This window comes from Candidatus Zixiibacteriota bacterium, assembly GCA_035574315.1.
Taxonomy (GTDB): Bacteria; Desulfobacterota; Binatia; order UBA9968; family UBA9968; genus DATLYW01.
On record DATLYW010000040.1, the window covers coordinates 1 to 57061 of the forward strand.

General features: G+C 63.7%; 53 protein-coding genes and 2 pseudogenes (1 of these 55 cut by a window edge). 25 read left to right on the forward strand and 30 right to left on the reverse strand.

Going from position 1 to position 57061, the window contains the following annotated elements; all coding sequences use genetic code 11:
* The first annotated feature begins 150 nt into the window (after positions 1-150).
* The gene (locus VNN77_14165) at positions 151-567 is read left to right on the forward strand and encodes a hypothetical protein (GenBank protein HXG52538.1); all 417 of its coding nucleotides are present in this window, start codon (positions 151-153) and stop codon (positions 565-567) included.
* A 61-nt stretch (positions 568-628) separates the two neighbouring features.
* Here the strand turns inward: VNN77_14165 and VNN77_14170 are convergent.
* Positions 629-1649 (reverse strand): annotated as a pseudogene (locus tag VNN77_14170) (IS481 family transposase).
* A 314-nt stretch (positions 1650-1963) separates the two neighbouring features.
* On the opposite strand from VNN77_14170, the gene VNN77_14175 reads away from it, so the two are divergent.
* Entirely contained in the window at positions 1964-2683 is a 720-nt protein-coding gene (locus VNN77_14175; GenBank protein ID HXG52539.1) for an iron-containing redox enzyme family protein, read from the forward strand.
* 69 nt (positions 2684-2752) lie between these two features.
* Positions 2753-4390, forward strand: coding sequence for an alpha/beta hydrolase domain-containing protein (locus VNN77_14180; protein HXG52540.1), 1638 nt, complete (start codon positions 2753-2755; stop codon positions 4388-4390).
* A gap of 228 nt (positions 4391-4618) precedes the next feature.
* Here VNN77_14180 and VNN77_14185 read toward each other — a convergent pair whose 3' ends face one another.
* The 3 genes from VNN77_14185 to VNN77_14195 form a co-directional block, all read right to left on the reverse strand.
* Positions 4619-5125 (reverse strand): DUF4410 domain-containing protein, encoded by a 507-nt coding sequence (locus VNN77_14185; GenBank protein HXG52541.1) that lies wholly within the window; start codon positions 5123-5125, stop codon positions 4619-4621.
* Between the two features lie 451 nt (positions 5126-5576).
* Complete coding sequence (locus VNN77_14190) at positions 5577-6821, reverse strand: MBL fold metallo-hydrolase (GenBank protein ID HXG52542.1); 1245 nt, start codon at positions 6819-6821, stop codon at positions 5577-5579.
* A 5-nt stretch (positions 6822-6826) separates the two neighbouring features.
* Positions 6827-7066 (reverse strand): YHYH domain-containing protein, encoded by a 240-nt coding sequence (locus tag VNN77_14195; GenBank protein HXG52543.1) that lies wholly within the window; start codon positions 7064-7066, stop codon positions 6827-6829.
* 559 nt (positions 7067-7625) lie between these two features.
* On the opposite strand from VNN77_14195, the gene VNN77_14200 reads away from it, so the two are divergent.
* A complete protein-coding gene (locus VNN77_14200) occupies positions 7626-8990 on the forward strand; it encodes a CapA family protein (GenBank protein HXG52544.1) in 1365 nt (454 codons plus the stop codon).
* A 141-nt stretch (positions 8991-9131) separates the two neighbouring features.
* Here VNN77_14200 and VNN77_14205 read toward each other — a convergent pair whose 3' ends face one another.
* The 8 genes from VNN77_14205 to VNN77_14240 all read right to left on the reverse strand — a co-directional run bounded on the left by VNN77_14205 (position 9132) and on the right by VNN77_14240 (position 18409).
* A complete protein-coding gene (locus VNN77_14205) occupies positions 9132-10025 on the reverse strand; it encodes an oligopeptide/dipeptide ABC transporter ATP-binding protein (GenBank protein ID HXG52545.1) in 894 nt (297 codons plus the stop codon).
* Positions 10026-10089: 64 nt separating this feature from the next.
* Positions 10090-11067 carry an ABC transporter ATP-binding protein gene (locus VNN77_14210; protein HXG52546.1) on the reverse strand — a complete coding sequence of 326 codons (978 nt, stop codon included), beginning with the start codon at positions 11065-11067 and terminating at the stop codon, positions 10090-10092.
* 8 nt (positions 11068-11075) lie between these two features.
* On the reverse strand, positions 11076-11909 hold the full coding sequence (locus tag VNN77_14215; GenBank protein ID HXG52547.1) for an ABC transporter permease: 834 nt from the start codon (positions 11907-11909) through the stop codon (positions 11076-11078).
* 12 nt (positions 11910-11921) lie between these two features.
* Positions 11922-12896: an ABC transporter permease gene (locus VNN77_14220; GenBank protein ID HXG52548.1), complete on the reverse strand. Its 975-nt coding sequence runs from the start codon at positions 12894-12896 to the stop codon at positions 11922-11924.
* 103 nt (positions 12897-12999) lie between these two features.
* Positions 13000-14667 carry an ABC transporter substrate-binding protein gene (locus VNN77_14225; GenBank protein HXG52549.1) on the reverse strand — a complete coding sequence of 556 codons (1668 nt, stop codon included), beginning with the start codon at positions 14665-14667 and terminating at the stop codon, positions 13000-13002.
* 44 nt (positions 14668-14711) lie between these two features.
* Positions 14712-16049 carry an MmgE/PrpD family protein gene (locus VNN77_14230; GenBank protein HXG52550.1) on the reverse strand — a complete coding sequence of 446 codons (1338 nt, stop codon included), beginning with the start codon at positions 16047-16049 and terminating at the stop codon, positions 14712-14714.
* 110 nt (positions 16050-16159) lie between these two features.
* Positions 16160-16903, reverse strand: coding sequence for a hypothetical protein (locus tag VNN77_14235; GenBank protein HXG52551.1), 744 nt, complete (start codon positions 16901-16903; stop codon positions 16160-16162).
* A gap of 321 nt (positions 16904-17224) precedes the next feature.
* Entirely contained in the window at positions 17225-18409 is a 1185-nt protein-coding gene (locus VNN77_14240; protein ID HXG52552.1) for a sigma-54 dependent transcriptional regulator, read from the reverse strand.
* Between the two features lie 335 nt (positions 18410-18744).
* On the opposite strand from VNN77_14240, the gene VNN77_14245 reads away from it, so the two are divergent.
* Positions 18745-20190, forward strand: a complete 1446-nt coding sequence (locus VNN77_14245; GenBank protein HXG52553.1) for a radical SAM protein — start codon at positions 18745-18747, stop codon at positions 20188-20190.
* Between the two features lie 83 nt (positions 20191-20273).
* Here the strand turns inward: VNN77_14245 and VNN77_14250 are convergent, their stop codons facing one another.
* The 3 genes and pseudogenes from VNN77_14250 to VNN77_14260 all read right to left on the reverse strand — a co-directional run bounded on the left by VNN77_14250 (position 20274) and on the right by VNN77_14260 (position 22185).
* A complete protein-coding gene (locus VNN77_14250; GenBank protein HXG52554.1) occupies positions 20274-21296 on the reverse strand; it encodes an extracellular solute-binding protein in 1023 nt (340 codons plus the stop codon).
* A gap of 320 nt (positions 21297-21616) precedes the next feature.
* Positions 21617-21829: pseudogene (locus tag VNN77_14255) on the reverse strand (DnaJ domain-containing protein).
* Positions 21830-22035: 206 nt separating this feature from the next.
* Entirely contained in the window at positions 22036-22185 is a 150-nt protein-coding gene (locus VNN77_14260) for a hypothetical protein (GenBank protein HXG52555.1), read from the reverse strand.
* A 273-nt stretch (positions 22186-22458) separates the two neighbouring features.
* On the opposite strand from VNN77_14260, the gene VNN77_14265 reads away from it, so the two are divergent.
* The 5 genes from VNN77_14265 to VNN77_14285 all read left to right on the forward strand — a co-directional run bounded on the left by VNN77_14265 (position 22459) and on the right by VNN77_14285 (position 25064).
* Positions 22459-22602: a hypothetical protein gene (locus tag VNN77_14265; protein HXG52556.1), complete on the forward strand. Its 144-nt coding sequence runs from the start codon at positions 22459-22461 to the stop codon at positions 22600-22602.
* Between the two features lie 18 nt (positions 22603-22620).
* Positions 22621-23502 (forward strand): hypothetical protein, encoded by an 882-nt coding sequence (locus VNN77_14270; protein HXG52557.1) that lies wholly within the window; start codon positions 22621-22623, stop codon positions 23500-23502.
* A gap of 48 nt (positions 23503-23550) precedes the next feature.
* Complete coding sequence (locus VNN77_14275; GenBank protein HXG52558.1) at positions 23551-23796, forward strand: hypothetical protein; 246 nt, start codon at positions 23551-23553, stop codon at positions 23794-23796.
* Between the two features lie 153 nt (positions 23797-23949).
* Entirely contained in the window at positions 23950-24741 is a 792-nt protein-coding gene (locus VNN77_14280) for an SDR family oxidoreductase (GenBank protein ID HXG52559.1), read from the forward strand.
* Positions 24741-25064, forward strand: a complete 324-nt coding sequence (locus VNN77_14285; GenBank protein ID HXG52560.1) for a hypothetical protein — start codon at positions 24741-24743, stop codon at positions 25062-25064. Before VNN77_14280 ends, VNN77_14285 begins: the two co-directional genes overlap by 1 nt.
* Before the next feature lie 48 nt (positions 25065-25112).
* Here the strand turns inward: VNN77_14285 and VNN77_14290 are convergent, their stop codons facing one another.
* Positions 25113-26342, reverse strand: coding sequence for a hypothetical protein (locus tag VNN77_14290; GenBank protein ID HXG52561.1), 1230 nt, complete (start codon positions 26340-26342; stop codon positions 25113-25115).
* Between the two features lie 21 nt (positions 26343-26363).
* A complete protein-coding gene (nth, locus tag VNN77_14295) occupies positions 26364-27020 on the reverse strand; it encodes an endonuclease III (GenBank protein ID HXG52562.1) in 657 nt (218 codons plus the stop codon).
* An 82-nt stretch (positions 27021-27102) separates the two neighbouring features.
* On the opposite strand from nth, the gene VNN77_14300 reads away from it, so the two are divergent.
* Together VNN77_14300 and VNN77_14305 are read left to right on the forward strand one after the other, a co-directional pair.
* The gene (locus VNN77_14300; protein HXG52563.1) at positions 27103-27672 is read left to right on the forward strand and encodes a CoA pyrophosphatase; all 570 of its coding nucleotides are present in this window, start codon (positions 27103-27105) and stop codon (positions 27670-27672) included.
* Complete coding sequence (locus tag VNN77_14305) at positions 27656-28114, forward strand: cupin domain-containing protein (GenBank protein HXG52564.1); 459 nt, start codon at positions 27656-27658, stop codon at positions 28112-28114. The genes VNN77_14300 and VNN77_14305 overlap by 17 nt, the downstream gene beginning before the upstream one ends.
* Before the next feature lie 12 nt (positions 28115-28126).
* On the opposite strand, the gene VNN77_14310 is transcribed toward VNN77_14305, so the two are convergent.
* From VNN77_14310 to VNN77_14330, 5 genes are read right to left on the reverse strand one after another with little or no spacing between them, the layout of a single operon-like run.
* Positions 28127-29107: an ABC transporter substrate-binding protein gene (locus tag VNN77_14310; GenBank protein HXG52565.1), complete on the reverse strand. Its 981-nt coding sequence runs from the start codon at positions 29105-29107 to the stop codon at positions 28127-28129.
* Positions 29104-31422, reverse strand: a complete 2319-nt coding sequence (locus tag VNN77_14315) for an MMPL family transporter (GenBank protein ID HXG52566.1) — start codon at positions 31420-31422, stop codon at positions 29104-29106. The genes VNN77_14310 and VNN77_14315 overlap by 4 nt, the downstream gene beginning before the upstream one ends.
* Positions 31419-32393, reverse strand: coding sequence for a YCF48-related protein (locus tag VNN77_14320; protein HXG52567.1), 975 nt, complete (start codon positions 32391-32393; stop codon positions 31419-31421). The genes VNN77_14315 and VNN77_14320 overlap by 4 nt, the downstream gene beginning before the upstream one ends.
* Positions 32394-32449: 56 nt before the next feature.
* A complete protein-coding gene (locus VNN77_14325) occupies positions 32450-33694 on the reverse strand; it encodes an outer membrane lipoprotein-sorting protein (protein HXG52568.1) in 1245 nt (414 codons plus the stop codon).
* A 12-nt stretch (positions 33695-33706) separates the two neighbouring features.
* Complete coding sequence (locus tag VNN77_14330) at positions 33707-35404, reverse strand: DUF1302 family protein (protein HXG52569.1); 1698 nt, start codon at positions 35402-35404, stop codon at positions 33707-33709.
* A gap of 139 nt (positions 35405-35543) precedes the next feature.
* On the opposite strand from VNN77_14330, the gene lnt reads away from it, so the two are divergent.
* The 7 genes from lnt (at position 35544) to VNN77_14365 (ending at position 43179) form a co-directional block, all read left to right on the forward strand.
* On the forward strand, positions 35544-37091 hold the full coding sequence (gene lnt / locus VNN77_14335) for an apolipoprotein N-acyltransferase (protein HXG52570.1): 1548 nt from the start codon (positions 35544-35546) through the stop codon (positions 37089-37091).
* Positions 37092-37280: 189 nt separating this feature from the next.
* On the forward strand, positions 37281-38789 hold the full coding sequence (locus VNN77_14340) for a sigma-70 family RNA polymerase sigma factor (GenBank protein ID HXG52571.1): 1509 nt from the start codon (positions 37281-37283) through the stop codon (positions 38787-38789).
* A 179-nt stretch (positions 38790-38968) separates the two neighbouring features.
* Positions 38969-40366 carry an amino acid permease gene (locus tag VNN77_14345; protein ID HXG52572.1) on the forward strand — a complete coding sequence of 466 codons (1398 nt, stop codon included), beginning with the start codon at positions 38969-38971 and terminating at the stop codon, positions 40364-40366.
* Positions 40367-40417: 51 nt separating this feature from the next.
* A complete protein-coding gene (locus tag VNN77_14350) occupies positions 40418-41029 on the forward strand; it encodes a cob(I)yrinic acid a,c-diamide adenosyltransferase (GenBank protein ID HXG52573.1) in 612 nt (203 codons plus the stop codon).
* Positions 41030-41072: 43 nt separating this feature from the next.
* Positions 41073-41843, forward strand: a complete 771-nt coding sequence (locus VNN77_14355; protein ID HXG52574.1) for an enoyl-ACP reductase — start codon at positions 41073-41075, stop codon at positions 41841-41843.
* A 109-nt stretch (positions 41844-41952) separates the two neighbouring features.
* Positions 41953-42399, forward strand: coding sequence for a rhodanese-like domain-containing protein (locus VNN77_14360; protein ID HXG52575.1), 447 nt, complete (start codon positions 41953-41955; stop codon positions 42397-42399).
* A gap of 102 nt (positions 42400-42501) precedes the next feature.
* Positions 42502-43179 carry an MBL fold metallo-hydrolase gene (locus VNN77_14365; protein HXG52576.1) on the forward strand — a complete coding sequence of 226 codons (678 nt, stop codon included), beginning with the start codon at positions 42502-42504 and terminating at the stop codon, positions 43177-43179.
* An 82-nt stretch (positions 43180-43261) separates the two neighbouring features.
* On the opposite strand, the gene VNN77_14370 is transcribed toward VNN77_14365, so the two are convergent.
* The 3 genes from VNN77_14370 to VNN77_14380 are packed head-to-tail and all read right to left on the reverse strand — an operon-like array spanning position 43262 to position 46022.
* Entirely contained in the window at positions 43262-44320 is a 1059-nt protein-coding gene (locus tag VNN77_14370) for an ABC transporter substrate-binding protein (protein HXG52577.1), read from the reverse strand.
* A gap of 14 nt (positions 44321-44334) precedes the next feature.
* A complete protein-coding gene (locus tag VNN77_14375; GenBank protein HXG52578.1) occupies positions 44335-45183 on the reverse strand; it encodes an ABC transporter permease in 849 nt (282 codons plus the stop codon).
* A 5-nt stretch (positions 45184-45188) separates the two neighbouring features.
* Positions 45189-46022 (reverse strand): ABC transporter ATP-binding protein, encoded by an 834-nt coding sequence (locus VNN77_14380; protein ID HXG52579.1) that lies wholly within the window; start codon positions 46020-46022, stop codon positions 45189-45191.
* Between the two features lie 293 nt (positions 46023-46315).
* Between VNN77_14380 and VNN77_14385 the strand changes: the two genes are divergently transcribed.
* Positions 46316-46948 (forward strand): urea carboxylase-associated family protein, encoded by a 633-nt coding sequence (locus VNN77_14385; protein ID HXG52580.1) that lies wholly within the window; start codon positions 46316-46318, stop codon positions 46946-46948.
* A gap of 25 nt (positions 46949-46973) precedes the next feature.
* Here VNN77_14385 and VNN77_14390 read toward each other — a convergent pair whose 3' ends face one another.
* Genes VNN77_14390 through VNN77_14410 form a run of 5 tightly spaced genes read right to left on the reverse strand, consistent with a single transcriptional unit; the run spans position 46974 to position 51765 of the window.
* On the reverse strand, positions 46974-47717 hold the full coding sequence (locus tag VNN77_14390; protein HXG52581.1) for an ABC transporter permease: 744 nt from the start codon (positions 47715-47717) through the stop codon (positions 46974-46976).
* A 12-nt stretch (positions 47718-47729) separates the two neighbouring features.
* Positions 47730-48713 (reverse strand): ABC transporter substrate-binding protein, encoded by a 984-nt coding sequence (locus VNN77_14395; protein ID HXG52582.1) that lies wholly within the window; start codon positions 48711-48713, stop codon positions 47730-47732.
* A gap of 26 nt (positions 48714-48739) precedes the next feature.
* The gene (locus VNN77_14400) at positions 48740-49495 is read right to left on the reverse strand and encodes an ABC transporter permease (GenBank protein HXG52583.1); all 756 of its coding nucleotides are present in this window, start codon (positions 49493-49495) and stop codon (positions 48740-48742) included.
* The gene (locus VNN77_14405) at positions 49492-50274 is read right to left on the reverse strand and encodes an ABC transporter ATP-binding protein (protein HXG52584.1); all 783 of its coding nucleotides are present in this window, start codon (positions 50272-50274) and stop codon (positions 49492-49494) included. Before VNN77_14405 ends, VNN77_14400 begins: the two co-directional genes overlap by 4 nt.
* Before the next feature lie 54 nt (positions 50275-50328).
* Entirely contained in the window at positions 50329-51765 is a 1437-nt protein-coding gene (locus VNN77_14410) for a UbiD family decarboxylase (protein ID HXG52585.1), read from the reverse strand.
* A gap of 216 nt (positions 51766-51981) precedes the next feature.
* On the opposite strand from VNN77_14410, the gene VNN77_14415 reads away from it, so the two are divergent.
* The 5 genes from VNN77_14415 to VNN77_14435 form a co-directional block, all read left to right on the forward strand.
* Positions 51982-52980, forward strand: a complete 999-nt coding sequence (locus VNN77_14415) for an LLM class flavin-dependent oxidoreductase (protein ID HXG52586.1) — start codon at positions 51982-51984, stop codon at positions 52978-52980.
* A 43-nt stretch (positions 52981-53023) separates the two neighbouring features.
* On the forward strand, positions 53024-54370 hold the full coding sequence (locus VNN77_14420) for a UbiD family decarboxylase (protein ID HXG52587.1): 1347 nt from the start codon (positions 53024-53026) through the stop codon (positions 54368-54370).
* Positions 54371-54490: 120 nt separating this feature from the next.
* Positions 54491-55369: a xanthine dehydrogenase family protein subunit M gene (locus VNN77_14425; GenBank protein ID HXG52588.1), complete on the forward strand. Its 879-nt coding sequence runs from the start codon at positions 54491-54493 to the stop codon at positions 55367-55369.
* A gap of 29 nt (positions 55370-55398) precedes the next feature.
* Positions 55399-55860 (forward strand): (2Fe-2S)-binding protein, encoded by a 462-nt coding sequence (locus tag VNN77_14430; protein HXG52589.1) that lies wholly within the window; start codon positions 55399-55401, stop codon positions 55858-55860.
* A 13-nt stretch (positions 55861-55873) separates the two neighbouring features.
* A protein-coding gene (locus VNN77_14435) for a molybdopterin cofactor-binding domain-containing protein (GenBank protein HXG52590.1) crosses the window boundary here: on the forward strand, positions 55874-57061 show its 5' portion. Its footprint extends 1119 nt past the window's final position; the window shows 1188 of its 2307 coding nt (coding positions 1-1188); it begins with the start codon at positions 55874-55876; its stop codon lies beyond the right edge, outside the window.

The following is a 57061-nucleotide window of genomic DNA, read 5'->3' on the forward strand; positions in this document are numbered from 1 at the left end:
GCAAGACCCCAATGCAAACGTTCCTCGATAGTGTCCCGTTGGCGAAAGAAAAAATGTTGGCGGCGTGAGTGGGAGGAGTAAACAATGGCTGACGACGAGGACTTAACCGACGACTGTCAGATCGGCTGTTGACTTTTACAGATTACGCTTTTGCGTGTCAGTCTTGGCATTGTCTTTTTCTGGTTCGGTGTCCTAAAGTTTTTCCCAGGTCTCAGTCCTGCACAGGACTTAGCGACACGCACTATTAGCGTGCTCACGTTTGGACTAATTCCGGGATATGTCTCGATTTTGATTTTGGCCGCATGGGAATGTCTTATTGGATTGGGGCTTATTTTCGGCGTGCTTATGCGGGCAACCTTATTCCTGCTGTGGCTGCAACTGCTTGGCACGCTCGCGCCAATTTTCTTTTTCCCACATGAGGTTTTTGCCCATATCCCCTATGCGCCCACGCTGGAAGGCCAGTACATAATCAAGAACGTCGTGTTAATCAGTGCGGGTTTGATCATCGGCGCAACCGTTCGCGGTGGCAGATTAGTTGCAGACCCGGCGCAGAGTGGAGCAGATTGACGGCCGCGGACACCGTCTGGGACCTGAGATTGGAGAGATTATGGGTTCACCTATGAAAAATTCAATGAAAGGGGTCAAATTGGGCGGTCCCGGCTTTAACTGTGTGATTGACCCTGATCGTTTCAAACTCTTTAAGGGCTAAATCAACGTTGTAGTTCTGCACTTGGAGTCTCTCCTTGGCAGAATCGTACATCGTCTCCACCTCTTCCAAAAGCGGCGTCCGATCCATAAGCTCCGCGTATCTGTCGAGAGGGGTTTTACCCCCTAGCGAGCCGTGGGGCCGTTCGCAGTTGTAATAGTGCTGCCACTCCGAGAGCTTCTCTCCCAGATCGTCCCGATGAAGATCCACGGAGCCGTAAAACTCCTCAAGGTCAGTCTTCTGCGACCGCTCCACCTTGCCGTTTAGGTGAGGAGCACCAGGCCTTATGGGCCGAAACTTGATGCCCCACTCCATCAGCCGTTCCTGGACCTCGTAAGCAAAGAATTCTCGCCCCCGATCCGTCTGAATGCGCTGAACGGGAAAGGGCATCTCTTCGAGCAGTTTATCGAGAAAGAGCAGCGTGTTGGTTGCTGTTCGGCGCCGGTAGAGCCCTAAGGCCCGATGGCGTGTGCAATCGTCGATGGCCGTGTACTGCTAGCACCCCAAGGGCAATCTTGCAGGTGTCTAGCTGGACCCTCTCGCCGGGAATGGGCCGCTCATAACGGCGATAACGCTCCTTACGGCGCCTGCGCTGCAGGGGTTTGACCCGGTTGCGAGAGAGAACCTTGTGGTTGGTTGCCAGGGAAAGGGATAGGTCACGCAGGCGCAGAAGCTCGTTCCCAATCCGTCGTGCCCCCAGCTTGCGATCCACTCGGAGTTCCAAAATAAGCTCTTCTTCATCTCGATGCACCCTGCGTCCTGGAGACCGGTGAGGTCGTCGGCTCCTAGCCGCCAGACCCTGGATACCGTCCTCTCTAAATCGCCTCAGCCACGTGCGCAGAGTCGGCCTGGAGATGCCGCATCGTCTACAGACAAGACCTGCATCTCTGGTCTCTTGAAATAGCTCGACCCAGGTGAGCCGCTGTTTTAGATCTCGTTCCAAGTGCCTCCCGCCAAGTTAACAGCGGCTCTCATTGTTTGAAACCATGTCTGCGAATCACACAATTCAGGCTCGCCTACCAGGCCCGTCACAGTGCCCCGCCGCCCAATCTGTTACAGGCGCCCTTTGGAGCAGCCGCCGCAGGGTGAACGTCGCTGTCCGGGCACCCAAAAGTTCTATGACTCCCACAGTAGAGTACAAGACGCTGCTTTCCGTGGGACGCGAACGCCAGAGCGCCTCGGTCGCGCGTCGCGGTGCGCTTTGTAGCGGTCGGCCGCGGTGTGGTAGAGTCCGGTCACCGCTGAGGAGGGTAAAAAATGCAAGCCGCAGAATGGCGCAAGGAGATCGGGGAAATGGTGCGCGCGCACATGCGTTCCCCGGCGCTCGAGCACTATTTTTCGGTCAAGATGAACAACGCCCGGGCGCGGCTCATGATTACCCAGCTCGGGCTTTACATCCGCCACCGGCGCGACTGCTGGGCCCACGTGTCGGCCAACTGCCCGGTGATGGCCGTGAAGCGGGCCATCTTGCAACACGAATACGGGGAAGTGATCAAGGATCAGTACTCCGATTACGGTCATTTGCACCTGATCGTTCGCCAGGCGGAAAGGCTCGGTATGACGGCCGAGCAGGTGCTCGACACCAAACCGATCCCGACGACGAGGGCGACCCTTTACGCCTGGGCGTGGCTCACGCATTCCAAAAGCTGGATCGAAGGGTTGGCCGCACTGACGGTCACCGAGTGGACCAACGACGACCGCCTGCTGAGGGACCTCGGCGGCGGCCATTCCACGCGGATGGCCAGGCGCTGGACGGAGGACATGGGAATCCCGTGGCGCGACATGCCGAATTTCGTAGCGCATTCCCAGGCGGACGAGGTGCACAGCGACATGTTTCTGCCGTTCTTGGAACGGTACGCTAGAGGTGAGCTGGAACAGCTCGCGCTCGACGCGGTGCAGGAATCCCTCGATTTGTTCGCGCTCTATCGCGAAGGTGTGGCGCGGGCCATGGAACAAATTCCGTTGAATGGAAATTGAGCCCGCGTCTTCACCGCGTGGGCGGGCGCGATGAACTCGATGGGCGGGTAAAGCAGGAGGAGCCGTTCGATGTTTAGATCAGCCGTTCTGATAGTTTTTGCGATCACTTGTGCCTTCTCCCGGCCGGGATTCTCGCAGGAAAAATCCCCGCCTGCTGCGAAGTGGAAGGATGCTGTTTCGTGTGACGAGTTCGCTCCGCCGAAAAGGCAAGCGTTGGGTCAAAGCGTCGGGATCGAGCGCTGCCTCATTGTTTCGGAGGAGGTCATATTCAACGTCAAACGGGAGAAATTCCGGCGCGTCGAGATTCGGCTCACGGGAACCACCGACGGGTGGGCCTCCAAGGAGAAGGGCCCTCGATCGATTTATTTCACTGACGGACCGGACTTCGTATTTACACAGTCAGGGTTGATCGGCGCAAGGGCGCGAGGAATCGCGCGATACGACGCTTCCACAGGTCATGGGATGACCATCTTGTATCCCGAGGACCGGCGTCATTGGAATGGCAAGCTGTATGTCACAGCCCACGGTGCCGGCTCTTACGGGGCGATCGGCAATCTCGTGCCCCGTGAGCCGGGCGCCAGATACAACCGGCTTCAGAACGTGAACCGTTACGTCACGCTGATGATCGATAAGGGCTATGCGGTTGCGCACACGATGCGTTCGTCGGACCGGACCCGGGGCGATGCCGTGGTGACGCTCGAGGACGGAAGCACGCTCAAGAACAACCTGAGTTCTCACGCCGGCCTGATCACATCCTGGACCCAGCTGGTGCACAATTTTATCTCCAGGAAGCTCGGTTCAAGGCCCAAGCGTACTTATTTCTACGGCCACTCGGCCGGAGGTTTTCTCGGCCGGCTCGTCAACTACCAAGCCGGCGCCAATCGGGATCAACAGGGGAACCCGGTATTCGACGGGTTCTTGCTGGATGACGCGGGAAGCGGACTTTGGCTGCCGAAGCTGGTGATCGACGGGATAGACACGCTCTTCACCACGGACGAGGACCGGCGGCGTTTCGCGAAGCAAATCGATATCACGCATGCGCTGTACGCCGGCGAAACCGGGGATTACCTTCACAACAAGCGGGAAAACGCCCGGATTCTCCGGGACAAAGGGCTGGCGGACCGGCACAGGATGTACGAGATTCGTGGCGTCAGCCATTTCGACGCGGGGCAGGTTTCACGGCTCGATCTCGTTCATCAAACCCTCGACCTGACCGGCTTGTTCGATGCCTTGATCGACGGGCTCGACAACTGGGTAGAAAAGGGCGTACCTCCGGCCGCGACCAAGAGTGATGATCCGGACCTGAGCGGTGTTGGCAGGGACGGTAAGCTAAGAAACCCTGCCGTCGCCTTACCGGAGGTGGCGTGCCCGCTGGGCGTATATCACCTCTTCCCGCACGGCGTAAATCCGGGCAGGCGAGGCGGGCAGGAAACGGCATTCGCCCCGTACGACGGCGTGAACTTGGAGCCGCTCGATGCCCGCGGACAGCTAGTGGACATGAACGGCAACGGCATACGCGACAGAAGAGAGACCGTGACGCAGGCCTGGCAGCGGCTCGGCTTGTTGAAACCCGGGCAGAGCTTCAACAGGGCGGCTTACGTCAAGTGCGTCAAATCGGCGGCAGATACGCTAGCGCGACAAGGTCTCCTCCCGCGGCGAGTCGCCGAAGACTACGTGAAGCGGGCGACAAAGACGTTGCTCAACTGATACCCGGCCGGCCAGCGGCAATTGAATCGGAAGTGAGGGGGCAGCGGTGGGTCATTGCTTTCGTCACGGCTGACGAAGGCCGCTGCCCTTGTTGTCCCTCGAAACGATCGCAGTCACACTGTTGAACACGCATGCAGTTTGCGCATTCCGCCGATTCGGCGACCGCTCCAGGGACCGGGAGACCATCGTACACCTCGACGAGGGCGTCACTTTCCCGATACGGCCGCTCTATCGGAAATTCACCTTGGCGTATTCGGCGATCTTTTCGGCCGCTTTGTCCACCGCGAAGCTGAAATCGCCGCCGAAAAATCCGCTGCCGATTCTCCCTTCGGATTGAATCGTCGCCAGCTCGTTGCCAGCGGTGTCGTAAAACCTGGCTTCGACCGTGAGGGAGCCCTCGCCCGCGTTGCCGATCCCGCCCCAGAACCAGCGCGTAAACTGGCTTCCCGGGTCGAACTGGATGAAACGATATCGGATGGTCAATTCCTTGCCTTTTTCGAAAGCGTTCTCCGCGTAAAGGTAATCTTCCAGCTTCTGATGAAAAGTCGATTTGACGTCCGCCGGCACACTGACCGTAGAATTGCCTTCGGTCGCGGTTACCGAAGCAACGCTCACTTTTGCGGGGGGTGGTTGCAATACGAGTGCCCGTCCCGCGCCGCAGCCGCTCGACGCCGCGGCCTCCGCGACGAGAGCCGCCAGAGAAAGACTGCGCAGAAGTGCACTCTTAATCCTCATGAGAAACCTCCTTCCTCGATTGATTTCTTTGCAGTTTTTATGCGTCGAACCATCCGGTCGTCGCCGCCGTCTCCGGAGCACGCCGGCAGTCGGGTCCGTATCGAGATCGTCCGTCAATTTCGCCGATATGGCGACAGGTGCAACCCCGATGCCAGCTCTCGGCGGCCGGGAGCCTGAGGAGGCAGCGACGACAGAGCGTTCTGTTCAAGGAGGCGAGAACGAGTTAAATCAATGCCTTAGATCGATTGACGATCGTACAGGGGCCGCTCCCCGATTTCGCCTGCCGCGGTTTCCCCTGCCAACTTGGCTGGACAGACGGTTTGTCGACTGCCGCATGGTCTTTACGGTGGAGTTGTTGACCGCCCTTGGATGTCGACGCACAAGCTTTCTATGGAGTTGCCACGTGGCGCGGCCTTGTTCGTCGCTGATCGGGTCGGGCCGCCGGCAAGTGTTAATGTTCCAGCACAGACTTGTAATTGCAGACCAGAGGCAGCGTTGCGCCGCCGGCGCACACGATGTGATCCTTGTTGCCGTCCTGGTTCTTGTCCGTCTGCAGGATCGCTCGCTCGCCGTTCTCGTAGCGAAGGATCGTGGTGAGCTTCGGCAGGTGGTGCTTCGTGCTCGCCGAGATGATCACGAACCGCGGGTCCACGGCGTCGATGAAGGCCTGTGTGCTCGCGGTTTCGCTCCCGTGATGCGGGACCTTGAGGATATCGGCCTTCAAGAGCCCCGGGTGCTGCTGCTCGAGGTCGAGGAGCATCTTTTCGATGTGGCCGGGTGTGCCGGGAGATTGCTCGTTGCGTTCCTTGCCGTTGGCGTCGCCCGTGAAGAGAACCTTCACCCCCTGAATCTCGAGCTTGAAAACGATCGAGGCGTTGTTGATCCGGTACGGGCAGTCGTTGTTCGAGGCCGGTGGCGTCGCCGAGCTGTGGAGCAGGGTGAAGATCATGCCCGGCAGGAGAGGGAGAGTGAACGGGGCGACCTGACGGCTCCTGGTCGAAGGGGCGTGAAAGTTTTCCAGGGGCCGTTTGAACGTGCCGGTTACCTGGGAGCTGACCCTGGTTATGAACGTATCGTAGCTCGCGAGAGGATTGCAGTCCCGGGTGTAGCCCGGTTCCCAGAATTCGACGAGCGTGCGGGGAGCCGTGGCCTTTCCGTCCTGGTTCAGCAGTCGCACGAGCCCTTTCCAGTGATCCGAATCGCCGTGCGTCACGACGACGAGCTCGATCGGGTCCTCGATGATGCCTTCTTTGCGGGCGTAATCGTGCAGCACGGTGAGGCTGTCGCCACCGTCGATGACGATTTCCTTGTCGCCCATGTCGACGATCACCGCGTCTCCGGTGCCCACATCCAGAAAGTGAATCTTGAAGCCGGCGGGTTGAGCCCCGGTGCCGTCTTCGAGGAGCCGGGACCATGCCTTGGCGACGTATCCGGCCTCACCGTTGGCGAGCTGGATCTTGTACCAGTAGGGGACTGACTCCAGCAGCGGCGCCGTCTCGCCTTTGCGGAGGCGGCCGATCTCGAGCGAGTCCGCCGAGGCCTCCTCACGGATGACGATCGACTCGTGGACCTTCTCGGCGGGAGTGACGCGAGCGGCAAACACCGCCGGAGCGCAGGCAACCCAGAGATGGCAGGCGAGCAACGCAAGCCGCGAAAGCCGTCTCGCCCGGGCACGGCGATGGGCACACCGGTTCATCCGGCTCACTCCTTCGGCTTCGATTTTTCCGCCTGGCGCGGCTTTACCGCTTCGCGTGTCTTCAGCATCTCTTCGCGGGAGGAGAAGGATCGGCCGGCGAGCGGACCGCGGTGACAATGGTAGCCGCCCGCCTTGCGGTCGTGGTGGCAGCCGTGGGTGTCCAATCCACCGCCGTGCGCGCGGGCCGCTGCGGGGACAAGGAACAAAAGCGCGAGCAGGCCGAAGCGAACTCCGATTCGCAGCATTGCGCCCTCCGTGTCGGAAGCATGCGGGTGTGGGAGCCCGCCTTGCGCGGCGGCTGAGGGACCCTCGGGCCGCCGCCCGGCGCTCGACGTCCCCCGATGCGCGATGCGCGTGCCCCGGAAGTTTCCACAGCAGCGCCGCGGCCGCCTTCGCTCCGTCGTGGAGCGACCCCGCGTCTTGCTCGCCTCGATCGTCGAGCAACACGGGTGCCAGCCGCGGGCGGCTCACACCGTGCGATGGCCAGGCTCGGCGGCCGGGGGGATTTTGCTGAAAAGTAAATGATTGGCGGACCGTCCGGCGGGCTGTCGACGGAGTTAGCCGCCGCTTTCGCCTGCGAAAGACACGGTCGCGCGTACCGAAAAAGTAACGCCGGGCAGACTTTAGGATACGCAGGCGGCCGGGCGGACGCTTCGGCTCGCCTCTTCAGCCCTGCTGGCGATGTCGCCGGAGGCCGAGCATTCGGTTGTTGCGTACGGGAACGCGGCCGGGCTATATACGCCTGGGAACCGTTTTGAGAGCGCCAATACGCTCGCGAGCCTGTCGACTCCGGGAGGTTTGTCGATGCTCTACGAACCCGAATCGGGAAACATCAAGATTGCGCTTCTCGGCGACGTCATGCCGACGCGGCGCCTTTCGGTCTTTCGCGAGGAGCGTTATCTCGAGCTGAGGGAAGTGCTGACCGGAGCGGATGCGACGTTCGCCAATCTCGAGTCTTGCGTCCATGAATATCTCGAGGGTCACCACGGCATCAGCGGTGGAACCTACATGACGACCGAGCCGCATCTCCTCGAAGACCTCAAGTGGCTGGGGATCGACTTCGTTTCCTGCGCCAATAACCATGCTTTCGACTACGGCGAGGAGGGGATTCTTGCGACGATCAGGTATCTCGACGCCGCGGGACTGCCGCACGCGGGAACCGGCAGGAACCTGAGGGAAGCCCGCAGCCCGGCGTACCTCGATACCGCGCGCGGCCGCGTCGCGCTGATCGCGGCAACCGCAACTTTTCCGCCGCCGGCGGTGGCCGGCGAGCAAAGACCGGACGTTCCGGGACGTCCCGGGGTGAATCCCCTGCGCCACAGCACCGCTTACCTCGTGGACCGCCGCGGGCTCGAGGACTTGCGGCGCCTGGGGGCCTTGCTCGGTTTCGACGCGGCGCGGGAAAGGCGCCGCAGTTTGGGAGACGCCCAGGCTGCGCTCGGAGCCGACGGCGAAAGCGAGTACGACTTCGGCGGGATGCGCTTCGAAAGAAGCGAGACGTTCGGGATTCGGACCACGGGAAACAAACGCGACATTGAGGAGAACCTGCAGCAAATCAAGGAAGCCCGGCGCATGGCGGACTGGGTGGTGGTCAGCCTCCATTGCCACGAGCTCGGGGGAGAGAAGTTAGCGACGGCCCGACTCCGAAGCGAGATCGAGGAGCTGGCGGACTTCGCGGTGGAATTCGCCCATCGCTGTATCGACGCCGGCGCGGATATCTTCGTCGGCCACGGACCGCAGGAGCCCTTCGGCATCGAGATCTACCGCGGCCGGCCGATCTTCTACAGCCTCGGCTCGACGATTTTTCAGCTGGAAACGCCGCGGTTTCTAGCCGAGGAAGCCTACGCGCGCTACGGGCTGGGTCCGGATTCCGGGCCCGCGGACTTCGCCGACACCCGTTATCGAAACGACACCGTCGGCCATCCGTCGGATCCGGCTTACTGGAGGCAAGTCGCGGCCACCTGCGAGTTCCGGGGAGGAAAGCTTTTGCAGGTCGACCTTCACCCCCTGGACCTCGGATTCGGCAAGCCTCGCTGGCAGAGGGGCCGGCCGGTCCTGGCCGATCCGGAGCTGGGCGAGAAGATCATTGCTCGCGTGGCGCGGCTGTCCCAGAAATTCGGCACGGAGGTTCGCTGGCAGGACGGGCGCGGCGTCATTGTGATCCGGTGAGGCGTCCAGCGCTTCGGCTGGCTCAGGAACGCTTCGTCCCGGGTTCCGCAAGGAGACTTCGACGAAGGCCGGCGCTTGACCACGACGCCGGCGTTGTCCCGGGTTACTTCCGCTTTGTCGGCGCAGCTGCGGAATCCGGGTTCATTCGTGCAGGAAACAAGCAACCGCCACGCCGTCCCCTTTTTCTCTCAATTCCGGCTTCTCTTCCCTGCAGCGGCTCATCACGAAGGGACAACGGGTATGGAAGCGGCATCCCGCTGGCGGATCCACCGGCGAGGGGACGTCGCCCTTGAGCAGCATGCGTTCCTTCTGTCGCGCCAGCTTCGGATTGGGGACGGGAGTGGCCGACAGCAGGGCCCGGGTATAGGGATGCAACGGGTTCGAGAAGACCGCCCGCACCGGTCCCCTCTCGACGATCAACCCGAGGTACATGACGGCAACCTCGTGCGCCAAGGAACGAACCACGGCGAGGTCGTGCGTGATGAAAAGAAAGGAGAGGCCGAGCTGGCGCTGAAGGTTTTTCATGAGCGCCAGGATCTGCGCCTTGACCGACACGTCCAGGGCGGAAACGGCCTCGTCGGCCACGATGAGCCGAGGTTGCACCGTGAGCGCCCTGCCGATCCCAACCCGCTGCCTCTGCCCCCCGCTCAGCTCGTGGGGATAGCGGTCAAGATAGATGGAAGGCGGAGAGAGGCCGACCCGCTCGAGCATTTCGGAGACCTTTTCGTCGAGGTTCCCCGCCGCCAGCCCGTGGTCGCGAAGAGGCTGGCCGAGAATCTCCCGGACTCTTTTCCTCGGGTTCAGGGACGCGAAGGTGTCTTGAAAAATAATTTGCATCTCCCGCCGGACGCCCAGCAGCTCCCGGCCTTCGAGCCCCAGCAGGTTTCGCCCGCGAAAGAAGATGGCTCCGGCAGTGGGCTCGATCAGTCTCAGGACGAGCTTTGCGGTCGTCGACTTTCCACAGCCGCTTTCGCCCACGAGCGCCAGGGTCTGCTTCCAGGGGACCGAGAAATCGATTCCGTCGACCGCCTTCACGAAGCGGTCCGACCTCGAGAAGAAGCCCGCCCGGAGAGGGAAGTGCTTCTTCAAACTCCGGACTTCAAGGATGGGTTCCGTGTCGTCGCTCCTTTTCATACAGCCAGCAACTCACCTGACGGCCCGGCTTTTCCTGGACCGGCGACGGCTCTTTCTCTCTGCACACGGACATGGCCGCCGGACATCGCGGATGAAACCTGCAACCCGCCGGAGGGTCCAAAAGGTTCGGCACGGCCCCTTCGATCGTCTCCAGTTTCTCGCGAAACTCGGCGATGCTCAGCGAAGACCGCAAAAGCCCTTGAGTATAGGGGTGGAGGGGCTCTTCGAAGATGCTGAACACGTCTCCCGATTCCACGATCTTCCCGGCGTACATCACGTAAATACGGTCGCAGATCTCCGCCACGATGCCGAGGTCGTGCGTGATCAGAAGCAGCGATGTCCCCTTTTCGGCCTTGATGGTCTTGACCAGATCCAGGATTTGGGCCTGGACGGTCACATCCAACGCCGTGGTGGGTTCGTCCGCGATCAAGAGCGACGGGGCGTTGGCCACGGCGATCGCGATCAGGACGCGCTGGCGCATGCCGCCGCTGAGCTCGTGCGGGTATTGCTGCGCCACCTTCGGAGGATCGGCAATGCCGACGGATTCCAGCAGCTTGAGCACCGATTGCTCCGGCGCCGGAGCGGCGATGGCTTCGGCGATCTGTCTTCCCACTTTCATCACAGGGTTGAGATAGGTCATGGGATCCTGGAAAACCATCGAGATTTCCCTTCCCCTGACCTCCCTCATCTCCCGCTCGTCGAGCCTCAGAAGGTCCCGCCCGCGGAACCGGATTTCGCCTTCCTCGATAAAGCCGGGCGGGCTGGGAACCAGCTTCAAGAGCGAGTGGGCTGTCATGGTCTTGCCGCAGCCCGATTCTCCCACGAGCCCCACCGCTTCACCTTTCGAGATGCACAGGTCGACTCCGTCGACGGCGCGGACCAGGCCGAGGCTGGTACGCAAGTACGTCTTCAGGCCCTTCACCTCGAGCAGCACGTTTTCCATGGTCCTCGCTATTTTTCCTTGAGCTTCGGATTGAGGACGTCGTTGATCCCGTCGCCGACGAGATTGATCGACAGAACCAGCAGGGAGATCGCCAGCCCCGGAAAAACGGCGAGCCAGACGGAGGACCAGATGCGCTCCTGGGCGTCGCTCAACAGCATCCCCCAGCTGATGAGGTTCGGGTCGCCGAGACCGAGAAAGCTGAGGCCGGCCTCCAGGAGGATGGCGCGCGCCACGAGGAAGGACCCGACCACGATCGCGGGAGGGATGGCGTTGGGGAGGATTTCGGCGAAGATGATTTTCCAGTTCCGCATCCCCATTACCCTGGCGGCGAGGACGAACTCGCGCTCCTTGAAAGTCAGGAACTGTGCCCGGACCACCCGGGCGACTTCGGGCCAGTCCAGCAAGCCGATGACGATGATGATCTTGGTGATGCCGGTGCCCAGCATGGCGATGATCAGCAAGGCGAGAAAAAAACGGGGTATCACGAGCACATACTCGGTGGCACGCATCAGCAGGTCGTCGACGAATCCCCCGAAGTATCCCGATGCCGAGCCGATGACCGTGCCGACAACAAAAGACGCCGCGGCCGCCAAAAAGCCTACCAGGAGAGAAACCCGGGTTCCGTGCAGAATGCGACTGAAGGTGTCCCTGCCCAGGTCGTCGGTCCCCATCAGATGATCCCACTGCGGCGGCAAGAAAGGTCGGTCGCCGAGCCGGAAGGGATCGTACGGCGAAAGCGGCGCGGCAAAGATCGCGATCAGGATGAACACGAGGAGACAGTAAGCGCTCGCTTCCGCTGCTCGGTTCTTCCTGAATCGGCTCCAGAATTCGTGCAGTCGCATGCCGTCACCCGGCTATTTCTTCCGGCCGTACGTGACGCGCGGATCCAGCCAGAGGTAGACGAGGTCGACGACAAGGTTGGTGACGACGACCAGAACCGTGGTGATGAGAAAGGTTCCCATGAGCACGGGGTAATCTCTTTTGAGGATCGACTCGTACATGAGCCGACCGACTCCCGGCCAGCCGAAAACGGTCTCGACGAGAACCGATCCGGTAAAAAGGAAACCGACGTCCAGACCGATGATGGTAACGACGGGGAGCAGCGCGTTGGGCAACATATGGCGGGAAACCACCTTTTTTTCATCGAGCCCCTTCGAGCGCGCCAGCGTAATGTAGTCTTCGTACGAAACCTCCAGCACGCTGCTCCTCATGATCCTCACGTTGATGGCCAGGTGACGGATCGAGAGGGCGAGCACAGGCAGCACCAGGTGCGCCAGGCGGTCGCGCAACGCGGCCAGCCCTTGCAGCTGAGTCCCGAGGCTCTGCACCCCCTGAGATGGCAGCCAGCCGAGCTGGATCGAAAAAACCAGCATCAGCATCTGGCCGAGCCAGAAAACCGGCAGGCAATAGCCCAGCATCGCGAAGGCGCTGATCGCGTTATCCGCGGCCGAATAGGGCTTGCGCGCCGCGAGAACCCCCAGCGCCACGCCGAAGAGGCTGGAAAAGAGAAGGGCGGGCACCATCAGTTGCAGAGTGGCGGGAACCCTCTCGAGAATCACCGTCAGGACCGGCTGGCGGTAATAGAAGGAGAATCCAAGGTCCCCCTGCAAAACGGACTTGATGTAAAGCCAGAGCTGGATGTGGAGAGGTTGATCGAGGCCGAATTTTCGTTGCATCTCCTGCACGTAGGCGTCCGGCGCCGGGAACTCGCCGACCAGGCTTTCAATCGGATCGCCGGGCGCCAGGTGGACCAGCGTGAAATTCAGGACGACGACGCACAAAAGGAGGGGGCCGGCGTGCAGGAGCCTTCTCAACGCGTACGTCGTCACGGATCCGTCGCCGGACATACCGTTGCGGGATTTGCTGGCCCGAAGGTCGCCAATCGCCGACCGCAGGGCTCAAAGGGTTGCAGTCAATTCGTCCGAGCGGGTCTCACGAGTCCCGATCGTACTCCCCTTCCTTCAAGGGAGTTCCCTTCGTCCACCAGATTTCATCCATTCGCTCGTAGGTTTCCGTACTGGTGAACGCCCCGCGAAATTCATTCCGGATGACGTTGGGCTGGAGCCGGTCGGCCACCGGAACCGAGGGCAGATCGCGCATGATGATCTCCTGAATTTCGTGGTAGGCCTTCACCATCTCGTCCTTCTTGCTGGTTCGCACGGCCAGGTCGAAAAGCTGGTCGACCTTGGGGTTGCTGTAGCGTGTAAAATTGGTGAAGGGCCGCCCGGTGATCGAGCTGGTGGTGTACAACCTCGCCACGCCCAGAGCGGGGTGCCCTCGGGTCGTCAGCGGTCCCCACCACAGATCGTAGTCGTATTTTCGAAATACCTTGTCGAGCATGACGGACCGCTCGAGCCGTTCGAGCTTGATGTCGATGCCGACCCTCTTGAGCTGCTCCCGGAGGATCTCCACGGGCCGTTCCGAGTTGGCGTTGCCCGATTCGAAAGACAGCCGAAGGGCGAATCGCACCCCGCTGTCCTTGCGCCGGTAGCCGGCCTGATCCAACAACGCATTGGCCTTTGCCGGATCATGCGAGTACTTCGGCACGTTCGGATTGTAAGCCCAAGGGATCCCCGCCGGGATGACGCTGTCGATCAGCTTGCCGGATCCGCGAAAGCCGTGCTGCACGATGAACTCCTTGTCGATCGCGTGGGCCATCGCGAGCCTGACCTCGCGCTTCCCGAGGATGGGATTGTCCTTGAAGTTGAAATGGAGCCCGATGACGCTCGGCGAGCCGATGTCCTTGAGGAGGGTGTTGGGAACCTTCTTGAGCCGGTCGAGTTGCTGGTAGGGAAAGGATTGGCTTCCCGTGATGGCCTGTACCTCTCCGGTCTCGAAGGCAATGGCGCGGCTCGCCGCATTGGGAATGATCCTGAAGATGAGGCTGTCGAGAAACGGGCGGCCTTTCTTGTGGTAGTTCTCGTTTCGGACCAGCGTGATGTGGCTCCCCCGCACCCACTCCTTGAGCTTGAAGGGCCCGGTCCCGACGGGGTCCCTGAGGTTGCGGGGATTGGTCATGACGTCCGTTCCTTCGTAAATGTGCTTGGGCATGATGCAACCGTCGTGGGCGCTCAGGACCTCCATGAAAGGCGAATAGGGCTTCTTGAGGCGAATCACGACGGTGTCCTTGTCCGGGGTTTCTATGCTGCTGATGTTTCCGTAAGCCTCCCGGCCTCTGGCGTTGTATTTCCCGACGAGGTTTTCAAAGCTGTACTTCACGTCGGCCGAAGTCAGGGGCTTGCCGTCGTGCCAGCGCACGTTCTCTTTCAGGTGAAAAGTGTAGATCCGGCCGTCCGGCGAGATGGTCCACGATTTCGCCAGTTCCGGATGCGGGTCCGAGTTCTCGTCCAGATGGATCAGGCCGCTGTAGATCTGGGTCGTGATCGTCGCGACGATCTGGCTGCTCTCGATTCCGCAGTTCAGGGTCGACGGATCCGTGGTGATGGCCAGAACGAGCGTTCCGCCGCGCCGCGGCGTCCCGTGGATCGGCCCGGCCCAGGCTGCCCTCTCCCCGAGGACGAAAGTGGTTACGGCGAGCGTCAGCAGGATCGCGCGCCGGGACCGTCCTGACCGGGCATTGTCCTTTTTCGCCTTTGCCATGCTTCTTCCTCCCTTGCAGTAGCGGACCTCCCGCCGGGCCCGGGCTAACGGGATCGCCCGCTTAGCAGATCCGCGAGCGTCACAAGGCTCTCCAGCCGCTCAAGACCCCGTACCAATTCCCATACGCGCTCGGCGTCTTGCGGTCTCACGGCTCTGGTGGCGCAATCCGTGTACTTCGCGTGAATGTCGCTCTCGGTCGTCAGCGTTCTGCGGTCGGCGACTTCGATCGCATAGGTTTTGCCGTTTTTGAGCCTGACCGTCAGGCGTTCGCCCTTCCCGCTTTCGCTCGCCCGCGGAACGTGCCTGATCCTCTCCATGATCGAGCGCACCAGCGGATCCCTCACCCTTTCGTCGGTGAACTGGTCGATGACCACCTTGTCCTCCAGAAGAGCAAGCGCGAGGATGAACGGCATGCTGTTGTGCCCCGCGATCCCCTCTCGGGGATCGACGCGACAGAGAGATCGCAAATGAAAGTCGCATTCAATCGACTCCACGTCTTCGGGGCCGAAGCCGTGCTCCCGGCGAAGCTTGAGGAGCCCGTCGATGGGACGGTGGCTCGGCGAGCAGGCGGGATAGGCTTTGATGGTCGGGAGCCGCTCCAGGTAGTAATCTTTTCCGAGCGACTCGCCGAGCGCCTCCCAGCGGCATTCGCCTTTCAGGCAGAGCGCGTCCACCAAGCCATGGTGCGCCTCGAGGATTTCCTCGTCCGCGCTGAACCCCGCCGCGGCCAGGGAAGCTGCGAGAACGCCGTTTCTCGCCGCGTTGCCGCCGTGGAGGGCCTTGGTCATCGTCCCGAAGTTACGCCGAAGCCCTCCCGCCAGAGAGGCCGCGATGCCGAAGGCGACGCACATCCGCTTGACATCCAGCCCGAGAATTTTCCCCGCGGCAGCCGCGGCCGCGAGGCTGCCCGTGGTTCCACCGGCAAACCAGCCGCGCGAAGTCGGCCCGCCGAGATTGAGCGCTCGTCCGGCGTCCAAGGCGGCGTCGAGCCTGGAGCACACCTCGCGACCCAGGATATAGGCCTCCAGCAGTCGGGATCCGCCAGCTCCTCGCCGTTCGCCGAGGGCGAGCGCGGCGGGCAGCGTGTGGATACTGCCGTGGAGGTCGTCGTCGAAATCGAGGATAAAGGCGGAGCTGCCGTTGACCAAAGCGGCAAGCTCCGGCGCGGTCTTCAAGTCGCTGCCGATCACGCTCGCCTCCGGAGCGGCGCCGAGACCCCGCGCATAGTCCATGAGAATCCGCCCGGCGGGCTGCCGGGAGCCGGCCAGGGTAACTCCCAGAGCATCCAGGATGACGAGCTTGGCCGTCTCGACGGCTTGACCGGGGATTGCCTCGATCCGGGTCTCAGCGACGAATCTGGCCAGGGTTTGGGTCGGGCCCATGCTCGAACTCAACGGGAAGACCGGACAGCGGAGACCGGAAACGGCAAGCCGTTATTGTACAGGCCCTCTCTCAGTCGATCTCCGCGCGCCAACGAACTCCTCAGGGCTCCCTAGTGGTTTTCGAGCAGCAGACGGCCGTAGCCGGGAATCGGACTCCAGCACCCCAGCATATGAAGCAGATGCCACACGGTAGCCACCTGGTTGGTGATGACCGGCTTGTTGAATTCCTCTTCCAGCTTCGCGATGACCGGAAGCGTCAGCCAGGCGCCGCCGCCGATGTAAACTCCGTCGGCCATGGGGAACCTCTCCAGGGCACCGCGGCCGAGCTCGTACGCCAGCTCGATGCTCTCGCCGCTCCCCATCTTGACGAACTGCCCGGGCGTCATCGACTGCGCGTTTGTCCCGACCATCGAGATGCCCTCCCGGCCGAAGAACTGAGCCAGGGTCTGATTCATGGCGTCGGTCCATTTGTTGGCTGCCGCTATTTTCTTTATGCCAAGCTGTTTGGCCGCCGCGACCACGCTCAGGACGGTGGAAGTCACCGGAACCCCGGCTCTAGCTTCGATGTGCGCCAGCAATCGATTCAGGGCCTCCGGCCCGATGAGGATCGGCAGGGGAACGCCGGACTGGATGACGACATCGACGCCTCGCTCGAGAAGCAGATCCAGTTGCCGGTCGATGGGCGCGAACACACGCTCGACATCCTGCCTCGTGAAAGCTTCCAACCCCAACGGGACCATGACGAGCATGACCCCTCGCGGGACCAGCTGATAGAACTCGTAAGCGTGGTTGTCGATGACGGCCAATGGCGCAAGAGAGCCGATCTTCCGCTTCGGCAAATAGTCTTCGAACATTTGCTCCCCTTTCGCGATCTTCGCTGCCGGTCGGGATCGTTTCGAGGCGATGGGGTGTCGACTCGTGCTATGAGCAATAAACCAATCCTCGTTCTTATGGCAAGGGGTTTCGCGGGAAATCCGCTTGGGGTTGTTTCGGGTCGGCGACAGCGCCTGCCCGTCTCGTCTTGCCCCGCCGAGAAGGGAGACCGGACCTTCTTGCGCTGGTCTCTGCCGGGTCAGCAGTTGTCGGGCCCGTTGGATGCGCGAGCCCGTGCGGGTCCTGAAAGGGCATCGACCACCCACTATTGGGTTAAAACCGGAATGTTCCTCGGCTGCCGTTCAGGCGGTGCGATGTTGCCGAAGGTCGGCCGCGGTCAGATTCGGGCCGGGAGCCAGAAGCGCCAGACGCTCCATCGTGTCGCGCAGCTCGCGCACGTTTCCGGGCCACGCGTAAGCGGCCAGCTCGGTCGCGAAGTCGTGCGCCCACGGCAGTATGGGTCGCTGGTACTTTTCGCCGAACGATTCCAGGTAGTAGCGGGCGAGCAGCGGAATGTCTTCACCCCGCTCGCGGAGCGGGGGCAGCGCCAGATGGAATCGGTTCAGTCGGTAGAAGAGCTCCGGCAGGAGCCTTCCGTCCTTGACCGCGCCGGCCGGAGAACGACTTGTAGCGGCGATTACGCGGGCCGCAACCGGAACACCGGCGACGGCCCCGATGCGACGTACCTGCTCTTCCTCCAGGACTCGCAACAGCTTCGCCTGCACCGCCGGGGCGATTGCGGTGATCTCGTCGAGGAAAAGAGTGCCGCCGCCGGCCCGCTCGAAGCACCCCGGCCGCCGCTCAAGGGCGTCGGGAAAAGCCCCCTTTTCGCAGCCGAAGAGCTCGATCTCCATCGACGCGGGGGCGGCCGCGATGCAGTCGAGCGCGAGAAAAGGCTGCTCGCGCCTCGGGGAGAGGTCATGAAGCGTCCGCGCGACGAGCTCCTTTCCAGTGCCGCTTTCGCCGCTCACCAGGACGGCGGCGTTCGTGGGCGCCAGCTGGCTCAATCGCTTGTAGAGCGCGCGCATGGTCGGCGACTTCCCGATAAGCTCGCCGTAAGAGCCCAGGGGCGACTCCAGCCTCTGGCGCAGCGCGCTCGCCTCGCGGGCGAATCCGATTTGTCTGAGCCCTTTCTCCAGGATCGCGCGCAGCTTCGGCGGCTCGAGCGGCTTCGTCAGGTAATCGTAGGCCCCGAGCTTGATCGCCTGCACCGCGGTCTCGATCGTCGCCTGGCCGGTCAGCATGATGACCGCCACGTGATGCACGCGTTCGTGCAGGGCTTCGAGGAACTCGAGGCCGGTCATGCCGGGCATGACGAGGTCGCTCACGATCGCGTGAGGAAGCTCACGGTTGCACCGCTGCAGGGCGGCCTGGCCGTCCGCCACCGCCGAGGCGTCATAGCCCCAGCTCTCCAGCAGGGTTGTAAGACCACTGCGCGTGGCGGGGTCGTCGTCGACGACCAGAACGGTGGGGCGGGGGTGAGCCATATGCGCCGGCTGCCTCCGTTTACGACGCGTACATTATGGATCGTTTGTGCTCCGGCAGGCAACGCCGAAAAATCTCCAGGGGGTCTCTGGCAGGGCTTAAGGCTGATACTCGATCAGTGGAAGATGAAAACCGACCACCGGAAACCAGCAGCCGCAAACTGCCGTTGCCTGCCGGTCTCGGAAAAGGAGTTTTTACTTTCTTATTTTTCGGAGACGAGGTCTCCCGCGATCGCGGCGACCTGGTTGATTTCATGGGATTTCTCGTACGTATAGAGCTGGTACCGAAATTGCTTGGTGCATAGAAATTCAAAACACGAACTATTTTCGGAGTCGGTATGAAGCTTCTCTTCCTCACTCCTCCGATGGGAAACTGGGCGAGATGGGGCGAGAGACACTGCGCCACCAATCCTCTTCACGCCCATCTTGCCGCCTATGTGCGCGAGAAAGGAGCGGCCGAGGTCGCGGCGCTCGATTGCCGTGCCCTAGCTATCGGCGAAGAGGAAATGATCGAGCGGGTAAAGGAGATGGAGCCGGACGCGGTTTTTCTGGGGACACGGCTTGTCACCGAGGGGGGCGCAAGCCCGGTCATCCGCTACCTCGAGACCGCGGAGAGCCTCAAGAAGCTCTTTCCGGAGGTCGTCACGATCGCTTCCGGGCTCGCGGTCTCGGCGATGCCCAGGGAGCTTCTCGCGCTTTGCCCGCACCTCGATTACGTCCTGATCGGCGAGCCCGAGGAGACGCTGGTCGAGCTGCTCGAGGAACTGGAAAGCGCCGCCTCCCGACTGCAGGAAGTTCGCGGTCTCGCCTACCGCGCGCGGTCGGAGGTGGTGACCACCGCGCCGCGTCCGTTGCTGGCCGATCTCGACACGCTCCCGATGCCGGCTTACGATCTCTTCCCGATGGACAGGTATCTGGGGTTCTCGGCGATCGAGCATTACAACGAGGCGGTCACGAGCCGGGGTTGCGAGGGGGCGTGCAGCTTTTGCTACGAGTGGGGGCTGATCGATCCGAGGAGGCGGTCGGATTTCTTCGTCCATCGTACTCGCAGCGCGCGGCTGGTCGCCGACGAGATGGAGCTGTTGAACAAGCGTTACGGCGTGAGAGCGCTGAACTTCCTCGACGACGATTTCAACTCCGAGCGTAGGAAGATGGTCGAGCTCCTCGACGAGCTGGAAAAGAGGGATCTGGATCTGAGCTGGTTTTTCATGGGCAGGGCGAGAAACCTGATGCGCGACGCGGACTTGATCCCGAGGATGCGCAAGGCCGGATGCTACCAGGTTCTCTTCGGCATCGAGGTCGGCACCGACGGCGAGCTTCAGAAGATCCACAAGAGCGAGGAGCCGTACACGATCGCCGACCTGAAAGAACTCGTCCGGCTGCTGCGCCGAAACGACATCTCGACCGTCGGCACCTACATGAACGGCTTCTGGGAAGACGACGCGGAGAAGATCCGGGCGCGCTTTCGCGCCGTGGACGAGATCGATCCCGATCTGGGCGTTCTCATGCTTCTCACGCCGATGCCCGGCTCGCCCGTCTGGCACCGGGCGATGCGGGAGAACCGCATCGAGAGCCTCGATCTCGAGAGCTGGGACGCGCTGCACACGGTCATGCCGACGCGCCATCTGACGCGCAAGGAGCTGGGCGAGCTGTCGGCCTGGGCCAATCGGCAGTTCTTCAGCAAACCCGAGCGGATCGAGCGCATCGAGAAGGGCTACACCTCACCCTACGTGCGGATGAAGTTCGCCGCCTATCGGGCCACCGCCCATCGCATCGGATCCTAGTCGGCTGCCCCGATGACAGCGGAAAGCTCCCCGAGCCCGGGGAAGCGTCCGGGCTCGATGCCCGCGCCCAGGAAAGCGTTTTTTCAGAGCCCGAAGATCTCCCGGAACTCCTTGATCGTCTGATTGAACTGGGCTCCGCTCTGGGGCGGCTCGACCTGGAGCTTGAGCTTGGACTGCTCCATGCGAGGCGAAAACGGCTCCACGTCGGAGCGCGCCGGGATGCGCCTCAACGAGCGCAGGCGCTGCTGCGCCGCTTTGGAGAGCAGGAAATCGTAGAAGAGCTTCGCGGCGTTCGGATGTTGCGGCCTGGCGCTGATGGCGGCGGCGTTGACGGTGACGACGATCGGGTTCACGGTGCTCACCCACTCGACCGGAGCCCCTCGCTTCTTCATCTCCTCGATACGGTGAGCGTAGATCACTCCCATGGGAAATTCCCCGGCGGCCATGAGCTGGGCGATCAACGTGTGGCCCTTGCGCCACTGGATGTCCTGTTTCGCCAACGCCCTCATGTACTTCTGCGCCCGCTCCCGCCCCCAGGCCTTGTGCAGGGTTCCATACCAGGAGTACTGCTCCTGATCGATCGATATCTTGCCTTTCCAGCGCGGATCCAGCAGATCTTCCCACTGTTTCGGGGCGTCCTTTTCAGGAACGAGCTTGGGGTTGTAGCCGATGGTGGCGTAGTTGATGTAGACTGCCGTCCAGTAGCCCGAGGGATGCTTGAATTCCGGAATGAAATTTTTACTCTCGGGCGAGCGGTAGGGCTGGAGCATCCTGGCTTCGGTCAAAGCGTCGACCTCGCTGATCGTGACGAGGTCGAAGTCGTGGCGCCCGGCCCGCGCTTCCGTCACGATGCGGTTCAGGGTTTTCTCGCCGCTCGCTCGAAAGATCTCCCCCTTGATAAAAGGATACTGCTGCTCGAAATCCTGGAGCAGCGGCTTCGATTCGGTGATGTTGGTCGAGGTGTACCAGACGACCTTGCCTTCCTTCCTGGCTCCCTCGATCAGCTTCACCCTGTCCTCGGTCTGGCCCCACCCTGGCGCGGCGCCGGCCAGATGAGCGGCGGCCGCAAGGCAGAGGGTCAGAAGGGCTGCTAGAACTGCGTTCATCTCGCTTACCTCCGGGCGTGTTGCCGAGCGTAAAACGGGGTGAGTATAGAACAAGCGCACTCGAAGTCAATCAGGGGGCGAAGGGTGAACGAGCGGCTCGGATCTTCGCGCAACTACCGGACCTGGGCGTAGAGAATGATCGCCGCGAAGATGAGATCGACCACGACGACCACGTAGATCCACCAGTAGCGTTTGAGGTGCGGCGGCGCCTTGACGGCTCTCAGCCCTTCGATCCATCCCCGAAGACGTCGCCGGCCGATCCTGGGCGGCGCTTCCGCGCGCAGCTCGGCCGAGCCGCTTTCGCCGGATTCGACCTTGCGGATCCACTCGTCGTGCGCCGCTCTCTTCGCCGGATCCGACAAGACGTCGTAAGCCTTGTTGATGATCGCCATGATCCTGGCGGCGTCGGGTTTACCGGGGTTGAGGTCCGGGTGGTACTTCTGGGAGAGGGATTTATAGGCGGCGCGGATCACTTCGGGGGGCGCATCGCGCGCCACCTTCAGGTTGTCGTAGTGGGTGTGCACCTTGCGCAATCGGGGTCCCTTCCGTTCCACCGCTCAGCACGCCGCGCCCGGCACGAAGGCATTATTTTCCGGGTTCGAGCCCGGGGTCAAGAAGGCAGCTCGGAAAGCCTTTCGCGGCTTTTCCTCGGCAGGACGGGGACCCGCCTGATGGGAGCGGAAGAGCGTCCTCGCGGCCGGCCAGCCGCCGGCCGCGAGACTTTTTGGGGGGAGGGGGGTCAGTGGGCTTTGCGGTCGTGGGCTTCGAGGTGGGCCTTGAGAAAGCTCAGGGAGTAGATGCGCGCGCCGCAGCGTTTGCATATGGTCGCCCTGCGGCTGGTTTTGCGGACCGGGACTTTCCTGAACATGGTGGCAAGCAGAACTCTCATCGGTTGCTCCTTGTCGTCGGTTTTGTTTTCTCTTCGAGCAACCGTGGTGCCACATGCCGGCGGATGCCAGAACTGCAGGTTTTTCCAAGGGATTACAGAGAATCAGCCCGATAGCCAGAAACTTCCCAAAGAAGGCCGAACGACGAAACTTGTCCGATTTTGGTCAGGTTTGTACCGCCGCATGAGGGTTTGTGGTTTTCGGCTCCCGATAGTGCTTTGCCGCACGTGACCGGTTTTGTTATAAAAAGGCCGAGAAGCACGGAGGGGGCGACAATGAAGCTCGAAAGGCTCATCGACGGGGCGTTCCGCTATGTTTTTGAGCCGGCGATGAACTGGGTGATCGACCACCCGATCATCTCGGTTGCCGCCGTCGTCTTGCTGCTCTACTGGTCGGTCCGAGGCTATCGAATGCTCTAGCCACAAGGGGGGTCCGTCATGCCGCTGGTTTCCGCGCTTGCCGCCAGCCACGCGCCGAACATTCTTCTCGAGCCGGGCGCTGAATGGGAAGATTTCATGAAGCTGCACTACCGGATGGCGCCTCAGGCGGTCGCTTCCAAGCCGACGCTCGAGCAACAGCGCACGCTCAGACGGCAGGCCGAAGAGGCGTTTCGCACCCTGCGCGGCGACCTCGAAGCGGCCAGGCCGGACGTCCTGATCGTCGTGGCCAACGACCAGCTCGTGAATTTCTTCTTCGACAACATCCCGACCTTCTTCGTGACGCTCTCGGACGAGGTGAGCGGCCAGTTCACGCGCCACCGCTTCCGTTATTCCAACCACAAGGAGCTCGGTCGCGCCATTCTACGCGCCGGCCTCGAGCGGGGGATCGATCTCGCTTTCGGCGAGAAGATCGAGCTGCAACACACGCAGACGGTCCCGCTTTACTTCCTTTTGCCGGAGCCGAAGATTCCGATCCTCCCGATCTTCGTCAACACGTGGATCGAGCCGCTGCCCACCCCCCGGCGCTGCTATCAGCTCGGGCAGTTGATCCGCGACGTCGCCGCCGGGCGTAGCGAGCGGATCGCGATTCTCGCCACCGGCGGGCTCTCCCATTTTCCCGGCTCGCCGCGGATCGGGGAGATCGACACCGAGTTCGATCACGAGCTCTTGAGGCTGATGCGCGAGGGGAGAGGGAGCGAGCTCGCCGGCTACTCGGCCGGGCAGCTCTGGCAGGCGGGCGATTCGGAGTTTCTCAACTGGATGGTGGTGTTGGGGACGGTGGGCGACAAAAAGGCCGCGCACACGTTCTACATGCCGGATCTCGTGGCCACCGGATGGGGATTCGTGAGCTGGCGATTCCAGAACGGCAGCGGCTCCTAGGTAGGGGGTCCGGCGGCGTCGCCGCAGGCGAATCTCACTGGAGGAAGCGTGAGCAGTTATCATCTGAACCGGTTGCTTTTCGACATCAAGATGAACGAGCAGGTGCTGCGGCGGGCGCTCGACGACCTCGACGCCGTCATGGCCGACTACGATCTCAGCGAACAAGAGAAAGAGGCGTTGCGCTCGGGCGATCCGCGCAAGCTGCGCCAGCTCGGCGCGCACGGCATGATCGCGCTCTACATCCTGCGTCTCAGTCCCGAATTCCGGGAAAACGTCTACTGGACGCAGAAATAATCGCTGTTTCGGACCGTCGATCTCATCGCGGCCGAGCACTGTCTTCCCGGAAAAATCCGCTCGAAGTCCGCCCACGAGCCGGAGCGTCCGTTTTTGACGCTCCGGGACCGGTTTGCTAGTATCCACAAGATTCTCGGCTTCAGGAGGCTTGCAATGGAGTTGGGCTTGAAGGGCAAGGTTGCGCTGGTCGCAGGCGCCAGCCAGGGAATGGGACGGGCGATCGCGATGGGATTCGCACGCGAAGGAGCCAGGGTTGCCATCTGCGCCCGCGGCGAAGCGGCGCTCAAGGAAGCCGCGGAACGGATCCGGCAGGAAACCGGAGGCGAGGTTCTCTGGATGGTCGCGGACATGACGAAAGCGGACGACATCCGCCGCTTCGTGAACGAAAGCGCGAGCCGGTTCGGCCGCCTCGACATCATCGTCAACAATGCAGGGGGGCCGCCGCCCGGGGAATTCATGAAGTTCACCGACGAGGATTGGGAAAACGCGTTTCGCCTGAGCTTCATGAGCACGATGAGGATGACGCGGGAAGCCGTGCCGCACATGCGCCGGGCCGGCGGCGGCCGCGTGATCAACATCACCTCGTACTCGGTCAAGGAGCCGATTGCCGGCCTGGTCCTGTCCAACGCGATCCGCAGCGGGGTGATCGGCCTCGCCAAGACCCTTTCGCGAGAGCTCGCCAAGGACAATATCCTGGTCAACAACGTCTGCCCCGGCCGCATCGATACCGAGCGCGCGCAGAAGCTGAACAAGGCGCGGGCCGAGCGGCTGAACCGGCCGGTGGAGGAGATCAACCGCGAAATGGCGGCGGAGGTGCCCCTGGGGCGCTACGGCACGCCGGAAGAGGCCGCGGACCTGGTCGTTTTTCTGGCGTCCGAACGGGCGAGCTACATCACCGGAACGACCATTCAGATCGACGGCGGGCTGGTGCGGGGGATACAGTAATGGTCCATTTCGTCATCCAGTGGGATCTGCCGGACCAGAAGGCGAACCTGACGATCTACGCCAACAAGGCGAGAAACGACTGGCTGCCGACGACGCTCTCGCACAAAGGGGTGATCGAGATCCGCAACTACCGGAATCCGCTGGAGGTGACGCCGCAGGTGGCCGTCACGATCGACTTCGACACGCTCGATCACTGGCGGGAGTTCATCGACTCCCAGGACTACATCCGCATCATGCGCGAGCTGCGCATCCTGGGCTGCCACAACTTCACGGCCAACGTCTGGGCTCCCTCGAGATATTTTCCCGAATCGATGAAGCCCTGAGCGGAGACGTTCGCCCGCGCCCGGACGCTCAAGCCGGCGTGCGGCGGTTCAGTTCCCCGAGCCTGCGTAGTCCCAGATCCGTTTCAGGCGGAGAACGTAGATGCCCTGGTTTTTCTCGCTGATGTAGATGCAGCCGCGGCGGTCGACGAGCACGTCCTCGACCTGCGCCACGAGCCGGCTCGGCTTGGTGCCGATTCGCGTCTTCGGATCCGGCGGGATGAAGAAGCCGATCTCCTTCGGGGTGCGCGGGTCGCGAATGTCGTAGACGCGAAGACCGGCGTTGAAATAGGTGAGATAGGCGACGTCGTCGCGATCCTCGAGGCAGGGCTGGTGGTTCGGATGGTGGTGGTTGTGGGGTCCGAAGCGGCCGCCTTTCTCGAAGAAATTTTTCAGGCCGGAATCGGCCGGCGGCTGCGGCTGGGGGAAAAGCGACAGCAGCCTCGGCTTTTCCTCGTCGCTGAGATCGACGATGCCGGCTAGGTTGAGGTTCTCCTCGCCGTTTTCGGCGATTGCTTCGTCGTTGATCAACGCGAGCTTGCGCCGCCGCAGAGGCAGATAGGTGTGGATTCCCTGGCGGCTGCAAAGCCCGCGGAAAGCGAGCCGGCTCACCAGATGCGGTCTGCCGGGATCGGCGATGTCGAGAACGACGCCGCCCGCGTCACCGTAAGGGAGATAGGCACGCGAACCTTCGACATAGGCCGGACCGTGGAGCGATATCTTCGCGCCGCCCGCGCGTGCCGGCTCCCTCTGCTCCGCCAGGGCAAAAGTGGAGACAAGCCGGGGCTTGGCGGGATCGGCGATATCGACGATCTGGTAGATCTTGCCGTCGTAACCCGGAGCTCCGGCCGCCAAGTGCATGAGCGGGCCGCCGTCGTAGAAGTTCCGGTGCGTACCGGTCCCGCCCGTCCGGTAGTGGCCCAGGCGCCGCGGGCGGGCGGGCTCGCTCAGGTCCCAGATGAAGACCCCTTCGGCGTGCTCGCGCGAATCGCTTCCTCCCCAGCCGGGCGCGATCCTTTCCAGCGCCGTGACCATCCGCCCGTCGGCGACCTGGACCTGGATGGTCCACGTGTTCGGCGGGCCAGGTACGAAGTTCAGCCACTGCGGCGCCGTCGGGTCAGTGACGTCGAGGACCGTCCAGCCGGAGTGCCAGAGGTGTCCCGTGTAGAGATACCAGCGTCCGCCCGCCTCCATCATGGCGAGCTTGAAAGCCGGCCGGCCCTGAAGGTCGTGGTAGCCCAAGACCTCGACGTTGTGGGCGGAAAAGCCGGAAGGAATCACGCCGACCTCGCTTCTGCCGGCCTAGCGGCTGGCGGTCACCCCGACCCTAGCGCAGTACTTGCGGATCGGGCAAGAGCTGCACATGGGCGAGATCGGCCGGCAGAGATGCTGCCCGAACGAGACCAGGAGATCGTTGAACTCGATCCAGTACCGCTTGGGCAGCCGCGCGCGCAGCGCGAACTCGGTCTCGTGCGGTGTCCGGGTGCGCACGTAACCCCAGCGATTCGTGATGCGGTGCACGTGAGTGTCGACGCAGATGCCGGGCTTGTGATAGCCGAGGGTCACCACGAGATTGGCGGTTTTCCGGCCCACCCCCTTGAGCTTGAGCAGCTCGTCGATCTCGTCCGGGACCCTGCCGCCGTAGTCCCGCACGAGCGTGCGGCAAATCTCGCGGATCGTTTTCGCCTTCGTGCGATAGAAGCCGACCGGAAAGATCGCCTTCTCGATCGCCTTAGGGCTGAGCTTCATCATCGCCTCGGGCGAGTCGGCGAGCGCGAAGAGGCGGCGGGAGGCCTGCGCCGTCGTCGAATCCTGCGTGCGCAGGCTCAAGATGCACGAGATCAGGACCCGGAACGGGCTCCGATACGTTTCGGCCATCAAGGTGACGATCGGCGTGTTCCACTGCCGCACGGCGCGCCGCAGGATGCGAATGACGTCGTGGATGTCCCGGTCGGTCACGGCGCTGGTTTTCCGCCCTCGGTTCGGCTAAATTGGCATCGCTATTTATCACAGTTCCTCGGCGCGTGAAATCGGTCCGGTCATGAGCGCGGATGAGATCGCGGCGGCGCTTCGAAGGCGGGTCCCCAGGAACCTCTCCGGCGGAACCCGGCCCGCTGCCGTGCTCGTGCCGCTTGAGGAGCGCGCGGACGGCGAGCATCTGGTCCTGACGAAGCGAGCCGAATGGCTCAATCACCACCGCGGCCAGATCGCGTTTCCCGGCGGGACGATCGATCGCGGCGATGACGGCCCGCTCGAGGCCGCGCTGCGCGAGACCTACGAAGAGATCGGGGTCCGCCCCGATCATGTAAGGATTCTCGGCCGGCTCGATCAGGTGACCGCCGGCTACGACTTCGTCGTGACGCCGTTCGTCGGCCTCATTCCCTCCGCTTACCGGTTTCGCGTCAATCCGGCGGAAACCGAGGAAGTGTTCACGGTTCCGATCGCGGCTTTGATGGAGCCCGGGCGGCTCGCCGTCGCGGAGCGCCTGTCCTCGGGGGGCGAGCCGGTCTACCATTTCTACTACGAGGGCCGCGACATCTGGGGCGCGACCGCGCGCATCATCGTGCAGCTCTTGAAGGTTGCCTACGACTACGATGTGGTCCACCCTTGACCGAGCCGCGATCTTCGCGCTGGCGCTTCTCGCGACCGGAAGCTGCTCGCGAGCGCCGCGTCTCCATCTTCAGTACGGTAGCGAGCTGAAACAGACCGAGCTCGCGCGCTTCCTGGAGGAAAATCCCCTCGGCGCCGGCGAAAACATCAAGGTCACGACCCTCGGCCGCGGGCGGGAGGTGAGCCACCACATCGTCCAGGTGAGAGAGCGCGAGGAACCGCATGTTCACGAGCGCCACGACGGCACCGTCGTGGTGCTGAGAGGCGGCGGCTATCTCATGCTCGACGGCAGGCGGATCGATATCGCCACCGGCGACGCGGTTTACATTCCGCGCGGCGCGCCCCACTACTTCGTCAATACCGGGAGCGATCCGGCGATCGCTTTCGTGATCTTTTCTCCGCCCTTCGACGGCAAGGACTACGTTGCGGTCCGGGACCGCTAGCCCCCCTCCGGACTAGCGGCGGGCGGCGCGGAGGAACGAGAGGTCGAGAAGCCGATCGGCGTCTCCTTCGCCGAGGGGAGGGCCGCCGAGCTCGCTTGCCAGCGCCAGCGCGTCGCGGATCTTTTTCCGGCTCACCTCGCCGTCGCCAAGCATCACGGCGGCGGCGTCGCGGTAGACGCGCTCGGCGACCGCACGTTCGAGGCCGAAAGCGTCGGCAAGATAGGCCGTCGCAGCTTCCGGGTCGCTCAGGTATCGACGCACCGACTTCAAGGTGGCACGCACGACACGCCCGACCTCGTCGGGGCGGGAGCGGATCTTCGCTTCGCTGGTGACCAGGCCGTTGATCGTGGGGGCGTCGGGTACTTCGTTGCCGAGGTGCGCCAGCGGGTGGAAGCCGGCCCGCTCGGCGAGCACGGAATGGGGCGGAGCCATGACGGCTGCATCGAGCGCTCCCGCGCTCAAGCCCTGCAACCCGAGCGGTGAGATCTGGCCGGAGACGTAGGTCACGTCCTTGTCCGGCTCCAGGCCGTGCTTTCTGAGGTACCGCCTGAGCACGAGGTAGGGCGTGTCTCCCGGAAAGCTCACGCCGATGCGCTTGCGTCGCAGCATGACGGGCGCGCGAATCTCCGGGCGGACGAGCAACCAGAAGGCCGCTCGATCGTCGAGCGCGAGGACGAGCTTTACGGGAAACCCGCGCGTGGCGCCGCGCAGCGCCGCGCCGCCGTGGGCGATGTAATCGACCTTTCCCGAGTGAAGGGCGGTCATCGCCAGGTCGGTGCGCAGCACCTGGATTTCGAGCCGCAACCCTTCCGCGGCGTAAAACCCGTGCTTTTCACCGAAATAAAGGGGCGCGTACTGGATCGCAAAGACCGGCACGGCCAGGCGGACGGGGGCGGGCGCCCCCGCCTCCCCCGGGTCGGCGGCGAGGCACGCAAGAAAGAGCAAGAGGACGCCGCGCCGGAAGCTCTCTGGCAGAGCGGAAGGGAGGCTCACGACGGCTCTCCGGTCACGAACCGCGGTCGCAGCAGGCCGATCAGAGCCGGCAGGAGCAGCAGACCGCCGAGCATGTTCATCGTCAGGATGATCAACAGCTGGTAGCCCATTTCGGCCTGGAAGCGAAGGGGCGAGAAAGCCCAGAAAGCGATTCCCGCCGAGATCAGGACCGCGGTGTAGAGTACCGCCTTGCCCGCGGTGGCAGTGGCCTCCACGACGGCGGCGCGCAGGTCGCGGCTGCCCTGGCGCCGGTATTCCTCGAGCACCCGCGAGACGACGTAGATGCCGTAGTCCTCGCCGAAGCCGATGCCGAGCGTCACGACCGGCAGAGTGTTCACGTTGAGCCCGAGGCCCCAATAGGCCATGAGCGCCATTCCGAAGGTGTTCGAGAGAAGAACGACCCCGACGAACAGCAACGCCGCGACGAGCGAGCGAAAACCGGCCGCGCAAAAGACCAGCTGGGCCGCGAGCATCAGCCCGAGCGTCCACTTGTCCGAGCGGGCGATGACCTCGTTGGCGGCGGCGAGCACGCCCACCAGGCCGCCGGCGAGCCGGAACTCGGCGCCGGCGACCGGGTGGCGCGCGATGAAGTCGCGGGCCCGCTCGATCGTGTCGCGGATCGTGTCGCCCTTGTGGTCGCGCAGGAAGAGCGTGATGTTGGCGTGCTGGAAATTGTAGTTCACCCAGCGGTCGAAGTCGCCGGGCTCGCTGCCGTGCTCGGCGATCATGAGGATGCCCCCGACTTCTTCCTCGGTGCGCGGCAACAGTCCCCAGCGCGGGTCGTTGTTGTGCAGCACGGTATTGATCTGCCGGGTGAGCCCCACCAGAGAATCGGTGCCGCCGACGTGAGGGGAGCGTTCCATGGTCCGCTGGAACGCTTCCATAGCGCGCAAGACCTCCGGCAGCTTGGCGGCGCGCTCCTGCTTGCCCTCGACGATCACGTAGAGGTGGTCGGTGCCTTCGAACTTCTCGTTGATCCGCGCGACGCTCACGTTGTAGGGCGAATCGGGCCAGAGGAGCGGAGAGCCGGGCCGGGAGTCGCCGACGGTGAGATGGCGGTACCAGTACGCGCTCCAGAGCGCGACAGCGGCGAAGATGGCGATCACGATCAGCTGCCCGGCGGGCGCGGTGCACGCGCGCGCGGCCGCACGCAACGGCGCGTCGAGCCAGTGCCCTTCGCCTCCCTTCGGCAGCCGCCGGGGAACCGGGAAATAGCAGCACAGGACCGGGTCGAGGACGACCACCGTGAAGAGGTTGCTCAGCACCCAGAAGCTCCCGCCGATCGCGAGCTTCGTCAGGATCGGCATCGGCGCCAGGAGCAGGACCGTCAGCCCGATGGCGTCGGTGAGGATCGACACGCTTCCCGGCATCATCAGCGCCGCAGCGCATTCGGCGGCCGCTTTCTCCTTGTCGTGCCAGCGCTCCAGCTCCTCGAAGAAACGCTCGCGAAACTGGATCGAGTGGCTGATCGTGCGCGCGGCGATCAGGAACGGCACCACCAGCACGAGCGGCTCGAAGTTGAAGCCGAGGAGCGCGTTGAACCCCATGCCCCAGATGAACGTCACCAGCGCCGAAAGCAGGGGGATCAGAACGCCGTTGAGGTTGCGATAGTAAAAGGTGAGCAGGCCGAGGATGGCGAGGCAGGTGACCGCGATGATGCGGCCGATGTCGCGCAGGTGGTGATAGATCCAGCCGTAGAGGATCGGCTCGCCCGCGGCGTACACCTTCGTGTTCGCGTCCTCCACCGAGCGGATCGCCGCCTGGACGCGCGCGAACAGCCGGGCGTAGTCCAGCCGTTCCTCGTGGAATGCGGCGGTGATCAGGGCCGCCTTGCCGTCGCGGGAAACCAGGCGGCCGCTGATCGTCGGGTTCGCGAAGACCGCATCGCGCAGCCGGCCGATCTCCTCCGGCGTCCGCGGCACCTCCGGCCACATGACCGGCTGCACCTCGATCCCCCACGAGCTGGCGCGGACGTCTTTGACCTTCTGCCGCGCGATCGAGAAGATCTGGTAGTTGTTGACCCCCGGGGTGAGCTCCATCACTTCGGTGAGATGCTTGATCTTCTTCAGGGTTTGGGGATTGAAGATGTCGCCGTCCCGGACTTCCACCGAAAGGAGGATCAGGTTCGCGCCGCCGAAAACCTTCGCGAAACGGTTGTGGACCCGGATGAAGGGGTGGTCTTTCGGCAGGAGATCGGAGAACGCCGTGTACATCTCGATCCGCAGCGCGGCGCGGCCGAAGAAAAGCGTTGCCGCCAAAAGGGCGAGCAGCACCCAGAGGCGCCGCCGCACGGTCCATTCGGCAATCTTTCTCATCGTGAAGCCCTGCGGCCGGGGGCGGCGAGGGCCACGGGCTTCCAGGATCTGCCGCCGTCTTCGGTGCGAAGCAGGGTTCCGCGGTTCCCGACGATGAGCCCCAGGCCCCCCGTGCCGAAAGCGATGCCGTTGAGGCTCACGGGCGGCGCCTTGACCGGCGCCGGCCGCCAGCCGGAACCCGCTCGCGGGCGAACCAGGACGGTGCCGCGCTCGCCTACCGCCCAATGGCCGGCGGGCGAGGAGGCGGCGGCGAAGAGATGGCGTCGAGGCCGCTTCGAGCCCTCGATCTCCCAGCGCGTGCTGCGGGTCTCCAGGATCGTGCCGTCGAGCCCGAAGGCGGTCCCCGCAGAGGAGTCGAGCAGGAGGCGGAACAGGTTGCGGCTCTCTCCGCTGGCGAACGTCACCTCGATCGGGCTTTTTTGCTTCGTCCAGCTTCGCCCGCCGTCGGTCGTCCTGTAAATGCGGCCGAATTCCCCCACCAGCCAGCCCTCCCGCGGGTCGCGAAAGCGCACGTCGTTGATGATCACGTCGTCGCCGAGCGAGACCGGTTCCCAGCTATCGCCGCCGTCCGCGGTCCGAAGCACCACGCCCCGGCTCCCGGCCGCCCAGCCGAGACGAGGATCGAGGAAATGAAGAGCGAGCAGGTGCTCCTGGGTGCGGCCATCGAGCCGCTGCCAGCTTCGCCCGCCGTCGCGGGTGCGAAGCAGGGTCCCGTAGCTTCCGGAGATCCAGCCCGTGTCGGCATCGAGAAACACCACGCGGAAGAGCGCCTCGCGGGTATTGCTCTCCTGAACGCTCCAGCTGAGCCCCCGGTCGCGGGAATGGAGAATCGTCCCGTAATATCCGACGATCCAGCAGCGCGAGCCGTGGACGGCGACGTCGTAAAAGTTCTCGTGGAACGCCACCTCGCGTTCGGCCGCCCGCGCGGCGGGCGGCCAGAGCAGGACAAGCAGCAAAAGAATCCGAAGCACTCGTGACAAGGGGACTCGAAGCGAAACGCGGTCGTGCGGCGCCGGGAACGAGGCGGCTACTCTACGGTGCCGCCGCGCATGATGCGCTGCAGGGTCGCCAGGCTGAACATGCTCGCGGGATAACCCTGGTTGTAAGCGCGCGTGGCGGTGACGATCGTGGAGCGCCCGTTCTGGACGTTGACGATCACCACGTCTCCCACCGACCAGACTTCGCGCCCGTCGCGCAGCTTGACCGGGGTGAAAAAGCCGAACTGCTCCTTCCAGTACTCCCCGCGCTTGTCCCAGATGAGCGTCCAGTGCGTGTCGAAGGTGACCTTGTTCAGGTGAAGCACCTTCCGCGGGTAGCAGTAATTGGGGTCCTTGGGGGTGATTTCCAGCACATAGGTGTCGACCACCTCCCATTTTTCGTTCAGCGGCAGGTAGTCGCCGTCCTTGCGGGCGAACGGCAGGTGCTCCTGGCTGATGTTGGCGAGGATCTTCTTGTCGCCGAGATACTTGTAGTTGAAGTCGGTGATCTTGCCGTTGAAGCTGTTGATGTCGTCGAGATTGAACTCGCTCGGCGCCAGCGTCTGGCAGCGCTGCGTCGTGGTCGCCCGGCGGATCCGGCGGATGCTCGGAATGTAGATGTGGAGGTCGTCGGGGCGCTGCGGGTCCTTGTACCGGATCTCCAGGGTGGTGGTTCCGGAAGCGTCGCGCGGATAGCTGTCGACGCGCAGCTGGATGTAATCGATGTGCTCGTAGCCGGGGATCACCGGCTTGGGATCGAGCGTGTAGCGCGTGCTCGGAAAGAGAAAGTAGGAGACCAGGTCGGCGCGCCGCTCGGAGCCGTCTTTCTCGATGGCGACGCGGATGATCTTGCCGCCTTTGACGGCCCCGCCGGTCTTGTAGTCGTCCCCCAGCCAGCGGTAGAAAAAGTTCCACGCCAGCTTCTGTCCGACCTGGGGGTCGGACCGGTCGATCTTCGGAAACGGCTGGCCCGCCACGTAGTTCAAGAGCTCGCCGTTGGGCCCGAGACGCACCTTACCGGAGTATCTCTCGGTCGCCTCGACGTACTCCTTGAGCGGGCGGTAGGTCCTGGTCGGCTTGATCTGGATCGTGTAGCCCGCCTTGATCCGGTTCAGGAGGTTCTCTCCGATCATTCCCTGGACCTTCTGCCAGTTTTGCGGCCCGATCGTTTCGCCGGGCTTGAGATCCGCTTCGGCGGCGAGACCCGGTGCGCCGTATCCGAGAACCAGGCAGAGCACCGCGGCCCGGAGTCGTCTTCCATATCTTGAGCGTTTCGGCTGAGCCTTGACGTTCATCACGACCTCTCGTCAGAATTGGTATCGCATCTTCAGGAACACAGAGTCCTTTTCGGAGAAGAACCCCAAGCTGTTGAACTTGTTGTGGCCGCCGTAGAAGGCGCCGATCAGGCTCAACGCGATCTTTTCGTTCCAGGGCGGCGCGTAGGTCACGGCGGGATTGGCGTTCCAGTATCCGGCCGGATCGTATCCCACGAAAACATCCGGCAAAACAGTATCGCCGAAATAGCCGGTGCTGACACGGAACGTGAGATTCGTGGAGACCTTCCTGATCCGCGTGGCGGCCGAGAAGGGGCGGATCCCGTCCTCGTGATCCAGAATGATGCGCTGGAAAATCTGAAAAGACATCCGGAACGCCCGCCAGGGATCATCCTGGAGGAAAGGGATGAGCACCGACCGGTCGAATCCCAGGGCATAGCGCAAAGTGTTTTTTTCGACCGTGCCGTCCGGGTGCCTGGGATGCGGGCCCGCCCTCAAGCCAAACGGTCCGGGGAATTTCGAAATGTTATAGAGCTGGTTAGGGTAAAAAGCGATCTCGCCGCGAATTGCCGTGTTTACCGGCAGCGTCAAGACCTCGTCGACCGTGTAGTTGAAATGGCCGGCCAGAATATGGGTCCGGTCGTTGATCAGGCGGAGCCGGGCGACGCTCGGTGCAACGCCCGCCAGGCAAGGCCCCACCACGGCGGCAGAGCACTGGACGCCTTGGAGCTTGAAGACCATGTCGGTGGATTGCGGGTTGTATCCCCAGATGTAGCCGAGGCCGAAATTCAGCTTGCCGACGCTATGGGTGATCCGCGCGCCGATCTTCCAGCTGTCCCCGGCGTCCGGTAATCCGCGAGTGGTGAGTGGAATCACCAGGCAACCGGCGCCCACGCACGCCAGCGGATTCAACGGGTTGGCGAAAAGGTTGCCGAAGGCGTTGCGACCGGCAAGGACCATCCTGGTCTCGGGATGGGCGGACCACCTGCCGTAACGGACCGCGAGGTCAGCAGTATCGTTGCTGCCGACAACCTCGTCCACCCGCTGCCTGGCTTCGTCGAACATTCCAGGCAAAGCAAAGAATTCAAAGATCGTGTTCGTCACCGGCTGGATGGTATAAAGCGCTCTGAGCCCCCAGGAGGGAATCCGGGTTTCATCGAGATTGAACAGATTGGGTGCGGCGGGGGGCGAGAAGGTCAAGTCCTGCGGATTGATCACGTCGAGCAGCCGCAATCCATCGGTTTCGCCCCATGAAATGAACTGCCGCCCGATCCTTATCTGCAGCCGGTCGGTGGGAGAGACGTCCAGGACTGCCTCCCAGGGCTTGGGGCTGTATTCGTCATAAAAGGTGTTGGGCAGCGGCTTGACGGGAGCGGACGGGAAATATGAAACGCTTTTCTCCCGGCTCTTGGCTTCGGCGCTGTACCGGGGCTCCTTCACGAAGCGCCACGATATGAAAAACTTCGACCACGCGGTGAGCTCGATATTGAACTCGGGTTGGATGGTGAACCGGTTCATGATGAAGCGGTTGGAGGTGTTGAAATGGCGGTCGCCGTGGCTCACGGACAAGCCGGTCATGTTCTCGATGAAGCCTCCGAAGGAGACTTTTTCCCTGAAGAACTTTTCCCACTCGTCCCCGAGGATAGAGGCCGCCCCGGCCGGCGCGGCGCAAACAGCGATCAGGGAAACGCCGATCAGTCGTGAAAGTCGCCTGCGCCATCGCTCTGTCATCCGGCACCTCCGATGCCCTGGGTCTCGTGTTGCGTGTTTTTGCACGCTCTTTCGTGCTAGTGTTGGGAATATCCGCCCGATCGTCGGGTTTGCGGGCTAGCTTGGGCCTAGCTGAACCGTTTATTCATAAATATTTTAGATGTCAAGTATAACTTCGGCCGGCCTCGCGTCCGCCGTCCTGCTGGCCGTGCCTTTTCTCCATCCCGGTTTCTTCGCGTTGGCGTGGGTCGCATTCGTGCCGCTGTTTTGGGCGCTCGAGCGCTGCTCTGGGGCGCGCCAGGCAGCGCTCGTGGGCTGGCTCATGGGAACGACGGCGCACCTCATCGGGTTTTACTGGCTCGTCTACACCATTCGCGTGTTCGGCGGCTTCCCGTACCCTGCAAGCGCCGCGATTTTTTTCGTTTACGCGCTGCTTCAGGGACTGCAGCTTGCTCTCTTTTCCGCCATTGTGCGATGGACGGGGTCCGGGCCGGCGGCCCTCCTGCCCGCGCTTTTCTGGGTCGTTCTCGAGTTTTTCTTTCCCTCTCTCTTTCCCTGGTATCTGGCTAACAGCCAGAGCTCCTTTTCAACCTTCATCCAGACCGCCGATCTGACCGGCCCGTACGGGGCAAGCTTTATCGTGATGTGGGTCAATACCGTGCTCTACGAGACGGCGAGGTCATTTCGCTCCGGTCGCAAGATCCGGTGGGCGCCACTGGCGGCCGCTGCGGGTTTCGTCATCGCTTCGGTGGTCTACGGGACACAGAGGCTCGCGCTGGTTTCCTCGGCGATCGCCTCCGCGCCCAAGCTTTCGGTCGCCGCGGTCCAAGGGAACATCGGTATCGATCTCAAGTGGAACCCTTCTCTGGTCAGGGAAAATCTCTCGGCTTACCGAACTCTTAGCCAGCAACTCGACGGCACCCGGCTGATCATCTGGCCGGAAAGCGCCGTTGAGGAGTGGGTCCCGGAGGGCTTGGCAAAGCTGCCACCCGAGGTGATGCCTCCTCTCAAGAACGAGAAATATTTTTTTATTTTTGGCGCCAGAAGCTTTCGCGGAAAGCTCTTCGGGACCGGTTTTCAGGCTTTTAACACGGCGTTTCTGGCGGACGGGAACGGCCGGATCATTGATCTCTACCACAAGCAGGTCTTGTTGGCTTTTGGAGAGTACATCCCGTTTTCCGGGCTCCTGTCCAAGCTTCCAGGCCTGCCGTTCGCGGACGGTTTCACTCCCGGAAAAGGGCCGAAGGCGTTCAAGGTAGGGGATGAAGTCCGCGTTGGCCCGTTGATCTGCTACGAGGACTTGATGCCGGGCGTGACCAGGCTGTTTGTCAAAGATAAGGGGGCCAATTTACTGGTCAATCTGACCAACGACGCCTGGTATGGGCGGAGCGTGGCGCCGTGGCAGCATGCCACGCTGTCGCGGTGGCGGGCGATCGAGACCAGGCGTACGCTGCTCCGGGCAACGAACACCGGGGTAACGGCGCTGATCGACGCGAAGGGCGACATAGAGCAGCACCTTCCCCTTTTCGTCCCCCAGGTCCTGAGGGCGAAAGCGGCAATTCTTGAGGGCGAGACCATTTACGTCCGCTTCGGCGATTGGTTCGCCTGGTGTGCCGTCTTGCTCTTCGGTGTTGGGTCGTTGTGGGTCAGCCGGAACCGGGAGTCGGGACACCGGGGGCTGCTTGACACTCGCCCGGGCGGGGCTTAATATTGATAGGTCACGCCTGGGAGCCTACGTAAACGGGATTCAGACTCCAGCGTCAAAGCAAAAACAGCCTTCAGACATAAGTTAAGGTACACCGTGCCAGGTGCCGGACCCAGAGGTGTCCCTGCGGTCCAAAGATTGCATGCGGTAGGGTGTCCGTGAAGTCCGGAAGGTAAGGCAGGGAGACAACAAATGGGATTCGAGTTTAACGGCGAGTCGAGCGTGGGTAACGGCTTTCAAACCGACAGCCCCGAAGTGTCCGAATTCGAGGCCAAGGAGCCGTTTTTCGATGCGGACATCGCCGCCGAAGAGGAACTGGCCGAGGAAGAGCTGAAAGAGGAAGAAGGGGCCGGCGGGATCGATTCGGTTCAGGCCTACCTCAGGGAAATCGGTACGGTGCCGCTGCTCAGCCGGGAGCGGGAGGTCGAGCTGGCGATGGCGATCGAGGCGGGGAAGAAGCAGATGCTCGAGGCGCTGTTCTCGACCCCGATGGCGCTGGAGTACGCCTTGGATCTCGGAACCAAGCTGGCTGGGGGCGAGATCGAGGTGCGTGCCATCATCGAGCATCAAACCGACGGCGAGGCCCGTGACGACGGGGCGGACCGGAAGCGATTCCTGCAGGTCACCGGCAAGCTCAAGCGCATGCGAAGCGAGCTGCGCGGCACGGAGCGGCTGCTCGCCCGGCGCAGCCTGTCGCGCAAGCGCCGAGTGCTACTGGAAAAGCAGCGAGCCAGGGTTCAGGAGAAAATCGTCGCCGCTCTGACCGAGCTCCGCATGTCCGACGAACGGATCGCGGAGCTGTCCGGCCGTTTCAAGCGCGCCGCCGAGCGCGTTGCCGCCCTGCAGGCGGCGAAAAAGGGCCATGCGGAACGGGCCGAGCTTCGCCGTCTCGAGGAAACCGTGGGCCTGCCGGCGGCGGAAATCGAAAGGTTGGGACGGCAGTTCAAGGAAGGCGAAGAGAAGTCGGGAACGGCGAAGAGGCAGTTCGTAGAGGCCAACCTGCGGCTCGTCGTGAGCGTGGCCAAGAGGTACGCGAACCGGGGGCTGAGCTTTCTCGACGTCATTCAGGAGGGGAACCTCGGGCTGTTGCGCGCGGTGGACAAGTTCGACTACAGACTCGGCAACCGCTTCTCGACCTACGCCACGTGGTGGATCCGCCAGGCGATCACGCGAGGCATCATCGACACCGGACGGATGATCCGGATTCCGGTGCACCGCATCGAGCTGCGCAACAAGGTGCTTCAGACGGCGCGACACATGCAGACCAAGCTGGGGCGCGAGCCTCACCCGGAAGAGCTGGCGCGCGAGCTGAATCTCGATCTGCCGGAGCTGCTCGGCATCGTACAGCCGCAGGCCGAGCCGGTTTCGCTGGAGACGCCGCTCTGGGACGAGGAGACGCAGCTCTCCGATCTGGTGGAGAACAAGATCGCGCCCAAGCCCGACGAGCAGGTCGCCGAGGCCAATCTCCGCAGCGAGGTGCGGCGCCAGATGGCGATTTTGACGCCGCGGCAGGAGCGTATTCTGCGGCTGCGCTTCGGAATCGAGGAGGCGCGCGATTACACCCTCGAGGAAGTCGGAGAGCTGTTCGCGGTGACGCGCGAGCGTATCCGGCAAATCGAGCAAAAGGCGTTGCAGATTCTGCGTAACCCGAACCGGCGAAAGTCCGCGGCCGTGCCCCCGTCGTCCTGCTCCTCCAGCTAACCTGACCGGGCGAGAGCCGGACGCCCGGCCCGGCTCTCGCCCCTTCAACGGGCCCCGTCCGGTTTTTTCTCGGCTCCAATCGGTTCTCCCCAGTGCCGGTCGCCTCGATCTCCCCGCTTGCGGACCGGGAGTCGAGGCGCGTTTGCCTGCTCGTGCGATTCCCTGTAATGGTAGTCGCCATGGCGCAAGACGAGCTCAAGCGGCAAATCGGCTTGTTCGACGCGGTCATGCTGATCTCCGGCGACATGATCGGCACCGGGATTTTCATTTCCACCGGAGTCGTGGCCGAGGCGCTTCCGTCGCCCGGAGGCGTCCTCGCCGTGTGGTTCCTCGCCGGGCTGCTGGCGCTCACCGGAGCGCTCAGCTGTGCCGAGCTGTCGGCGAGCCTTCCTTACGCGGGTGGCGACTACATTTACATCCGTGAAGCTTACGGCCGGCTGATGGGCTTCCTGTCGGGGTGGTCTTCGTTCCTCGTGACCTTTTCCGGCGCGATCGCCTTTCTCGCCGTCACCTTCACCGGCTTCATGGCGTTCTTCTTTCCCGCGCTCGGAGCCAATGACCCATGGTTCTCGATCCCGTTGCCCCTGGTTGCCGTGAGCGCGACGCCGGCAACCCTTTTCGCCATCGTTTTGATCCTGATCATCTCGGGCCTCCACTGCCTAGGGGTCCGGTTGGGGACGATGACGCAAAACATCCTCACCGTGTTGAAAATCGGCGCGCTGCTGGGGATCATCCTTCTCGGCGCGATTTTCGGGAACGGCGATGCACGCCACTTCACGCCGTTTTTCGACTGGGGCAAGCTCGGTCACTTCAGCGGCTTTGCGGCGGCTTTCATCCCAGTCATCTTCGCCTACTCGGGGTGGAACGCGGTCATCTACATCGCGGGCGAGGTGAAGAACCCCGAGCGCAACCTGCCGCGGGCGCTGTTGTGGGCGAACCTGATCGTGATCGCGCTCTATCTCGCCGTCAACGCGGTCTATATCTACGCGGTGCCGGTGACCGAGATGAAAGGAGCGATGCGGGTTTCGGAGGTGGCGACCACGGCGCTGTTCGGCTACCAGACTTCAGCCTGGATCACCGCGATCATCACGGTCTCGATCCTCGGCGCGCTCAACGTCGTCACCATGCTCGGGCCGCGGATTTACTACGCGATGGCCCGCGACGGCGTCTTCTTTCGCGGGTTGAGCCGGGTCCATCCGACCTTCGGCACGCCCGTCGGCGCGATTCTGCTGCAGGCCGCCTGGGCGTGCCTTCTCCTGCTGACCAACACCTGGGGCACGCTGTTCACCTACGTGAGCGTCATCATCACCCTCTTTTCCGCCTTCACCGTCGGCGCCGTCATCGTCCTGCGCTGGAAGCGGCCCGAGCTGAACCGGCCCTACCGGCTCTGGGGCTATCCGGTCGTACCGCTTCTCTTCATCGCCGCGCACCTCTGGATCGTCTGGGGGTCCGTGATCGAGAAGCCTTTCGAGTCGCTGATCGGCGTGCTCATCGTCGCGCTCGGCATTCCGGCTTACGTTCTTTGGCGGAATCGGCTAAAAAAACAGGAGTTCGCGCCGGAGCCGAGCCGAAGCTAGAGCGTCCAAAGGGGCGGGCCGGGAACCCCAGGCGCAGCGAGGAGCTGAGCGATGGCGATCCGCATCACGCGTGTCTATACCCGCGGCGGCGATACCGGCCAAACCTCGCTCGTCGGCGGCAAGCGGGTGGCCAAGGATTCGCCGCGGATCGAAGCCTACGGCACGGTCGACGAGCTGAACTCCGTGGTGGGACTGGCGCGTGCCTTCAACGCCGAAAATCTCGCGGCCGGGGAAGCGCATCGGTTCGTGGAAGAGGTGCTGTGTCGGATCCAGGACGAGCTCTTCGACGTAGGGAGCGAGCTGGCGACCCCGCCCGAGTCGTATCGAGCCGGCATGGTCCGTATCGGCGCGGGAGAAGTTGCGCGCCTGGAAAAGCTGATCGACCGCTGCCAGGTCGATCTCGACCCGCTGCCGTCGTTCGTGCTGCCGGGCGGGAGTCGCGTGGGCGCGGCGCTGCACCAGTGCCGCACGGTCTGCCGGCGGGCGGAGCGTGAGATCCTCCGGCTTTCCCGCACGGAGCCGGTCGGCCCGGGGATGATCCAATATTTCAACCGGCTGAGCGATTTGTTTTTCGTCCTGTCGCGCTGGATCAACAAGCAGACGGGCCATCCCGAGATCCTGTGGCGCAGGGGACTGGCGCCCAAGCCGCGACAGAAGAAGTGAGCCGCAGCGCGTCGCCGGTTCGGAGGGCATCGGGAGGAAAGTCATGGGTTTACTGGAGGGGAAACGGGGAGTCATCTTCGGGGTGGCGAACGAGAGAAGCATCGCCTGGGCCATCGCCCAAGCGCTGCACGCGGAGGGAGCCGAGCTGGCCTTTACCTACGCGGGCGAAGCGCTGGAGAAGCGCGTTCGGCCGCTCGCCGAGGGAATCGGCGCCGACCTCATCCTGCCGTGCGACGTCACGAAGGACGACGAGATCGAAGCGGTCTTCTCGGCGCTGCGCGAGCGCTGGGGCGCCCTCGACACTCTCGTGCATGCGATCGCGTTCGCCAACAAGGAAGACCTGTCCAATCCCTTCGTTCAAACCAGCCGCCAGGGTTTTCACCTCGCGCTGGATGTGAGCGCCTACTCGCTGGTGGCACTGGCACGGGGCGCGGCGCCGCTGATGGAGGGGCGCGGGGGGTCCATCGTGACGCTCACCTACATGGGGTCGGAGCGGGTCGTACCGAACTACAACGTCATGGGAGTGGCCAAAGCCGCGCTGGAGGCGAGCGTGCGCTATCTGGCGCACGACCTCGGACCGAATGGAATCCGCGTCAACGCGATTTCTGCGGGGCCGATCCGGACACTGGCGGCGTCGGGCATCGCCGGTTTCAGGGAGATGTTGCGGCTGGTGAGCGAGCGCGCGCCGCTCAAGCGCAACATCGAAGCGGAGGAGGTCGGCAAGGCGGCGCTCTACCTCTGCAGCGACTGGGGCGCCGCCGTAACCGGCGAGGTGCTGCACGTCGACGCGGGGTACAATATCATGGGAATGTGACCGGGGCGTCCGGGGGCCAGCCAAGACGGGAGCAATGCAGCGCGGTGGCGGCTCGGAGAGCTCGGCCGCCGGGCTTCGGACCCCTGGATCCGTTGAGGAGGTGTTCGCCATGGCGATCAAGGAAATTACTCCACGGCAGGCGCACGAGGCGCTCGCCGACGAGCCCGACGCGGTCTATATCGATGTCCGCACGGAGCGCGAGTTCGTCGCGGGACACCCGCGCGGCGCCGTGAACGTCCCCGTGGCGTTTCCCGATCCCGAGCGCGGGATGGTGCTCAACCCTGACTTCGTCAAGGTCGTGGAAAGCAACTTCCCCAAGGAAAAGAAGCTCATCCTCGGCTGCCAAGCCGGGCCGCGCTCCGGCGCCGCCGCGCGGCTGCTCGAGCACGCCGGCTACGAGCAGGTCTACAACGTCATCGGGGGCTTCGGCGGGATGCGCGACCCGATGGGAAACCTGCTGGCGCCGGGCTGGGAGGGCCTGGGGTTGCCCGTGAGCCGGGACAACGGCCCGGGCGTGAGCTACGAATCGCTGGCGGCGAGGGCCGCGAAGGATTAGGGCCGGTACCTCGAAGCAGGCCCCTTCAGGGTGCTTCGAGGGGCGCCCCGACACCTAGAGATTTTCGCCCCTCGCCTCGCCGGTTCGAATGCGGAATCAGGGATGACAGAGAATCGCCTTTACTTCAGGCAGATCGAGCTCGGCCCCATGCAAAATTACGTCTACCTGATCGGGTCGCGGCAAACCCGGGAGGCGGCCGTGGTGGATCCCGCCTGGGATATCGACGCGATCCTGAAAATCGCCGCCGCCGACGAAATGGAGATCACGCGTGCGCTCGTGACTCATACCCATCCCGATCACGTCGGCGGGCGCTTCGCGGGAATGGCGATCGAGGGGGTGACCGAGCTGCTCGACAAGTGCAAGGCCAAGGTGGTCGTGCACAAGGCGGAAGCCGAGTTCTTGAAGGCGCTCTCCGCTTCCGACCTGATCAAGGCCGAAAGCGGTGACGTGATCGACGTTGGAGGGGTGAAGATCCACCTGCTCCACACGCCGGGCCACACTCCCGGCTCTCAGTGCTTTCTCGTCGAGAACCGGATCGTTTCCGGCGACACGCTGTTCATCGGCTCATGCGGCCGCGTCGACCTGCCCGGAGGCGACCCGGAGCAGATGTACTACAGCCTCACGCAAAAGCTGATGCGTCTGCCCGAGGACACGCTACTCTTCCCCGGGCATCACTACTCGAGGGAGTCGAGCTCCACCATCGGCGAGCAAAAACGGCTGAATCCCTACTGCCGGTTCACCTCGCTCCGGCAGTTTCTTGCCGCAATGGGTTACGGATAATCGTTCCCGGCCCGGGCGCCTCTCCGGCGATTCGAGAAATATCACCCGGGGCCGGCGGACGACGGACCTCCAACGCGTGGTGCTACGGTTTCCCCACGTATTTGTTGGTCCACAGGACTCCTTCGTCGGCGGGCGGGATTTTCGATGCATCCTTGACGATGCCCGCCCCGGCGGCAAAGTCGATCACCTTCTTCCAGCCGGCGCTCGTCATGTTGCCCCAGCGAGGCATGGCCGGCCTGACCATGTCGACCGACAAATCGAAAACCTTCTGGTCCAGCTTCTTGGGGTCCGAGAACCGGTGAGCCCGCAAGGCGGCCTTGGCCGCCTCGGGGTTGCTATGGAAGAGGGCGCCGCCGCGCGAGATCGCCCGCGACACCGCAACGGCGATCTTGCTGTTGGCTTCCACGTAATCGGGCCGCGCCATCAGAACCTCATACGGGTAATCGGTCAGCTCCGGAACCTCCCCGAGACCGAGCGGAAGCAGGACATACCCTTTTCCCGCGGCTTCGGTCAGCTCGGCCGAGGGAGGGGAAAGCGCAAAGGCGTCGATGACATTGTTCATCAGCGAGGACGGCAGCTGGGGCCCGCCCAGGTAAACGAATTTGAGCTTCGACGGATCCCCTCCGGCCTTGGCCACGAGGAACTTGAAGATCTGCTCGGACACCGCGCCCGGGCTGGTGGCTCCGATGGGTCCGAGCTGCGACAGCGCTTTGAGCCTTGCGCCAAGCGGGCTTTTCCGGGTGAGCTTCAGCTTGTCGACGATCTCCTTGCGGATCGCCACGCTGAGCGTCAGGTTTCGATTGTGGGCCTGGACCGCGATCAGCGGCGCCCCTTCCACGTGAGCCAGAACCAGGCCCTCGGACGATGACGCGCAGAAATTGACCGACCGGCCGACCACCGCGGATTGGCAGGGAGAACCGCCTCCGGCGACGGTGATCTTTGCGCGCACTCCTTCCTGCTCGAAATACTTGAGCTGCTCGGCCACCCAGAGAGCGGCGAACGCCATGTTGGAAACCGCGGTGGCGATCGTGACCTCGGGGAGATCCTTCTGTTGCGCGCGCGGCGCGGAAACCGTCCCGAACAAGAGCAGCGAGACGGTCAAGAGCGTCGCAAGCGGATGAGACGACGTCCATGGCTTCATTGCGGCCTCCTCTTCTACCCTTGAATTTGCACGTGTTCCGTCTGGATCTGCCACCTCAAAACCCGTTTTTCGACGGTATCGGCGACCCTGTCCATGAGGATCACCATGAACATCAGGACGATGATGCCGACGAAAACGTCGGCGGTTCTGAAGATGCCCGCCGAAAGCCGGATGAAAAACCCGATCCCCTCGGTCGCCGCGATGAATTCGCCGACGATCGCGCCGATGATGGAAAAAGGAATGCTGGTTCGAATTCCGGTGAAGACGTAGGGAGAGATGGCGGGAAAAATGACCTTGAGCGAGAGCCTCCAGCCTCGAACACCCATCAGGCGCGCGAGATCGACGTATTCCTGGTCCATCTGCCTCATGCCGCTGTAGGTGTTGAAGAAGTTCAGGAAAAAAGTCAGCAGAAAGACCACGCCGACTTTCGACCACAGGCCGATCCCGAGCCAGACGATGAACAGGGGCGCGACCGCGGTCCGGGGAATGCCGTTCAGCGCGATGATGATGGGCTCGAAGATCTCGGCCAGGAGTCGGCTGCGCCCGAACCAGTAACCCAGGGCGATGCCGGAAATCGCTCCCAGCGGAAAGCCGATCGCGATTTCGACGAAGGTGACCCAGGTGTGCAGCAGGAGATCCCCGGAGCGAAAGCCCGTGATCAGAGAAGAGACGATTCGCGTCGGGCTGCTGATGAGGAAAGGCTCAATCCACCTCCCCGACGCGATCTCCCAAAGGGTGAGGAAGCCGCCGATGATCGCCACGCGGACGAGCGTCACCCAGAGCGCCCGGGTGGAACGCGAGCTTCCCGCCCGCGCCGGGGTCCCGGTCACGCGTCGCGGCCGCTCGCCTACGCCGTCAGCCATCGACCCTAGTCCTGACGCGCTCCGAGGTTGAGCTCATGGCGGAAGATTTTCCACAGGCGGCCGTAGGCTTCGTCGAATCCGGCCTGCCGGTGAATTTCGAAGATGTTGCGCGGGCGCTCCATTGGAACCCTGATGACGTCCATGATTTTTCCCGGACGGTGGGTCATGACGACCACCCGGTCGGCCAGCGCCACCGCCTCGACCAGATCGTGGGTGACGAAAACGATGGTCTGGCGCTTCCGTTCCCAGATCTTCAGCAGCTCGTCCTGCAGCACCATTCGAGTCTGCGCGTCGAGAGGGCCGAAGGGCTCGTCCATGAGAATCACCGCGGGTTCATACGCCAGCGCGCGCACGATCGACGCCCGCTTGCTCATGCCGCCGGAGAGCTGCGCCGGGTAGTATTTCTCGAAGCCGGCGAGACCGGCGAGATTGATGAAGTAGCGGACCTGCTCGTCGCGTCTGGCCCGCGGGTAGCGCTTCGCGTCCAGCCCGAAGCCGACGTTCTGTTCGACCGTGAGCCAGGGAAAGAGCTTGCTTTCCTGCGGCACGTATCCCACTTTGGTGTTGAGCCCGCGCACCTCCTCGTTCTGGAAGACGATCCGGCCCGAGGAGGGAGCGGAAAACCCCGCGATGAGCTTGAGGAGCGTCGATTTGCCGCAGCCGCTCGGCCCCACGACGGTGACGAACTCTTCGTGGCTCACGTCGAGGTTGACCTCCTGGAGCGCGCGAATCGTCCGTCCCTCCGGAGTCCGGAACAGCTTGGAGACGTTTTCCACCCGGATGACGACGTTGTCTCCTGGAAGGCTCTCTGCCCGGCTTCCGGGCGCCGTTTCCGTCATTCCCTCGCTTCCCGACCGAGGATCTTCGGTTGCGCGGACGCTTCGACCCCTTAACGCCGCCGCCGGCCAAGTCTATACCACATCTCCGCGTGGCTTGACCATGGCGCGGCTTGCTTTCGATGGAGCCGTCCGGCTATTAGTGAGTCGTCCGTACGTCATGGAGACGACGTATCGCACGTGCCGTGATTGCTCGGGCCGAGACCTTCCGCGGCGCGGGTTCAATCGTTCAGGTTCGAGGTCCAATGTGAAAATCAGGAACCGGAAACTGGAAACCGTTCCCTGTGGAGGTCAACGTGGAGATCATCAGCGAGTTCGTCATCAAGAGTAACACGGGCAGAGCTTTTCCGGTCAAGAAAGGCCGCACCGTCCGGGTCATCGGCGAGTCCACTGCGGATTTCGTGGTCTTCAACCTTCGCAACGTCCGCGAGCGCTTCGATCAGGCACGCACGAAGGTCGACCAGGGCAAGATCTACGTGACCAAGGGCGATCTCCTGATCTCGAAGTTCAACAACGTGATGATGACGATCGTCGGCGATACCTATCGGGGCACGCACGACATGGAAAAGGGAATGTGCAGCACGTCGTTCTACCGCAAATGGGGCGATCGCATCTTCAAGATCTACGGGGGAGTCTGGAAACGGCTCGGGCGCAGGCGGGGCGCCGCCCCGAAGCACGGGTGCTGGGAAAACCTGGCCAAAGCGCTCAAGCCTTACGGGATCGCCAAGGAAGACATTCCCAGCCCGCTCAATATCTTTCAGACGATGGTGATCAACGCCAAAACGGGCACGATGCGCTATTCGATGATCCGACCGCGCCCCGGCGGGGACCGCATGGACCTGCGGGCCGAAATGGATTGCCTGGTCGGGATCAGCGCCTGCCCCGAAGGCGGGCGCGGGAAAGACTTGCGCGTCTTGATCTACAGGTGAGCCCGCCCCGAGCGGACGAAGCCGCTCAAGGGACCGCCTGCCAGGGCGCCAGCAGCCGGTCGAGGCGCTGAACCAGACCCAGGAGCGCCACCGCAAGCACGACGATCGTGAGAAGCGTTGCGAACAGCGACGGGCTGTCGAAAGAGGCGCCGAACCTCATGAGCATGGCGCCGAAGCCGACGGCGGCCAGGATCATCTCGCCGGTGACCATTCCCAGAACGGCCCGCCCCATGCCCAGGCGCAGCCCCGCCATTATCATCGGCAGCGCGGCCGGGAGTACGACCTTGAGAAAAAGCTCCCGCTCGCGCGCCCCGAAGGAGCGCGCCATCTCGACGAAGTTCGGGTCCACGTTGCGGACGCCCGCCGCCGTGTTCACGGCGATGATCACGAAGGCGAAGAGGAAAACCACCCAGACGCGCGATTGCAGCCCCAGGCCGAAGGCGATCACGAGGAACGGAATGAAGGCGATCATCGGAACCGCGAGCATGGCGGTCATATAGAGATTGAGAAAGGCCTCGACCGCCCGGTAGCGGCCCATGAGCAGCCCTAAAGGGATCCCCAGGAGCACCGAGAGCAGGAAGCCGAGCCAGAGCGCCTGAAAGCTCACGCCCAGCGCGCTCCACAGCTCTCCGGAGAGGGCCAGCTCGAGCCACGCGGCCGCCACGCGGGAGAGGGGAGGCAGCAGGTGCGGGTTGTGCGTACGGCCGGCCGCCTCCCACGCCGCGGCGAGCACCAAGAGCGACAGCAGCCTGAGGAGCAACCGTTTCATGCCTCCGCCGTTTCAGTTCTTGCCGATCCTCCTGAGAACCCGCTCGAGAGGAGCAATGTCGAAGGCCTGCGGGAAGCTTACCGAGCCCTTCTTGAGCAGGCCCGCTTCCTCGAAGAACTTGACGCTGGCTTCGCCGCGCTCCTTGTCCGCGCCGCCGTTGGCGTCCCAGATCCTCAGCTCCCTGTAGGTGGCTGCGGTCGCGTCGATCAGGCCGGGCTTGGCTTCCGGCAGGAAACGGAGCGCGTTTTCCTTGACCAGCGCCGGGCGCTTCTCGACCTCGCGGTGGACCTCGAGGATCGCCTCCAGCACCGCCTCCACGGTGGCGCTGTTGTTCCGGGCGTAGTCGGCGCGGGCGAAGTACATCGAGCCGATCAGCTGTGGAAAGATCTTGGCGTAAGAGATCAGCACGTGGAACTGGCCGGGCTTGGCCTGAAGGATGTTCAGGACGTCGGCGATCTCAGCCGGCGTGGCATCGAGCTGCCCGCGCATCAGCGCCTCCGCGCGGACCTCGGAGCCGGGGATGACCATCCAGTTCGGCGCGATCTTGTAGTGGCGGGCCATCCATTTGACCAGCGCTTCGGTGACGGTCACCGGCGCGTGATAACCGACACGCTTGCCGTCGAGCTGCTTGGGTTCCTTGATGGCGACCGGCGTCACGAGCTGCCATTCGTTGCGCACCTGCTCGCCGACAATTCTCACATTGAGCCCGCTTTCGACCGCCTTGACCACGGCGATTCCGGCCGCGGAGCCCATATCGGCTTCTCCGGCGACGACGGCGTGAACGGCGAGGTCGGTCTTAGGGAAGAACTTCGGGGTGACCTCGATTCCCCGTTTCTTCAGCCGCTCCCAGGCCAGCAGCGACGGGATGTCACCCATATCGGCGGACGACGGGTAGGCGAAGACCACCTTTTTCTGCGCCCGGGCCTCGGCGCTCCAGATCCACGGGGCGGCAAGGGCCAGCGCGAACGCGATCAATCGTGAAAACGACTTGGCCATGACAGCACCTCCTCCGGGTCGAACTCTCACTCGACGGCGATCTCCGCCTTCCACCCGGTCAGCCGCCGGTCGACGAGCTGCACCGCCTTGGTGGTGATCAAGGCGACGACGAGCACGGTCAGGATCACCGCGAAAAGCGCGTCGGTGGCGAAGGCGGAGCCGTACTGCATGATCATCCCGCCCATTCCGGTAAGCGTCAGCAGCATCTCACCGGTCACCATTCCCTTGACCGCCCGTCCCATGCCCAGACGGATGCCCGCGAAGATGGCCGGCGCCGCCGCCGGCAGCATCACCTTGAAAAAAATCTCGGTTTCCCGGGCACCGAAGGAGCGGGCCATTTCCAGGAAGGTCCGGTCGACCTGTTTGACGCCGGTGAGCGTGTTGACCACGACAACGAAGAAAGCGAAGAAAAAGACCACGGCGATCCTCGACGCCACGCCGAGGCCGAGCCAGAGGATCAGCACCGGCACGAAAGCGGTGGCGGGGGCGGACATCAGGGCGTTGATGTAGAGATCGAGCAGGTGCTCGACCTCGCGAAAGCGGCCCATCAGCAGCCCGACGACGACGCCGGCGGCGGCCGCAAGGCAAAAGCCCGCGGCCAGCGTTGCGAGGCTGATGAGGAGGCTGTCCCACAGCCGGCCGCTTGCCGCGAGGCGGATCCATGCGGCGGCCACCCGGGAGAGCGGCGGTATCAGCACGCTATCGGCCGCGCGGCCGCAGATCTCCCACAGGGCCAGCAGGACGAGAATCGATGCGGCGTTGCTCTTCAGCCGGGCGTTCACGCGCGATTCACCATCGCCTTCTTCAGGCTCGACCAGATGTAACTCGTGAGATCGACGAACCGCGGGTCCCGCCGGATCTCGTCCGCCGCGCGGGGGCGGGGCAAGGGAACCTCCAGCAGCTCAGAGATCCGCCCGGGACGGGGCGTCATCACGACCACCCGGTCCGACAAACAGACCGCCTCGTCCATGCTGTGGGTGACGAAGATGACGGTCTTGCGCTCGCGCTGCCAGAGATCGAGCAGCTGTTCCTGAAGGAGCTGGCGCGTCTGAGCATCGACCGAGCCGAACGGCTCGTCCATGAGCAGGATCGCGGGGTTGACCGCGAGCGCCCGCGCGAGCCCGGCGCGCTGCTGCATCCCGCCGGAAAGCTCGTGCGGGTAATGGTTCGCGAAGTCCTCGAGGCCGACGCGCCTCAGATAGTCCCGGGCGATATCGACCCGCTCCGCCTTCGGCACCCGCCGCAGCTCCAGGCTGAACTCGACGTTGGCCAGCACCGTGCGCCAGGGCAGCAGGGCGAACGTCTGGAACACCACCGCCCGTTCCGGCCCGGGTCCGGTGACGCGCCTGCCGTCCACCAGGATTTCGCCGCTGTCGTACGGCAGCAGGCCGTCGATCATCTTCAGCAGAGTCGTCTTGCCGCAGCCGCTCGGCCCGATGATGCTGACGAACTCGTTGTCGCGCACCGAGAGGGTGACGTCCGCGAGCGCCTTGACCGCGCCGCCGGCGCCGTCGTTGCCGGACTTGTGAAAGGTCTTGAATACGTGCCGGATTTCGACCATGTGCCTCACAGACGGCGGCCGTCGGACGGCCGCTCGTCCGCGCCGCCGTGAAGCTCAGCCGCGCCCGGTCAGCACGCGGCGGTCCTTCCCGGGCTCGTACGGCCGCGCGTCCCGGGCAAGATCGACGCGCGACAGAACTTCCGCGGGCGCCCCGGCTTCCTTGGGGAAGTCGTAGGGCGGCAACGGCTTGGTGGCGTCGAAGATCAGCTTGGTTTCCATCGGCCCCTTCTGCAGCCGATCGTGCCCGTAGGCCGTCGGGTTCAGGTGCGAGCCGATGATGTTCGGGATGATCACCAGATCGCGATCGGCCTGGAAGCGCATGGCGAGCGCCCACAGGACCTGAGTCTCGTTGAACACGTCGATGTCGTCGTCGACGACGATGACGTGCTTGATGTTGGGGTCGGTCACGAACGCCGCCAGGGCGGCCTGTTTGGGCTCGCCCTCGGCGCGCTTCTTGAGCGAGATGTAGCAGTGGGCGCGCGCGGCCCCTGAGATCGGCATGTTGACGCCCGTCAGGCTGGGAACCGCCTCCTGAACCCGACGGAACAGGCTTCCGAGACGCGGCGCCGCGCCGATGATGTTGTGCTCGAAGTGGGCGCTGTGAATGCTCTGGTAAATAGGGTTCTTGCGCATCGTGATCGCCGTGACCTCGATATAGGGCTGCTCGCCTTCCTTGTAGTAGTAGTGCGGCCACTCGCCGAACGGCCCCTCGTAGTGCCTCTTGTGCGGGGGCACTACTCCCTCGATCACGATCTCCGAGCGGGCCGGCACCATGAGGGCGACGGTTTCGGCCTTGACGACCTCGAGCGGCTCTCCCAGAAAGGCGCCCGCCACCTCCAGCTCCTGCCCCACGCCCGCCTGCTTGCTCACTGCTGCCATGGCGAGCGCCGGGTGATGGCCGATCGCCAGCGCCACCTCCATCGGCTCGCCGTGATCTTCGTATTCGGCCCGGACGTAGTTGCCGTGGTTGGCGGGGTTGATCATCAAGCCGAGCTGGCGGCGACCCTGCTTCTGGTGGCGATAAATGCCGACGTTCACCGCGCCGGTCCGCCGCTGCCTGCAGATCATCGCCGCTGCGTTGATGTACTTGCCGGCGTCTCCTTCGTTGTGGACCAGGATCGGAAAGAGGTCGAGATCGGCGTCCTTTCCCCGCAGGACAACTTGCTTGACGGGAGCCTCGCTCGCCGGAATCTCTCTGACCGGCAGCGGCTGGCGCTCGCGCTCCGCGAGATCGCGCACCATCTGCGGCACGCTGGGAGAACCCAGGGCGAGCGCCAGCCGCTCGTAGGTCGCTCCCAAATTGATCACCAGGGGGAAGCCCGATCCCTTGATGCGCTTGAAGAAAACCAGCGGGAATCGGTTTTCGCGCTCGAACTTCTCCACGATGGCGCAGACCTCGTGCTCGGGGTCGACCTCCCGGTCGACGACGAAGATGTCCTGCGGCCGTCGCTCCGCCAGCTCGTCCAGAAAGCTTCTGAGGTCCTTGGGCATGTGCTCGCTCCTCTGTTTTGCAGAGCCGCTTCGATTCCCGCCCGCCGCCTACGACGGCCTAACCATAGCGCGAACGAGGTCACGGCTGTCAAGGGCGAAGTAGAGCCCGCTCCAGCGGGAATCTGCACCGCTCGGAGCCGGCATCCGCGTCCAGGTCGCTTCGGTCTTTTCCGCGCTTGACAGCCCCGGCGCCAAGCGCGATAGGAGTAAAACGCGATGCGCAACCTTCCGGTCCGATGGGGGCTCAGCCTGCCGAACCGCGGGGTCCTTTTCGGCCTCGCCGGCATCGACACGCTTCTCGAGGCGGCGGCACTCGCCGAGCGGTCCGGCGTCTTCGATTCGGTGTGGTTCGGCGACAGCTTCCTCCACAAGCCGAGAATCGAATCGATCGTCATGCTGAGCGCCGCGGCGGCGCGGACGATTCGGGTGCGGCTGGGAGTGATCTGTATGGCGAGCTTTCCGGTGCGCCATCCGGTGGCGCTCGCGATCCAGTGGGCGAGCCTCGACCAGCTTTCGAAGGGCAGGACGATTCTCGGGGTTTGCATCGGCGGCGGCCACGAAGGCGAGATGAGGGCGTTTGGCGCGCGCGCCGACGAGCGGGTCGGCAGGTTGACCGAGGGGATCCGGCTGCTTCGGCGCCTTTGGAACAACGAGGAGGTTTTTCACCGGGGCAAATACTACACCCTCGAGGGATGCCGCATCGCGCCGCAGCCGGTTCAGAAGCCCTGCCCGATCTGGATCGCGGTGACGCCGGATCGCAAACGGGTCGGCGACCGCGGCGTCGAGATCGCAATGAAGCGGGTGGCGACGCTCGCCGACGGTTTCATCACCATGGCGGTACCGGCCGACGAATTGCGCGCCCGGCTGGAGCTGATCGAAAGGTTCGCCGCCGAGCAGGGCAGGGATCTCGGCGCCTTCGAGGTCGCGATCCATGGCATGGTGAACATCAACGACGATCGCCGCGCCGCCCGCGCGGAATCGCAGAGCTATTTCGACCGCTACTACGGCCCGGGCTATCCTCCGGAGGAGCTCCTGCGGATCTGGCTGGCGCACGGGCCGCCGGAAGAGTGCGCCCGCATGATCCAGGGGTGGATCGAGATGGGAATCACCACCCCGGTGCTGCGCTTCACCTCGCCGAACCAGATCGGGCAGGTCGAGCGCTTCATGACCGACGTGCTGCCTCTGCTGCGGTTGAAGTCGCAGCCGTTTCGTTGATATGAACGATGCAGCGCCGGCGATCGCGCCGCGGGGACGGCCAGTGTTCGAAGACCTGAGAGCGTACCTCGATCATCTGGAAACCCGGGGGCAGCTGCTCCGGGTCAAGGAGCCGGTCGACGTCAAGTACGAAATCGCCGCCGGGGTGCGCAAGACTTCCGACATCGGCGGGCCGGCCCTGCTTTTCGAGAACGTCAAGGGGTTCCCGGGCTGGCGGGTCCTGGGCGGGCTCTTCGCCACGCGCAGGCTGGTCGCGCTGGGACTGGGCGTGGCGGAAAACGAGCTGCTCGAGCGCTACCTTGCGCTCGAGGAAAAAAGGATCCCGCCGGAAATCGCCAGGACGGGCCCGGTCAAGGAGATCCGCTGGAGCGGGGATCAGATCGACCTCGCCAGGCTTCCGGTCGTCACCCACGCGGGCAAGGATTGCGGCCCCTACATCACCATCGGCGTGCAGGTCGGCAAAGACCCGCATACCGGGGTGCGCAACCTTTCCATCCACCGCATGCTGGTCCTCGGAAAAGACCGGCTTTCGCTCTGGGCTCCCCCCGACCACCATCTCGGGCGCATGATCCTGATGGCGGAAGAACAGGGGCGCGGCCTGGAGGTGGCGACGGCGATCGGCGTCGAGCCGGCGATCGTCATCGGCTCGCAGGCCAAGGTACCCTACGGGATCGACGAGTACCATATCGCGGGCGGGCTGCGCGGCGCGCCGGTGGAGCTGGTGCGTTGCGAGACGATCGATGTCGAGGTTCCGGCGCGCGCCGAAATCGTCATCGAGGGCGTCACGGTTCCGGGGGAGCGCGTCGCCGACGGCCCCTACGGCGAATACCCGGGCTGCTACAGCGAGGCGAAGCAGGCGCCGGTGCTGAAGGTCACGGCGATCACGATGCGCGAGCAACCGATCTATCAGACCGCGCTCACGGGAATGCCGGTGACGGAGAACCACACGCTGATCGAGTACGCCAACGCGGCGGTGGTCTACCGGGAAGCGAAAAAGATCGTCCCGGAGGTGCGGGCCGTCCACATGACGCCCGGCGGGACCTTTCGCCACCACGCGGTGGTCTCGATCAAGAAGCGCAGCCAGGAAGAGGGGCGCAACCTGATTCTGGCGCTGCTGGCTCTCGGCATCGGGCTGAAGCAGGTGACGGTCGTGGACGACGACATCGACGTCGCCAATCCGCTCGAGGTCGAATGGGCGCTCAGCACGCGGATGCAGCCGGACAGGGACATCATCGTCGTTCCCCGGATCGCCTGCTCGACCCTCGATCCGTCCGTCCCGGCGCCGCGCGTTACCGCCGCGTGGGGGATCGACGCGACCGCGCCGCTTGCCGACCGCTGGCGCTTCGAGAAGGTCGAGATTCCCGGGGTGGACAGGGTGAAATATATTTGACTTCAAGCGCTCGTCGTTCGAGGTGACGATCGTTCGAGCCCTTCAGCCGCCGTCGCTTCGTGCAAACGGTTCCCCTCCGGAGCCCGAAATCCAGGGGGCGCAGCCGGCTCGAGAGAAGCCGTGAGAAGCTTCGATTATCTGGAACCAGGCAGCGTCGAAGAAGCCTGCGGGCTGCTTCGCCAGCACCGCGGCGAAGCCAGGGTTTACGCCGGCGGCGCTCACCTCACGATCTTGATGAAGCAGGGCCTTTATCGGCCCAGGGTCTTGGTGAACATCAAAAAGATCGCCGGCCTGAGGGAGATCCGGTTCGACGCTGAGAGCGGGCTGGTGATCGGAGCGCTGGTGACGCATCGCGAAATCGAGACCTCGGCGGTCGTGCGGCGCCATTTTCCCGTGCTCGCCGAGGCCGAGAGGGAAGTCGCCAACATCCGGGTGCGTAACGTCGGGACCGTCGGAGGCAATCTCGCCTCGGGGGAGCCTCTGACCGATCTCTCCCAGATCTTCATCGCGCTGGAAGGCCGGGTCGAGATCGCGGGGCCCGGCGGGATGCGGGCGATCCCGGTCGAGGAGCTGTTCGTCGACTTCTACCAGACGAGCCTGCAAGAGGACGAGATCCTCACGAAAGTGGTGCTGCCTCCGCCGCCCGCCCGCTCGGGCGTTTGCTACGTTCGTTTTTCCAGCAGCTCGGTCGTGGACAAGCCCTCGGTGGGGGTCGCGGTCCGCATCCGGCTGCAAGCCGACCGGGACGCCTGCGCGGACGCGCGCGTGGTGCTCGGTTGCGTCGGCCCGGTTCCGTCGCGGGCGCGCGGGGCGGAGGCGCTCCTGGCCGGAAAGGAATTCAGCCAGGAGCTGGCGGAGCGGGCGGGCGAGGCCGCGTCCCGGGAATGCAGCCCCGTCGGCGATCTCCGGGGCTCCGAAGAATACAAGCGCGCCATGGTGCGCACGCTCGTCCGAAGGGCGGCGGCGAAAGCCTGGGAGCAGGCTCTCGGGGCTGCGTGAGCGCGGCCGCCGCCAGGCCGGGAAGCGAGATGAAAAAGACCATCGCCGTCAAGGTGAACGGGATCGAACGGAGCGCCGAGGTCGAGCCGCGGACGACGCTGCTCGAGCTGGTGCGGGAGCGGTTCTCGCTCACCGGCGCCAAGCTGGGATGCGACATTCAGGTGTGCGGCGCCTGCACGGTGCTGCTGGACGGCAAGGCGGTGAGCGCCTGCTCGGTTCTCGCCGTCGACGCCGACGGCGGGGAGCTGCTCACGATCGAAGGGCTGGCGGGTGAAGGCGGCCTGCACCCGCTCCAGCGGGCGTTCATGGAGCACGGCGCGCTGCAGTGCGGCTACTGCACGCCGGGATTCATTCTTACGGCCAAGGCGCTGCTCGACGAGCAGCCGCGCCCGACCGATCAGGAGATTCGGGACTACCTCGCGGGAAATTTCTGCCGCTGCGGCTGCTACCGGGAGATCCTGCAGGCGGTCAGGAGCGCGGCGGGCCGGTAGCCACGAGAACACGATGGAACCGCCGGAAATCGGGAAAAGCTTTCGCCGTCTCGATTACGAAACCAAGGTCACGGGACAGGCCCGCTACCTGGCGGACATGACCGTGGCGGGGATGTGCCACGGGAAAATACTGCGCAGCCCCCTGCCCCACGCGCGCATCCGGCGCATCGACGCCGCGCGCGCCCGCAGCCATCCCGGGGTGGTGGCGGTGCTGACGCGCGACGATATCGCCCACGACGAGGGGATCGAGCCCTATTACGGGCCGGTCTTCAAGGATCAGACCATCGTGGCGGTGGAAAAGGTCCGCCACGTCGGCGACCCGGTGGCCGCCGTCGCCGCGGTGAGCGAGGACGCGGCCGAGGAGGCGCTCGGCCTGATCGACGTGGAGTACGAGGAGCTTCCCGCAGTGCTCGACGTCCGCGAGGCGCTGCGGCCGGGCGCCGTGCTCGTCCACGAGTCGATCCGTATTCCCGAGTCGGGGTTCGCCGATCTCGCCGAGATCCGGCCCGTGGCGGGAACCAACGTCTGCACGCACTTCAAGCTGGAGCAGGGCGACGTCGAGCGGGGCTTCGCGGAGTCGGACCGGATCTTCGAAGACGTTTTCACCCTGCCCGCCACCCAGCACGCCTTTCTGGAAACCCACGCCTGCATCGCTTCGGTGGAGCCGGGGGGCCGGATCACGGTCTGGGCGACCACGCAGAATCCGTTCGTCGTGCGCACGCAGCTGGCGGGCATCTTCAAGGTTCCGGTCTCTCGCGTCCGGGTGATCGTGCCCTATCTCGGCGGCGGCTACGGGGGCAAGGTCTATCCCAAGGTCGAGCCGATCACGGTTGCTCTGGCGCTCAAGGCGGGCCGCCCGGTGCGGGTGCTTTTGTCGCGCGAAGAGGTGTTCTACACGATCACGAAGCACGGCGCCGCCATCCGCATGAAGACGGGGGTGAAGAACGACGGAACGCTGGTGGCGCGGGAGTGCGAGATCCACCTCGATACCGGGGCCTACGCCGAGATCGGGCCTCGGGTCGCCAAGAAGTCCGGTTACACGGCGGCCGGGCCCTATCGAATTCCGAACCTGAGGATCGACTCCTACTCGGTCTACACCAACAAGCCGCCCGCCGGAGCCTTCCGGGGGTTCGGGGTCTCGCAGTCCGCCTGGGCGGTCGAGTCGCAGATGGATATCATCGCTGCGGCGCTCGGGATCGAT

Excerpts from the sequence above, each read along its gene's own strand:
- VNN77_14175 (HXG52539.1), top strand. The coding sequence starts at position 1,964 with ATGCAAGCCGCAGAATGGCGCAAGGAGATCGGGGAAATGGTGCGCGCG.
- VNN77_14180 (HXG52540.1), top strand. The coding sequence starts at position 2,753 with ATGTTTAGATCAGCCGTTCTGATAGTTTTTGCGATCACTTGTGCCTTC.
- VNN77_14185 (HXG52541.1), bottom strand. The coding sequence starts at position 5,125 with ATGAGGATTAAGAGTGCACTTCTGCGCAGTCTTTCTCTGGCGGCTCTC.
- VNN77_14190 (HXG52542.1), bottom strand. The coding sequence starts at position 6,821 with ATGAACCGGTGTGCCCATCGCCGTGCCCGGGCGAGACGGCTTTCGCGG.
- VNN77_14195 (HXG52543.1), bottom strand. The coding sequence starts at position 7,066 with ATGCTGCGAATCGGAGTTCGCTTCGGCCTGCTCGCGCTTTTGTTCCTT.
- VNN77_14200 (HXG52544.1), top strand. The coding sequence starts at position 7,626 with ATGCTCTACGAACCCGAATCGGGAAACATCAAGATTGCGCTTCTCGGC.
- VNN77_14210 (HXG52546.1), bottom strand. The coding sequence starts at position 11,067 with ATGGAAAACGTGCTGCTCGAGGTGAAGGGCCTGAAGACGTACTTGCGT.
- VNN77_14215 (HXG52547.1), bottom strand. The coding sequence starts at position 11,909 with ATGCGACTGCACGAATTCTGGAGCCGATTCAGGAAGAACCGAGCAGCG.
- VNN77_14225 (HXG52549.1), bottom strand. The coding sequence starts at position 14,667 with ATGGCAAAGGCGAAAAAGGACAATGCCCGGTCAGGACGGTCCCGGCGC.
- VNN77_14230 (HXG52550.1), bottom strand. The coding sequence starts at position 16,049 with ATGGGCCCGACCCAAACCCTGGCCAGATTCGTCGCTGAGACCCGGATC.
- VNN77_14235 (HXG52551.1), bottom strand. The coding sequence starts at position 16,903 with ATGTTCGAAGACTATTTGCCGAAGCGGAAGATCGGCTCTCTTGCGCCA.
- VNN77_14240 (HXG52552.1), bottom strand. The coding sequence starts at position 18,409 with ATGGCTCACCCCCGCCCCACCGTTCTGGTCGTCGACGACGACCCCGCC.
- VNN77_14245 (HXG52553.1), top strand. The coding sequence starts at position 18,745 with ATGAAGCTTCTCTTCCTCACTCCTCCGATGGGAAACTGGGCGAGATGG.
- VNN77_14250 (HXG52554.1), bottom strand. The coding sequence starts at position 21,296 with ATGAACGCAGTTCTAGCAGCCCTTCTGACCCTCTGCCTTGCGGCCGCC.
- VNN77_14260 (HXG52555.1), bottom strand. The coding sequence starts at position 22,185 with ATGAGAGTTCTGCTTGCCACCATGTTCAGGAAAGTCCCGGTCCGCAAA.
- VNN77_14265 (HXG52556.1), top strand. The coding sequence starts at position 22,459 with ATGAAGCTCGAAAGGCTCATCGACGGGGCGTTCCGCTATGTTTTTGAG.
- VNN77_14270 (HXG52557.1), top strand. The coding sequence starts at position 22,621 with ATGCCGCTGGTTTCCGCGCTTGCCGCCAGCCACGCGCCGAACATTCTT.
- VNN77_14280 (HXG52559.1), top strand. The coding sequence starts at position 23,950 with ATGGAGTTGGGCTTGAAGGGCAAGGTTGCGCTGGTCGCAGGCGCCAGC.
- VNN77_14285 (HXG52560.1), top strand. The coding sequence starts at position 24,741 with ATGGTCCATTTCGTCATCCAGTGGGATCTGCCGGACCAGAAGGCGAAC.
- VNN77_14300 (HXG52563.1), top strand. The coding sequence starts at position 27,103 with ATGAGCGCGGATGAGATCGCGGCGGCGCTTCGAAGGCGGGTCCCCAGG.
- VNN77_14305 (HXG52564.1), top strand. The coding sequence starts at position 27,656 with ATGTGGTCCACCCTTGACCGAGCCGCGATCTTCGCGCTGGCGCTTCTC.
- VNN77_14315 (HXG52566.1), bottom strand. The coding sequence starts at position 31,422 with ATGAGAAAGATTGCCGAATGGACCGTGCGGCGGCGCCTCTGGGTGCTG.
- VNN77_14325 (HXG52568.1), bottom strand. The coding sequence starts at position 33,694 with ATGAACGTCAAGGCTCAGCCGAAACGCTCAAGATATGGAAGACGACTC.
- VNN77_14330 (HXG52569.1), bottom strand. The coding sequence starts at position 35,404 with ATGACAGAGCGATGGCGCAGGCGACTTTCACGACTGATCGGCGTTTCC.
- lnt (HXG52570.1), top strand. The coding sequence starts at position 35,544 with ATGTCAAGTATAACTTCGGCCGGCCTCGCGTCCGCCGTCCTGCTGGCC.
- VNN77_14340 (HXG52571.1), top strand. The coding sequence starts at position 37,281 with ATGGGATTCGAGTTTAACGGCGAGTCGAGCGTGGGTAACGGCTTTCAA.
- VNN77_14345 (HXG52572.1), top strand. The coding sequence starts at position 38,969 with ATGGCGCAAGACGAGCTCAAGCGGCAAATCGGCTTGTTCGACGCGGTC.
- VNN77_14350 (HXG52573.1), top strand. The coding sequence starts at position 40,418 with ATGGCGATCCGCATCACGCGTGTCTATACCCGCGGCGGCGATACCGGC.
- VNN77_14355 (HXG52574.1), top strand. The coding sequence starts at position 41,073 with ATGGGTTTACTGGAGGGGAAACGGGGAGTCATCTTCGGGGTGGCGAAC.
- VNN77_14360 (HXG52575.1), top strand. The coding sequence starts at position 41,953 with ATGGCGATCAAGGAAATTACTCCACGGCAGGCGCACGAGGCGCTCGCC.
- VNN77_14365 (HXG52576.1), top strand. The coding sequence starts at position 42,502 with ATGACAGAGAATCGCCTTTACTTCAGGCAGATCGAGCTCGGCCCCATG.
- VNN77_14370 (HXG52577.1), bottom strand. The coding sequence starts at position 44,320 with ATGAAGCCATGGACGTCGTCTCATCCGCTTGCGACGCTCTTGACCGTC.
- VNN77_14375 (HXG52578.1), bottom strand. The coding sequence starts at position 45,183 with ATGGCTGACGGCGTAGGCGAGCGGCCGCGACGCGTGACCGGGACCCCG.
- VNN77_14380 (HXG52579.1), bottom strand. The coding sequence starts at position 46,022 with ATGACGGAAACGGCGCCCGGAAGCCGGGCAGAGAGCCTTCCAGGAGAC.
- VNN77_14390 (HXG52581.1), bottom strand. The coding sequence starts at position 47,717 with ATGAAACGGTTGCTCCTCAGGCTGCTGTCGCTCTTGGTGCTCGCCGCG.
- VNN77_14395 (HXG52582.1), bottom strand. The coding sequence starts at position 48,713 with ATGGCCAAGTCGTTTTCACGATTGATCGCGTTCGCGCTGGCCCTTGCC.
- VNN77_14405 (HXG52584.1), bottom strand. The coding sequence starts at position 50,274 with ATGGTCGAAATCCGGCACGTATTCAAGACCTTTCACAAGTCCGGCAAC.
- VNN77_14410 (HXG52585.1), bottom strand. The coding sequence starts at position 51,765 with ATGCCCAAGGACCTCAGAAGCTTTCTGGACGAGCTGGCGGAGCGACGG.
- VNN77_14415 (HXG52586.1), top strand. The coding sequence starts at position 51,982 with ATGCGCAACCTTCCGGTCCGATGGGGGCTCAGCCTGCCGAACCGCGGG.
- VNN77_14430 (HXG52589.1), top strand. The coding sequence starts at position 55,399 with ATGAAAAAGACCATCGCCGTCAAGGTGAACGGGATCGAACGGAGCGCC.